Origin of the sequence: Microbulbifer weihaiensis (genome assembly GCF_048323715.1) — a bacterium.
Lineage (GTDB): Bacteria > Pseudomonadota > Gammaproteobacteria > Pseudomonadales > Cellvibrionaceae > Microbulbifer.
The window spans coordinates 114470-171599 of sequence record NZ_JBLWFL010000004.1 but is presented as its reverse complement, the minus strand read 5'-3'; the positions used below and the strand labels follow the sequence as shown (position 1 = coordinate 171599).

The window sequence follows — 57130 nt, the reverse complement described above, 5'->3', positions numbered from 1 at the left end:
CGCGCAGGCTGCTTCACCCGAAGCGCAAGACCATCGGGTTGCGCGTCCCGGATAACGCCATTGCCCAGGCGCTGCTGGAAGCATTGGGGGAGCCCCTGATGACGTGCAGCCTGATCCTGCCCGGTGACGAGCAGCCTCTGACGGATCCCTATGATATTCGCGAAACCCTGGAACATCAGGTGGAGCTTGTCATCGACGGCGGCTTCTGTGGCCTGGAGGCCACTACGGTGGTGGATCTGACGGGTGATGAAGCGGTGCTGATCCGCCAGGGATGCGGTGCGATTGATGAAATAATCGGCTGACACTGATGTATAATCGCGCGTTTGGTATTGCCGAAGGGCTGCAGTGTGTCCATTGACGAAGTACAAGAACGAGAAGAAGTCGCCGCTGAAGTTCCCGCGGGGGATTCGGTCGTGACGGAAGTCGCCGAGGTGGACGGTGAGTCAGTAGAGTCCGGTGACAGCGTCGTAGCCTCAGAAGAGGCTGCCGCTGAAGGTGGTAAAGACCAACCCCGCCAGGGTGAAATGCCTTTTGCGATGGTGGCCGGCAAAGCGTTTACCGACCTGCCGAGTGACCTTTATATCCCGCCAGACGCACTTGAAGTTATTCTCGAGGCCTTTGAGGGGCCTCTGGATCTGCTGCTGTACCTGATTCGCCGGCAGAACCTGGATATCCTGGAAATCAACGTTGCGGATATCACGCGTCAGTACATGGCGTATGTGGAGATGATGAGTTCGCTGCGTTTCGAGCTGGCGGCGGAGTACCTGGTGATGGCCGCCATGCTGGCGGAAATCAAATCGCGCATGCTGTTGCCCCGCCCGCCGGAGGCAGAAGAGGAAGAGGGTGAGGATCCTCGCGCAGCGCTGATTCGCCGGCTCCAGGAATACGAGCGCTTCAAGACCGCCGCCGAAGACATGGATGAGCTGCCGCGTATGGGGCGCGACATCCATCAGGCGAGCGCTACTGGCCCGGATCGCAAGCTGACGCGCCCGGAGCCGGATGTGGATCTGAAAGAAGTGCTGGTTGCTCTGGCTGATGTATTGCGCCGGGCCGACATGTTTGAAAGTCACCAGGTTGAGCGGGAAAAACTGTCTACCCGCGAGCGTATGACCCAGGTACTGGACAAACTCCGGCATAGCCAGTTTGTGCCCTTTGTAAACCTGTTCAGTGCGCAAGAGGGCCGGTTGGGCGTCGTGGTGACTTTCCTGGCTGTGATGGAGCTGGTGAAGGAATCGCTGGTCGAGCTGGTGCAGAACGAGGCTTTCGGCGTGATTCATGTGCGAGCCCGCGGCGATGCGCAGGAAGCTGCCGATGTCGACACGGATTGGGATGCCGGTGATTCTGGGGAGGACGTCGGTGATGAGTTCATCGAAGGCACTTTCACCGAAGGTACTCTCGCTGACGAGTCGCAGGAGGCAGAAGTCGGCGGACATGAACAAGCGGTCGGGGTCGAAATGGGGTTGTTCGACAGCGACGAAGTCGAAGAGTCGGAACCGGAAAACAAGGCTGTCGACGGCGATGAAGTGCCGGCGTTGAGCTGATAATCGAGTGATTGTTTTGAAATGAGTATTGCTCCGGAATTATTGCGCCGGATAGTCGAGGGCGCACTGCTGGCTTCAGGTCAGCCGTTGTCAGAGGACAAGTTGCTGTCATTGATTGACGAAGGCGAGCGCCCGGAAAAGCCGGAGTTGAAACAGGCTCTGGAGGAAATCGCGGAAAGCTGCCACGAGCGAGGCTTCGAACTGCGCCAGGTGGCCAGTGGTTGGCGCTTTCAGGTGCCTGAGGATCTGGCTCCGTGGGTCAACAAACTGTGGGAAGAGAAACCGCAGAAGTATTCACGGGCGACATTGGAAACCCTGGCAATTATTGCGTATCGCCAGCCGATTACCCGTGGTGACATCGAGGAAATCCGCGGCGTGGCGGTGAGTTCGCATATTGTTAAGAGCCTTTCCGAGCGCGGCTGGATCAAGGTCGTAGGCCAGAGGGATGTGCCGGGCAAGCCTTCGCTGTACGCAACCACCCGGGAGTTTCTGGATTACTTCAATCTGAAGAGCCTCGAGGACCTGCCGACTCTGGCAGAGATCCGGGACATCGAGAGCCTCAATGCGGCGCTGGATCTTGGCGATGCCATGACGCCCGCGGCGGACGTGAGCGAAGGTGAGGCGGACGGCGACGTAGCAGCAGAAATGGACGACGCCATCAATACTGAGGATGAAGATGCGTCGGAGGTTGAAATGGCCGACGTGACAGCGGAACAGGATGTCTCTATGGGCGAAGCTAATGCTGAGGATTCCTACGCCGAAGCCGACGATGCGCTGGACGATGCTGCACAAGACGACAGTATTGAGACTGAGGAAGAATACGCGCAGGAGGTTGAAGAGGGTGTTGCTGTAGTGGCGACCCCGGATACAGATTCCGGACAGGGCTACGCTGATAGGGAGCCGGAAGGCGAGCCAGAGCCGGAAAAAGACGTGAAACAGGAGCTGGGCTCCGAAGAGCAGGCCAACGAGAATCTCGATGGCCAGGAAATGAATACGCCGGAAAACCAAATTACATGAGTGATGATGCAGCGCCGGTAGGCGAAAAACTGCAGAAAGTACTGGCCCGGGCCGGGCTGGGATCGCGCCGCGAAATGGAGCGAGCGATCGAGGCCGGCCGCGTTACTGTGAATGGCGCGGTCGCTGGCCTTGGTGAGCGCGTGACCGATGACGACCTGATCGAGCTGGATGGCAAGCGCCTGCCCAGTAGTGAAGAAAAGCGCCTGCGGGTGATTCTGTACAACAAGCCGGTTGGCGAGATCTGCTCCCGCCATGACCCGGAAGGTCGTCCTACGGTCTACGACCGCTTGCCGCGCCTGAACAGTGGGCGCTGGATATCGGTTGGACGATTGGACTTCAATACCAGTGGTCTGCTGTTGTTTACCAACAGTGGCGAACTGGCGAATAAGCTGATGCATCCGTCATCAGTGATTGACCGCGAGTATCTGGTGCGCATTCAGGGCACAGTCGATGATGAAATGAAGAAACGACTGACGACCGGTGTGCTGCTCGAAGACGGGGAAGCGCGCTTTACCGATATCGTTGAAAGCGGAGGGGAAGGCAGCAACCGTTGGTTCTACTGTGTGGTCATGGAAGGTCGCAACCGCGAAGTCCGTCGCCTGTGGGAGTCCCAGGCGGTGCGTGTCAGCCGACTGAAGCGAGTGCGCTACGGCAGCGTCTTTATCCCCTCTCACGTGCGGGTAGGGCAGTGGGTCGAGATGGAGCCGAAGGAAATCGACGATCTCTGTATCACGGCCGGGCTGCCAAAGCTGGGGCAGCGTCCGCTGACCCAGGCGGAAAAGGAGACTCTGCAACGCCAGCGGCGCAAATTGCGTAAAACCACCGCGCGCTCCGCAAAGGTTGCGGCTAAGCCGGCCAACCCGGCCAAGCCGACTAAACCGACTAAACCGGTAAAGCCGACCAGGCCAGCGAAACCGGCGAGACCCGCAAGGCACGGGAAAAAGTCGTAACAAGCAAAACTTGCAAAAAAGGCGGCCCGATGGCCGCCTTTTTTTTGGGGGATGCCCTTTTAGGGTAATTGTGGGGGCTCTTCCGACTGGAAGTCCTCGATTGCGTCGCCGTCATCGTCGTTTAAGCCCTCCGGGTCTTCATCGTCCACAATCGGGTTTTCCATACCTGGATCAATCTCATCCGGTTGGATGGTGTCGGGGCTGCTTTCCCGGGTATCGTCCTCGGGCTGCTGGGGCATGCGATCCGGGCTTTCGGTTGCTTCTTTTTCTACCACGGTTTTGAGCTTTTGCAGCCCATCTTCATAGGACTTCCCGACCACGCGGGACACCATAAGTCCCATCCAGCGCGCGAGGGGGCCAGCGCCCATTTCTGAAGAAAAAGACCAGGTCACATTGGTGCCGCCACCCTGCGGAACCAGCTTGAAGTCCGCACTGGCAGTGCCCTGAGTGCCGAAGTCCAGGGTGGTGGCGATATGTGAGTAAGGTTCGCTCGCGGTAATGGTTTGGGATCCATTGCCCACTTTGGGATCTTTACTGCTCCAGCGCATGGTTGCGCCATTGCCCTCCGGAAAGCCTTCGTAGGTGTACTCTGCGTTCGGATCCAGTTGGTACCAGGGTGACCATTTATTGAAATTTTGGAAATTGTTCAGGTAGGGGAAGACCACTTCCGGTGGCTCGGCGATGTAGACGCTGCGCTCGGTGGTCGCTACTCGTGGAAAAAGAAAGCCGGCGAGCACCAGCAAGACGAGAAAAGTCAGGATATACATTATCCAGCGCATGGCGGATCCCCCAGAATGGTAGTCGGAATTCCTTACATACAACCTCTGGGAGTTTACTGGTTGGCAATGGGGCGCGCCAGCGATTGCCGGCTGGCACTAGCCCTCAGCTATCAGGGTCCGTAATCAGAAGGTGTCGTCCAGCAGGGGTAATTTGATCCGCACGCAGAGCCCCGCATCTGGCGCATTGAAGGCATCGATACTGCCCCCGTGCTGGACAATGGTGCGCTGGGCGATGGCGAGACCGAGACCAAAACCCCCACTTTCCCGGGTGCGGGCTTCGTCCGTTCGGTAGAACGGGCGGAATATCGCCTCCAGCTCCTGTGGCGGTACGCCCTCACCGGCATCTGTCACACGGATCTGGCAGTGGGTGTTGGTGGCTTCGATTGAAATGTCGACCTGGCTGGATTCCGGGCTGTATTTAATGCTGTTGCGCAGGACATTTTCGAGTGCCGCCGTCAACGAGCTGCCGCGGGTGGCAACCAGTAACTCATGGCTGTTGCTGCGGATGGCAAACCGCACCTGTTTTTGTTGGGCTTCGTCTCCCAGATCGTCCGTCAGCGCCTGCAGCAGGCTGTTGATTTCCACCACATCGTCGAGAGGGCGTTCATCGCTACCGCTGACTGGCAGTGAAAGAATATCGGCGATGATGTCTTCGAGGTAGTCCGCGGCCTTGCCGATCTTGTCCAGCTCCGGATCCAGCGCGACGACGTTTTTCTGGCGAGCGATGCCCAGTGCAATTTGCAGTCGGGCCAGGGGTGAGCGCAGCTCGTGGGATACGTCTTTGATCAGGCGGCGCTGCTCGGTCATGGATTCCTGCAGCTGGGCAGTCATGGAGTCGAAGTCGGCCGCCAGCTCGCCGAGTTCTCTGCTGTGGCCGCGCAGCGTGGGGGTGACCCGGTAACTCAGGTCGCCGGCAGCCACCCGCCGGGTTGCCGTGCGCAGGTTGTCCAGCGGCTTGCTCAGGTAGCGCGCGAGCCAGTAGCACGCGAGCCCTGATGCCAGCGTGGTGAGCACCAGGATGGGCCAGAAATTATCCAGCAGGAACCGCAGTAGCAGCTGCTCCTTGCTCTTACCGGCAATAAAGATGACACGCAGATTTCCGCCGTCCCGCTGTGGCAGGAAAAAGCCGACCGTCGGCTTCTTGTCTACCAGTCCATGCGCCTCGCGGTTGCGGTAGTTGAGGGAGGCGATGAGCGGGGCCATCGACTGGGGAATGGGGCGGCCAAGTATTTCCCGGCCGTTGCGGTCGAGTGCGAAAACCTTTTGCTGCACGTTGCTTGGCTGTTGTTCCAGCCAGTGCTGGAAATGATCTGAGCCGTGGCGGCGGGTCATGCGCAGGTTGTGGGTGATTTCGCGGAAGAGCTCGGGGCCTTCCCAGCGATCTTTCTGGCGCGGGTCACCGAATTCCCGGAAATGGGTGATGTACACCGAGGCCAGTACCATCACTACGGCAGTAAGCCAGGCACCGAGAAACATACGGCCGAAAAGGCTGCTCATGGGTTAAACCTGGCTTTGGGTCAGCATGTATCCGGCTCCGCGGATGTTGATGATCAACTCCCTGCTGGCGCCTCGCTCGGCAAGTTTCTTGCGAATATTGCTGACATGCACATCAATGGAGCGGTCGTAGGGCATCAATTTGCGCCCCAGTGCCTTTTCCGTGAGTACTTCCTTGCTGACTACCTCGCCCGCGTTTTCCACCAGAACTTTCAAGACGGAAAATTCGGCACCGGTCAGGTTGACGGCCTCCCCGCTCCAGGAGCACAGGTGTTCCCGCGGCATCAGCTGCAGCGGGCCACTGCTCAGGTTGCTATCGCTGGTTGCGGTTTCTGTGCGGCCGCGGCGCAGCACGGCACGCAAACGCGCCGCCAGCTCCCGCGGATTGCAGGGTTTGGGCAGGTAGTCGTCGGCACCCATCTCGAGGCCGACGATGCGGTCGACAGTGTCGCCCTTGGCGGTAAGCATCAGCACTGGCAGCGAATGGCCCGCAGAGCCGGTGTCTTCGCGCAGCTTGCGCAGAACATCAAACCCGTTGTGGACGGGGAGCATGACATCCAGCACCAGGGCATCGAAATCCTGTTTGCGCGCCAGCTCCAGCCCGCGCCCGCCATCATTGGCCACGGTCACGTCAAATCCTTCCCCGGCCAGGAACTCTTCCAGCAGCTCGGTCAATTCGGTGTCGTCGTCTACCAGCAGGATGTGACTCATATGGGATCTCAAGTTCTCGATAACTTTGGTTGCGGAACATTATATGCGTAGCCGGGGGGGCGACTGTGCTGGCATTCCGGCTGTTTTACCGTTCTTAACAAATGTTTACCGCCGTTATCCCCTGTTTACAGTGCGCCAGCCTAGTATGCACCTGCCGAAACGGAAAACGTGAAACGAAAGGCCTCGCGATCTACCGGTCGATAGGCGTCAACCATAGAGGACAGTCATATGAAAATGTGGAAAGCACTGGCGGGTAGCGCAATTTTGAGTGGAGCTCTGGTGGCTCCCGGTATGGTGATGGCATACCCGGATCACGACCACGGCCCGGGTCACCACAAGCATCGCATGCTTGAGCACATGGCTGATGAGCTCGATCTGACCGAGGGGCAGCGTGCTCAGCTGAAAGCCAATCGCGATGCGAACAAGGCGTCCCGCGCGGCGGCCCGCGAGGAAATGCATGCACTGCGCAAGCAGTTGATGGAGGCGATAGATGGCGGCGGCGATCAGGCTACGCTCGACAGCCTCGGGGCGAAACTGGGGCAGCTGGAAGTGGCCAAGATGCAGCGCATGCATGAACAGCGTGTTCAGCTTGAATCCATTCTCACCGATGAACAGAAAGCCAAGCTTGAAGAAATGAAGGCGAAGCACGAGGCGCGCCGTGAACAGCGCGAGCAGCGCTGGAAAGAGCGGAGTCAGTAACAGGCGTCGCTTCTCCCTCCCAAGCCGGGTGAATCGCGTTTGATCCGCCCGGCCAGTCACAGCTTCATGGGGTTTGTCCGTGCTCACCCCGACGGCGGCCAAACGACCCCCTTGATGCCCCCGCTTTGCGGGGGCTTTTTTATGCCTGTACTGTGAGCCGGCAGCCAAACTTGCTGGGAAGTCCTAATGTTGGGAAAATGCCCGCCGCTCCGGGGCGACTAGACCCTGGTTTTTGCCAGTTTGAGGAGAGAAAGTGAGCAAGATCGGCCTGTTTTACGGCAGTGATGAAGGCAATACGGAAGGTGTTGCCCAGCGTATCGTCGCCCGTCTGGGTGCGGATCGGGTAGATCTCCACGATATTGCAGATGTGACCCAGCTTGAGATAGCCGATTACGATCAGCTGATTTTCGGTATTCCCACCTGGGATTTCGGTCAGATCCAGTCTGACTGGGAGGATTTCTGGGAAGACGTGCAGGAAATTGACTTCAGCGGTAAGACCGTAGCGCTGTTCGGCCTCGGTGATCAGTTTGGTTACGGAGACTACTTCCTGGATGCCATGGGAATGTTGCACGATGTCATTGTTGCCAATGGGGCTGCGATCATCGGGCACTGGCCTACCGAGGGCTACGAATTTGAAGCCTCCAAAGCGGAAATCGAAGGGCAGGGCGCCTTTGTCGGCCTTGCGATTGATGAAGACCAGCAGGAAGAAATGACCGCGGATCGACTCAACCGCTGGTGTCAGCAGATCGCCGAGGAATTTGCCCTCGAGGGTGGCTCTGATAGCGTCACCGTACTTGAGGATTGATCCGGTAATGACCGACACTATTTCTCTCAAGGACTTCTGGGCCTGGCTGGCGGAACACACCAATTGTATTCTGCGACTGGGCACACCGGACTCGATTCTATACGACGACGATGATTACCACTGGCGGTTTTCCCAGGAAAATCCGCGAACCCTGCTGGTTCAGCTAATGCGCGGCAAGCGTATGGTGGGTGAGGTTTTCGTTGAGCCGGAGCTGATTACTTCGGTGCGCGTGTCGCCCGGTGAAAAGGACGATGTCATCTTTGATTTGATGTCGGAGGCCGACGATCAGGAGCAGGTTCTTTATTACTTTGTGATGGCCCATGGTTTAGAGCCTGACGAGCGTTCCAGTCACGATCGACTGCACTAATAGCTGTGGCTGCTTGCCCCCCCCACACACAAAGCCCTCGCTTGAAACCGAGGGCTTTTTTTCCCGATGTAGGGGAGTCAAGCCTTTGGGCGTCGATTACCCGGACTCAGTTGTTTCGAAACCGTCGAAATAGATTGTATCGGCAGCAGTTGGGTCGGCGGTTTTGGTGATGACGCTGTATTCGCCATTGGCGCCCAACTTGATGGTGTCGAAGTAGGCAGTTGTGTCAGAGTCGCTCTGGGTAACGACCAGGTCGTAGGTTCCCCGGGGGGGGGTACCCAGCCACTGGTCTCTTCCGGGGGCAGCGAGGAGAAGTTTTCTTGCTGTTTCACGAGTAAGTAATCGCAGGTATTGCTGGAAACATTAGTGGGCCGGAGCTTCGCGCGGGTGGCGAGGGGGCGAACGTTACTGGTGAGCTTAACGCCATTCCAGTCGTAAAGGTCACCGATAAAATAGTAGGGGGCCTTGCCCCCTATGTCATGTCCAGTGCCTTTCGTGCAAGGTAAACACCGGAGCTGGCTGCCGGAGTCATATCAATTGAAAGGTTGGTCAGCTGGATCTTCATAAGCGCACCGTACTCGGATGTGCTCCCGAAGGGGAGTTTGCTGGAAAATGTCTGCTCAAATTCGTTATCGATGTAAATATCGATGTCACCGCTTTCCGGTACGGTATGGGTAAAGCGCAGTTCAGTCGTTGAATCGCGATCCGTTGGGGTTTTGCTTTGGTCACGAACAGGGTGATTTTAGCTGGCGGAGTGCCTTCGTTGGCACCTTCGCGAATGGAGAAGCAGGCTCGAGTCTGGGCGCTGAGCGTGAAGGAAATGGAGATAAACAGGACTTTCTAAAGTTCCCTACTTCAGTTAGGGTAAGAACATACTCACCCTCACCCTCACCCTCATCACCGCTATCAGGACAGGCGGCCAGGAACTCGTAGGCCAAAAGGGCCGTGGTCAGCGATGTTTTTTCGGTGATTAATGACCATTTTTCTCCGATTATTTGTCGGCAAAAGCCGGATGTACGCTATCAACCAAACAGCTTAAGAGGCATAAATTGGCGTTGCAGTGTTGCAACGCCAATACTTGGGGGGAATGGGGAAGGCCTGAACGGTTTATTCATCCATTGCCCCAATGCCGATATGCTGGTCAAAAAATGTCAGAAGCTGGGTGTAGAGCTGCAGGTTGTTCTCTGCACTGTAAAATCCATGTCCCTCATTTTTTGCTATGAGTGTTTTTACGCTTCTTCCCTGACCATTAAGTCTCTCTAGTAGTGCCAGCGCATGTGAGATCGGGGCCCGCTCATCTTGCTCGCCATGTACAATGAAGAGGGGCAGCTGGAGCTTTTCGGTATGATAGATCGGGGAGTTTTCCTGCATATCCTTTTGATCTTGCCCTACTGTTTCACTCAAATAGGCAATTCCCCGATCTCGGCGCCGCACGTCTCCTTCTTTATACAATAGGGCAAGGTCGTATACGCCTGCATAGCCAACGGCGCACTGGTAAAGCTCAGGGTAACGAATGGGGTTCATTAACGCCGAGTATCCGCCAAAGCTGGCGCCATAAATGCAAATACGTTGCGGGTCTGCGTATTCCTCTCGGATAGTCCAATTTACGGCTTCGCTAATATCTCTTTGAATATTGCCGCCCCATTCGTTTTTACCGGCCTCAAGGAAGAGGTTGCCGAATCCGGTAGAACCGCGAAAGTTTACCTGCAGAACCAGATACCCATTTTGGGAGAGTATCTGTGCATCCTGGTCATACCCCCAATAATCTCGTGCGTGTGGGCCGCCGTGAGGGATAACAATCATGGGTAGCTTTTTTTCGCCTCCCTTGGGGAAGGTCAGGTAGGTACTGATTCTCAGACCATCGGATGACTCAAACGATTTGGCCTGCATTGGGTTCAGCTCTTCCGGGTTTAACCATTCAGCAGAAGAAAGCAGGAAATCTACTTTTTTGCTTTCGAGGTTCACGAGGAAGTAGTCGCCAGGGAGTCGGTCACCTGAAACTCTCATTACCCCTTTGTTGCCATTTCGGGTGAAGCTTGTGAAGTCAATGTGAAATCCATCGAAGGCCTTTTTTAATCCCCTGTAAAAAGCTGCAAAACCGTCACCTTCATCAAAAAAATTAACTTCTGGATAATCAGGATTCAGGTAGACGCCGATAGGCTTTTGGGTTTTTGGGTGCAAAATTAGCTTACTGATGTCGGAGGTTTCACTTTGAAAAACTTTCTCTATCGTCTGCTTTTTTGCATTCCAGGTGATCAGAGCCTCAGTATCTTCCGGTTGGTCAGCGACCAAATAAACCAGCTGTTCTTCATGGTCGAAACCTGCCGGAGTTGCGTTTTGTAAAAAGGGGTGAGAGACCTTTGACCAGCCTTTATCTGCTTTACTAAAGAGCTCATACTTATATTCCCGAGTGGTGCCATTGGCAAAGAGCAGCTCTCCCCGCCCATCGGTATATGCCCGCCCACCTACTTGTGGAAGTCCAACGACATGTCGGCGCACCCCTGTGTATATATTTAGGCGGTAGACATCGCCTAGTGTCTCCCAGTCTCGGGCCCATGGGTAGGTGGATACAAGGATTTCATTTTTGTCATCTTGCAGGGGATCGATGACGGTAGCATGCGCATAGGTAGATTCAGCTTTTTTGATGTGGCTGCCAGTTTGAAGTTCGCCGGCTGCGTATCCAAAAATGTTCTTTCCTCGACTTCCATCGGCATTAATTGCGTATAGAGAACCATAGTTGAGTGGTTCTTCGAGGCTTGCGCTTTTGGTGATTACCTCCGTGACAACCCGCTCGTCATTTGCCCAGTAAAAATTACCTACTTCCTCATCGCCTCGGAATTTCAGTGAACCCGTTACCTCCAGTGAGGACATCGACAAAATAAGGAGTACGCGCTCACCTTTTATCGTGCGTGAAACCGCCAAGTGGCTACCTGTAGGTGAAATCTTCACTTGGTGAATGTTACTGTGCTGGACTAATTTTTCCAGCGCTACAGATGCGGAAGCAGGGGAAGAGCTAAAGGTTAGGTAGGTAAATAGTAAAGCTGCAAAGGTAAAGGCTTGCACGCGCATAAACGCTCCATTTAGTGCGGTCGCTGAGTGGTTCTGGGAGAGAAAGTAATTGGGCCAAGAGGGGGGCTTGGGTGATCAATTTACTCTGCCGCCAACTTTCCTTTTTTATAGGAAATTAGGCGGCAGAGATGTGACAAGCGTCAAGGAATACTCGAAAACTACTTTGCAAGTAGCCCGATCAAGATTTCTCGGTACATGTCCTTCACCAAGTCTAGGTCGTCAGCCTTAACGCACTCGTCTACTTTGTGAATCGTGGCATTCACCGGGCCCAGCTCAACAACCTGCGCACCGGTAGGGGCGATAAAGCGCCCATCGGAGGTGCCGCCGGCGGTGGAGAGTTCGGTCTCGCGGCCGGTGACTTTGCGGATGGCGGCCTGAGCGGACTCCACCAGTGGGCCTTCGGCGGTGAGGAAGGGCTGGCCTGAGAGGTTGAAGTCCGCTTCGTACTTGAGCCCGTGCTTGTCGAAAATGGCACGCGCGCGGCGCTCCAGGTCTTCGGCGGTGGTCTCGGTGGAGAAGCGCCAGTTACATATGACTTTGACGTCTCCGGGAATCACATTGGTGGCACCGGTGCCTCCGTTGATATTGGATACCTGGAAGCTGGTGGCCGGGAAAAAGTCGTTGCCCTGGTCCCACTCTTCGGCGGCCAGTTCGGCAAGTGCCGGTGCGAGTTTGTGCACTGGGTTTTCCGCCAGGTGCGGGTAGGCAACGTGGCCCTGGATGCCGAACACGGTGAGTTCAAGGCCGAGGGAGCCGCGGCGGCCGTTCTTGATGACGTCGCCGGCGAGGGTGGTGCTGGACGGTTCACCGACGAGACACCAGGTGATTTTTTCGTTGCGCGCTTCCAGCCACTCCACAACTTTCACGGTGCCGTGTTTGGCCGGGCCTTCCTCGTCGCTGGTGATCAGGAATGCGATGCGTCCCTTGTGGTCGGGGTGCGCAGCGACGAACTCTTCGCAGGCCACTACCATCGCTGCCAGCGAACCTTTCATGTCGGCGGCGCCGCGGCCGTAAAGCATGCCGTCGATGATTTTGGGTTCGAACGGCGGGTTTTGCCAGTTGGCCGCTGGGCCGGTTGGCACCACGTCGGTGTGGCCGGCAAAGGCGAACAGCGGGCCTTCTTCACCGCGTACGGACCAGAAGTTGTCGGTATCGCCAAAGCGCAGGTGTTCGGTTTTGAAACCGATTTTTTCCAGGCGTTCGAGCATCAGCTCCATGCAGCCTGCGTCTTCTGGGGTGACGGATTGTCTGCGGATCAGGTCGCAGGTGAGTTGTACTGTTGGGGTCATAGTTTTGGGCTCCGTGGCTTTTTTGTTTGGAGCACTGTTCCTGTTTTGTGGCGGCTTGCCTGCTGGTGGCTGTTCGCGAGACACGGACTAGGCGTCCCCCCTTAACCCATCCATTGGGGCTCTTCTAAAACATCCCTGTTTTAGAAGGTCTCGCGAACAGCCCCCGGCAGGCAGGCCTTCGCGTTTAAGTTCAAATTACTTTTCGAACACAGAGGTAACTACTCGGCTGTTGATATCGAAGCACCGTAGTTTGCTTGAAGGCAGAGCATCAGGGGGAGCCTTTCGGAACCGTCGGTGCCATGGATGGCACCGCCGGAGCGTACAGGGAGGTATCCACAGCGATTCCGAAAGGCTCCCCCTGATGATCTGGCGCCACCGGACCTGCTTCAAGCGGATCCGGTAACTTAAATGCGAAAAATTAGTTGCTATGCAACTCCGCATTCAATTCAATCGCACTCTTGTTGGTCAGGCACTCAACAGCACCAGTCGCAGAGTTACGACGGAACAGCAGATCAGATTTGCCCGCCAGATCACGCGCTTTCACCGATTCAACCACCGCGCCCTTGTCGTCCAGTACGGCAACCTTGGTGCCGGAGGTGATATACAGGCCGGATTCAATGGTGCAGCGATCGCCCAGCGGAATACCGGTGCCGGAGTTGGCGCCGAGCAGGCAGCCTTCGCCGAGGGAGATCACGATGTTACCGCCGCCGGACAGGGTACCCATGGTAGAGCAGCCGCCGCCGAGGTCGGATCCAGCACCTACGAAGACGCCAGCGGAAATACGGCCTTCGATCATGCCAGGACCTTCGGTGCCCGCATTAAAGTTGACGAAGCCCTCGTGCATGATGGTGGTGCCTTCGCCCAGGTAAGCGCCCAGGCGGACGCGGGCAGTGTGGGCGATGCGCACGCCCTTCGGCACGACGTAGTTGGTCATTTTCGGGAACTTGTCGACACAGGATACTTCCAGCAGCTCGCCTTTCAGGCGGGCTTCCAGCTGGCGCGCCGGCAGTTCCTGCAGGTCGATGGCGCCCTGGTTGGTCCAGGCCACATTGGGCAGCTGGCCGAAGATGCCGTCGAGTTTGGTGCCGTGGGGTTTCACCAGGCGGTGAGACAGCAGGTGCAGCTTCAGGTAGGCCTCGGGAACGGATTGCGGCGCTTCGTCACTGTGCAGTACTACCGCGACCAGCGGGCGCTCGCTGCCGGCGAACTGACGCAGGATTGCCGCCTGCTCGGTGGCGCCTGCGCTTTCCAGCTGATCCGCCAGCGGTTGCAGCTGGGCTTGCTCCAGTGTCAGGGCCTGGTTGCCGCCTTCGATGTTGAGGGTTCCGGTTACCGCAGCGGCGATGTCGTCGGAAGGGTTCAGCAGAGGCTGGGGAAAGTAGACTTCCAGCCACTCACCGTTGCTGTTGCAGGTGCCGACGCCAAAACCGATGCTGTATACGTTACTCATTGTGTGTTCCTTTTCCTGAATCTGTTTCTGTGTAGGCGATTACTGGACGAAGTCTGCGTAGCTGTCGGCCTTGAAGCCGAACAGGGTTTGGCCGTTATGTGTCATCACCGGGCGCTTGATCAGTGTCGGGATTTCCATGGCCAGTTGTTTCGCAGTGCTGTTGTCCATTGTTTCTTTCTGCGCGTCGTCGAGAGCACGCCAGCTGGTGGAGCGACGATTCAATACCTGCTCCCAGCCAAATTCCTTGAGCCAGCTGTCCATGGGGACGCTGTCCATGCCGTTGTCACGGAAGTCGTGGAAGGTGTATTCCACGTTGTTCTGTTCCAGCCACTTGCGGGCCTTTTTTACGGTGTCACAGTTCTTGATGCCGTAAAGGGTAATCATCATGTTCTTCTCTTTCGTGCGGGTATCTCAGGTTGGCCTGGCGCGGAGTCAGGCTTTCTTCGTTTTCTTTGGGTTTTTGCGCGCGGGATAGCAGGTAGTGCAGATTTCACACACGGTACCATCGCAGCCGCGGGCAGAGCAGTACTCCCGTCCGTAGAAAATGATCTGCAAATGCAGCTTGTTCCATTTTTCTTTGGGGAACAGGCGTTTCAAATCCTTTTCGGTCTGCGCAACATTTTTGCCACTGGTCAGTCCCCAGCGCTGGGCCAGGCGGTGGATGTGGGTATCCACGGGAAATGCCGGATGCCCAAACGCCTGCGCCATCACAACACCAGCTGTTTTGTGGCCGACGCCGGGAAGGGTTTCCAGCGCGGCCATGTTTTCGGGAACCTGGCCGTGGTATTCGTTTACCAGTATTTCCGACAGGGTTTTGATCGCTTTCGATTTTTGTGGCGACAGGCCGCAGGGACGGATCACTTCGCGGATTTTCTCCACGGGCACTCTGGCCATGTCATAGGGGTTGTCCGCGAGCGCCCACAAGCCTGGGGTAATCTGGTTGACGCGTTCGTCGGTGCACTGGGCGGACAGCAGTACTGCCACCAGCAGCGAGTAGGCGTCGAAGTGATCCAGCGGTACGGGTGTTTCCGGGTACAGCTCTTCCAGCCGGTTGAGAATGAACGCAACACGCTCGGCTTTTAACAGGTTTTTCGGGGCGGATTGTACGGATTCGTTCATATCGGACTGTAACGATTAGCGACAAAAACTGCGGATACGCTTGGCGGCATCAACGCACTCTTCCAGGGTGGCGACCAGTGCCATGCGCACATAGTCTGCGCCGGGGTTTATCCCGCTGGCCTCGCGCGCAAGGAACGCACCGGGCAGGACGGTGATGTTTTGCTGCTGGAACAGCTCCCGGGCAAAGGTCTCGCCGTCGCCCACCCTCGGCCACAGGTAAAAGCTGGCTTCGGGTCGGCCGACATCCAGGCAGTCAGCGAGGATCTCGAGCACAGCGTCAAATTTCTGTCGGTAGAGTTCGCGATTCTGCTGCACATGCTGCTCGTCCTGCCAGGCGGCCATTGAGGCGAACTGGGTTGGCACCGGCATGGCGCAACCGTGGTAGGTGCGGTAGAGCAGGAATTTTTCCAGCAGGTCGGCATCGCCGGCGACAAAGCCCGAGCGCAGGCCGGGCAGGTTGGAGCGCTTCGACAGGCTGTGGAACACCACGCAGCGACGGAAGTCGTCGCGGCCCAGCTCCGCGCATGCCTGCAGCAGGCCAGCGGGCGGCGCGCTTTCGTCAAAATAGAGTTCGGAGTAGCACTCGTCCGAGGCAATGGTGAAATCGAATTTGTCGGCCAGCGCGATCAGTTGCTTGAGTTCTTCGATGTCCAGCAGTGCCCCGGTCGGATTGCCGGGGGTGCAGATATACAGCAGGTCACAGGCCTGCCAGATCGCATCGGGAACTGATGCAAAATCCGGTTTGAAGCCGGTCTCGGCGGTGCAGTTGATGAAGTGCGGGGTGGCACCGGCGAGCAGGGCTGCGCCTTCATATATCTGGTAGAAGGGGTTGGGCATCAGTACTTGCGCGCCGGGCGAAACCACAGCCTGGGCGAAGGCAAACAGGGCCTCGCGCGTGCCGTTTACCGGCAGCACCTGGCTGTCGGCGTCCACGGCCGACAATTTGAATCGTTGGCACAGCCAGTCGGCAATGGTCTCCCGCAACGGATCCAGCCCCTTGGTCATCGGGTAGGCGGCGAGCTTGTCGAGGTTCTCGATCAGTTCATCGCGCACGAACGCCGGTGGGGAGTGCTTGGGTTCGCCGATGGATAGCGCGATATGTGGCAGGTCTGCCGGTGCTTCCACGCCTGCTTTCAGTTTTGCCAGCTTGGCGAAGGGGTAGGGTTGGAGCTGCTGCAGGTAGGGATTCATGTGATTTTTTATGCCTGTCGTACTGACTTTCGTCGTGCTTCTACGAGTTATCTCACGCTGCCGGAAACATTGGTGCCGTGCGTGCCGCCCTCAGGGCTGGGGCGGCAGGGTTGCCTGATGGGCATCCAGTTCCTGGCAGATAGCTTGTTCCAGAATGTGGATCAGTTCGGGGTCGGTAAGCGGTTCATCGTTGCTGTCGGTGATATGGAAAATATCCTCGACGCGCTCCCCCAGTGTTGAAATTTTGGCATTGTGCAGGCGCAGGTCGTGACTGATAAAGATCCGCGCGATGCGGGCCAGCAAGCCGGGGCGATCCGCACTGATGATTTCCAAAGTGCTGTAGCTGTCTTCCGGCTCGGTCGAAATATGGGCCCGGCTCGGCAGGTGGAACATTTTCAGGCGGCGCGGTGTGCGGCGTTTGATGACCTTGGAGTAATCTTCGACCAGTTTCAGTTCTTTCTGCAGCGTGTTGCGGATCTGCTCCAGGCGCTGGGGTTCGTCCAGCAGGGGCTGGCCGGATTCGTCCAACACATAAAAGGTGTCGAGGGTGTAGCCGCCGGCCGAGCTGTACAGGCGCGCATCGTGAATGTTCAGGTTGAGCATGTCGAGGCCGGTTACCACCGCCGCAAACACATTCGGCCTGTCGGGTGTATATACGAACACCTCCGTTGCGCCGTCATGCTCGCCGGGGCCGGAATTGCGGGTGAGCACCAGGGTGTCGCCATTGGTGTCTCGTTCCGGGTCTTTGTGCAGCTGGTAAATGGCTGCGGTATGCCAGGTGACGTTGTCGGCACTTTCGCGCACGAAGTAGTCTTCCCCCATTTCTGACCAGATGTCTTCTACCGCATTGCTCGGCAGCCCCATGGCCCGCAGCATGTTGCGGGCCTGGGCCTGGGTTTCCTCGTAGATTTCATCGCGGTCGATCGGGTTTTCCAGACCGCGGCGCAGCGCGCGCTGGGTGTACTGGTAAAGCTGGCGCATCAGGCTGGCGCGCCAGCTGTTCCAGAGATCCGGGTTGGTGGCATTGATGTCGGCCACCGTCAGCGCATAGAGGTAATCCAGGTGTTCGCGGTCGCCGACTTCGGCGGCAAAGGCGTGCACCACCTCGGGGTCGGAGATGTCCTGCTTCTGCGAAACCGCACTCATCAAAAGGTGCTTTTCGACCAGCCAGCAGACCAGGCGGCGGTCCCGTGCGGACAGGTTGTGGCGGCGGCAGAACGCGTCGGCGTCGACAACACCCAGCTTGGAGTGATCGCCGCCACGGCCCTTGGCAATATCGTGGTAGAGGCCGGCGATATACAGCAGTTCGGGTTTGCGCATGCGCGACAGGATTTCCGCCGCGAGCGGGAATTTCTCCCAGGCGTCGTCGCCACGGAAGCTGCGCATGTTGCGCACCACCTGCAGGGTGTGGGCATCTACCGTATAAATGTGGAACAGGTCGTGCTGCATCTGCCCGGTTACGCGCCCGAATTCTGGCAGGTAGCGGCCGAGGATGCCGTAGCGGGTCATGCGCGTAAGCTGGGTGGACAGGCCCCTGGGGCTGCGCAACAGCTGCATGAACAGTCGCGCGTTGGCGGGGTCGGCCCTGAACTGGTCATCGATCAAGTGGCGGTGTTCGCGGATCAGGCGAATTGTGGATGCCCGCACGCCCTGGATTTCCGGGTTGTTGGCCATCAGCACAAAGATTTCCAGCAGGGCTGGTGGGTGCTCGATGAACGTGCGGGTGACGGCGGCTTCGATGGTGTTTCCGCGCAGCTGGAAGCGCTCGTTGATGGGCGTGACCGGCAGGTGGGTGCCGCGCTGCAGGATCACTTCATCCAGGAACTGCAGCAGGACGTCATTCAGTTCCCGCAGGGCCATAACCACGCGGTAGTAGGCGTGCATGAACTGTTCTACAGCGAGGTGGAAGTTGTTGTCCTTGTAGCCGAACTCTCTGGCCAGTTCCCGCTGATAATCGAACAGCAGGCGCTCTTCCGGGCGCCCCGCAAGCAGGTGCAGCCCGTAGCGCACGCGCCAGAGAAAGTCTTCTCCTGACTGGAGAATCGCGAATTCCTCTTCGGTAAAGAACCCCTTGCCCTGGAGCTGCTTCAGCGTGCGCACCTGGAAGTAACGCTTGGCGACCCAATTGATGGTTTGGATGTCGCGCAGTCCGCCCGGCGCATTCTTGATGTTTGGCTCGAGATTGTATTCGGCACTCTGCTGTTTGTTATGGCGCTCTTGCTGCTCTTCGTATTTGGCGGTGAAGAACGCTTCAGCCGGCCAGAACTTCTCCGGTGTCAACTGCTCATTGAGCGCCTCGCACAGGGCCGGGTTGCCGACGACGGTGCGGCACTCCATCAGGTTGGTGGCCACGGTGATGTCTTTTTCGGCCAGTTCGACACAGTGTTCGATGGTGCGAACTGAGTGCCCGATATCCAGTTTCAAGTCCCACAAAAACGCTACCAGCCGTTCGATATTATCGACCGTGGCATCGTCGGGCTTATCTTCGCTGAGGATGAGCAGGTCGATATCGGAGTGGGGGTGAAGTTCGCCGCGGCCGTAGCCGCCCACGGCCAGCAGGCTGATACTCTGCGGCCACGAGAACTGGTACCAGGCGTAATGCAGCAGGCAGTCGACAAACAGGGCGCGCTCATACACCAGGGTGCGCACGTCCTCGCCCTCACGGAAACGGCACGCCATATGGGTATTGGCGGCGCCGATGGCGTCCTTGAATATCTCCAGGGCGGGCTTGCCGGATTCGGCCAGCGCGCGGCGGAAGCGCGCCTGGTCGAAAAAGAACAGAGGCTTTTCGAAGTGCGGAATATGGGCCAGCTGCATGAATTCTATCTGCCTTACTTTCTCTCCAGCACCTGCCGGGCTGTAGAGAAACGGTTGCTCCTTCCCTGGCCGCGAATGGCCAAAATTGCGCGAAACTGCCGGTGAAACCCCGTCCGACGTTTAAAAAGATTCTTCCTTGCGCGCGGTGAAGACTTCTACACCGGTACTGGTCACCGCCATGGTGTGTTCCCATTGGGCGGAAAGGCGGCGGTCTACCGTCACAGCCGTCCAGCCGTCGCGCAGTACGCGGCTGCCGGGTTTGCCGGCATTGATCATGGGCTCGATGGTGAATGTCATGCCTTCCTCCAGCACCTGACCGGTACCTGGTTTCCCATAGTGGAGAACCTGGGGGTCTTCATGGAAGACATCGCCGATACCGTGGCCACAAAAATCCTTGACCACCGAGTAGTAGTTTTTCTCTGCGTGTTGCTGGATAACGTGGCCGATGTCGCCAAGGGTGGTTCCGGGACGCACGATTTCGATCGCCTTGTACAGGCACTCCTGGGTGACCTTGACCAGGCGTTCGGCGTGCGCGACGGGTTTGCCGACAAAATACATTTTGGAGGTGTCGCCATACCATCCGTCTTTGATCACGGTGACATCGATATTGATGATGTCGCCTTTTTTCAGGATCTTGGATTCAGACGGTATGCCGTGACAGATTACCTCGTTGACCGAGGTGCAGATGGATTTGGGGAAGCCGCGATAGCCGAGGCAGGCGGGAATAGCCTGCTGCACATTGACTATGTAGTCGTGGCATCGCTGATCAAGCTCTTCCGTGCTGACACCGGGTACGACGTATTCGCCGATCATTTCCAGCACTTCGGCGGCCAGGCGGCCGGCAACGCGCATTTTGGCGATCTGTTCCGGTGTTTTAACGGCTTGAGTCATGGAAAATCCTGATTTTGCTGCATCTGGGATAGAGAATGATCGCCCCGGACTGGCCGTCCAGCGATCTGAGGCGCGGTATTGTAGCGGAATTGGCGCTGGGCGGCATTATGCTGTTATAGGGTCGACAAAGTGACGATTGGGGCGCTAGTGGCGCCCGGGAAACTTCCAGCGCGGGGGGTAATGTGGTATAAAGCGCGCCGCTCCGGGTATAGCTCGGTGCGAAACCAAACTTTAGGGGTCTCGACCCCGAACAAACGCCGCACATGTACCGGCACATTCACCTGGGTGTCTTCTGGTTTCCCTGCCTGTGGGTAGAGGGGGTCAAAGGAGATTGGTGGATGGGGTGCATGGAGGATTAAACCCGGGGAGCTGGCGCCTACAGCGGTGTCCTCCCGATTTGAATATTGAGGTCTATTATGCCGCAAGTAAGCATGCGCGATATGCTGCAAGCTGGTGTCCACTTTGGTCACCAGACTCGCTACTGGAACCCGAAGATGGGTCAATACATCTTTGGTGCTCGCAACAAGATTCATATCATTAACCTGGAGCACACTGTTCCAGCGTTCAATGAAGCGCTGCAAATCATCAAGGGCATGGCTGCTCAGAAGAAGAAGGTTCTGTTTGTTGGTACCAAGCGTGCTGCACAGAAAGCGATCAAAGAGCAGGCAGAGCGCGCAGGCCAGCCGTACGTCAGCAACCGCTGGCTGGGTGGTATGCTCACCAACTACAAAACCATCCGTGCTTCCATCAAGCGTTTTCGCGACCTCGAAACCCAGTCTCAGGACGGTACTTTCGAGAAGCTGACCAAGAAAGAAGCCCTGATGCGCACTCGCACCATGGAGAAGCTTGAGCGTTCCATCGGTGGTATCAAGGAAATGGGTGGTCTGCCGGACGCACTGTTCGTGATCGACGTAGAGCACGAGCGTATTGCGATCCAGGAAGCCAACAAGCTTGGTATCCCTGTTATTGGTATCGTTGATACCAACAGCAGCCCCGAAGGCGTTGACTACGTAATCCCCGGTAACGACGACGCAATCCGCGCAATCAAGCTGTACACCACTGCCGTGGCTGATGCAGTTCTGGCGGGTGTTGCCGATGCTGGTGGCAGCGTAGCTCAAAACGAGTACGTTGAAGCCAACGACGATCAAGCTGCTGCGGAATAAACCGCAGGCTGCTAGCGGCGTAACACTGTGATGTTGCGCTGCAAGGAAAAGGGGCCTTGAATTTGGCCCCTTTTTTTCAAATACACCACAGAATTTGAGTCTGAACTCCGAGGATTGAATCATGGCGATTACCGCGTCAATGGTAAAAGAACTGCGTGAGCGCACTGGCCTGCCGATGATGGAGTGCAAGAAAGCACTGAGCGAAGCGGACGGCGACATCGAAAAAGCGATTGATGACCTGCGTAAGGCCTCAGGCCTGAAGGCAGCCAAAAAAGCGGGTCGTACTGCGGCTGACGGCGTTGTGGCGACCAAAGTTGCTGAAGATGGCAGCTACGGCGTACTGGTTGAAGTGAACTCTGAGACCGACTTCGTTGCCCGTGACGACAACTTCCTGGCATTCGTTGGCAAGGTAGTCGACAAGGCCTTCGCTGAGCGTCAGGAAGACGTGGCTGCTTTGATGGCTGGCGAACTGGAAGAAGCCCGTGAAGCGCTGGTACAGAAGATTGGTGAGAACATCGGCGTGCGCCGCATCCAGCTGGTTGAGGCGCCCAAAGTAGGTGCTTACGTTCACTCCAACAAGCGTATTGCGGTGCTGGTAGCACTGAGCGGTGCTGACGTGGAAACTGCGCGCGACATCGCGATGCACGTTGCTGCGGTAAATCCTCAGGTTGTTAAGCCTGAAGACATGTCTCCGGAAGTCGTCGAGAAAGAGAAAGAGATCATCAAGGCCCAGCCGGACATGGAAGGCAAGCCTGCCGAGATCGTCGAGAAGATGATGGGCGGCCGCATCAACAAGTTCCTGAAGGAAAACAGCCTTGTTGAACAGCCTTTCGTTAAGAACCCGGACGTGACCGTTGGTAAACTGGCCAAAGATGCTGGTGCCGACGTGCTCAGCTTCGTGCGTTTCGAAGTGGGTGAAGGTATCGAGAAAGAGGTGGTGGACTTTGCAGCAGAAGTTGCTGCTCAGGTTAAATCCAGCTCCTGATGCTTCCAAAACCGGCTGCCCTACGGGTGGCCGGCTCAGCGGGGTGCTCCCGGTGTGTTCTGTTGAATGCTGCCGGGGCACCCCGCTGTGGTATCTGGCCTATAGGTCAGAGTTTTCTGTATATAGTTTGATCAATTGGGCCGGTGATTGGCCGAATATACAGTTAAGTAGCTTGCCGGATAGGTAAAGCGCCGAATTTGTTGTAATGTTCGGCGGGCGTGACCAATTGGTTGGTTTCGTCTCAACACAGAATTTAGCCCGTTACAGTTGAGGAACAAAGGATGCCTGGTATTAAAGACCGCAAGTACAAGAGAATCCTGTTAAAGCTCAGCGGAGAGGAGCTGATGGGCGAGCAGGGGTTTGGTATCAGCCCCAAGGTGCTGGACAAGATGGCACTGGAAATCGGCCAGTTGGTCGGTATCGGTGTGCAGGTCGGCCTGGTGGTCGGCGGCGGCAACCTGTTTCGGGGTGCGGCACTGAACGCTGCGGGCCTGGACCGTGTAACTGGTGACCACATGGGTATGTTGGCCACAGTGATGAACGCCCTGGCTCTGCGCGATGCCCTTGAACGCTCGAATATTTCTTCCCGGGTGATGTCGGCAATTCAGATGAGCGGTATTGTCGACCACTATGACCGTCGTGCCGCTATCCGCTATCTGGAGCGGGGCGAGGTTCTGATTTTTGCTGCGGGTACCGGCAACCCGTTCTTTACCACCGACTCGGCAGCGTGCCTGCGCGGCATTGAGATCGAGGCGGAGCTGGTATTGAAAGCCACCAAAGTGGATGGCGTTTACTCTGCCGATCCGGTGTTGGTGCCGGATGCGACCCGCTACGACCGCCTCACCTACGATGAGGTGCTCGATAAAAAGCTCGGGGTAATGGATTTAACTGCAATCTGCCTGTGCCGTGAACAAAATCTGCCTGTGCGTGTATTCCGCATGGACAAGACCGGCGCTCTGCTCAATATCGTTGTGGGTGGAGAAGAGGGCACACTAATTGAAGAGGACGTGAATCAGTGATTGACGATATCAAGAAAGCAGCGGAAGGGCGGATGAAAAAAGCTCTGGAAGCGCTGGGAACCAATTTCAACAAAATTCGTACGGGTCGTGCTCACCCGAGCATTCTCGATGGTATTCAGGTGTCTTACTACGGTACCGATACCCCGCTTTCCCAGGTGGCCAATGTCACCGTTGAGGATGCGCGTACCCTGTCTGTCTCCCCGTGGGAGAAGAACCTGGTTCCGGACATCGAAAAAGCAATCATGAAATCCGACCTGGGCCTGAATCCAAGCACCACCGGTGGACTGATCCGTATCCCGATGCCGATGCTGACCGAAGAAACTCGCAAGAATTTCATCAAGCAGGCCAAGAGTGAAGCGGAAGGTGCGCGGGTGTCCATTCGCAACAACCGTCGCGATGCGCTGGCGGAGGTTAAGGCGCTGGTGAAGGACAAGGAGATCTCCGAGGACGACGAGCGTCGTGCGGCAGATGATATCCAGAAGCTGACTGATAAGTACGTTGCTGAAGTTGAAAAAGCGCTGGCGGCGAAAGAAAAGGATTTGATGGAAATCTGATGAGTGGTGGCGGTACCGGTGTGATGGATCATGAGTTTCAGGGGCCTCGCCATATTGCCATCATCATGGATGGCAATGGCCGCTGGGCTGCCCGCAAAGGGCTTCCGCCGTCGTCTGGACATAAGGCCGGGGTGGAGCGCATTCGCGATCTGATCGAGGCCTGCAAAAAGCGTCATGTAGAAGTGCTGACGCTTTTTGCATTTTCCAGTGAAAATTGGCAGCGCCCCCCGAAAGAGGTGGAGCTGCTAATGAGCCTGTTCCTCTCTTATCTGCGCAAAGAGGCGCGGAAGATGCAGGAGCAGGGCGTTCGCTTGAGAGTGATTGGACGTCGGGATCGATTTTCCTCCCGGCTCCAACGCGCCATTGTTGAAGCCGAAGAAATCACCAAAGATGGCGTTAGCGGTACCCTGGTGATTGCGGCAGATTATGGTGGCCAGTGGGATATCGCGCAGGCTGCAAAGGCATTGGCGGAAGAAGTTGCGGCAGGCAAGCGCGCCCCGGGCTCTATTAATGAGGAAGCGCTGGCGCAGCATATGCAGCTGGCAGACCTGCCGTCGGTTGATTTGATGATTCGCTCCAGTGGTGAGCAGCGGATTAGTAATTTTATGTTGTGGCAGTGCGCTTACAGTGAATTTTATTTTACTGACACACTGTGGCCGGATTTTGATGAGGCAGAGCTGGACTTGGCGCTGGAAGCCTACCGCCTGCGTGACCGCCGCTTTGGTGGGCGCAACCAGACTGGCCTTGAAGTGCGTGCTTGATCGCGGCGAGAGACAAAGAAGAAGGGTTTAACGGTGCTAAAACAAAGAATAATTACCGCGCTGGTGTTGGTCGCTCTATTTCTGGGGCTGCTCTTCCTCGCACCAATCCAGTGGTTTGCGATCGTGGTCGCTGGGGTGATTCTCCTCGGTGGTTGGGAATGGGCAAACCTCTCCAATCTTAATCGCGCGCTGCGCTTTGTCTTCCTGGCGGCCCTTGGTGGCACGCTGGTATTTGCTGCTCAGTACGTGTTTGATATGGATTTCTCCAGCCCGGACACCGGGCGTGCCCGCCAGATTCTCGCTGTTGCCTGCGGCTGGTGGGCGCTGGCATTTCTGTGGGTGCAGGGGTATCCAGCCAGCGCCATGCTGTGGGGCAATCGCTGGGCGCGGGGTTTGATCGGTCTGGTCGTGTTGATGCCAGCCTGGCTGTCTGTCGTTATTCTGCGCGGGCAGGAGCACGGTGCCTGGCTTGTGCTGTTTGTTGTTGCCGTGGTCGTGGCTGCGGATGTTGGGGCTTATTTCGTTGGTCGTAAGTACGGCAAGCACAAGCTCGCGCGTGAAGTTAGCCCAGGGAAGTCCTGGGAGGGCTTTTTTGGTGGGCTTGCCGCCTGTCTGGTTTTGGCACTCTCCGTGTCCTATGCGTTCGAGCTGCCGCTAAAAAACACGCTGCTGTTCAGCTTTGGTGTGCTGGTTACCGCTCTGGCGTCCGTTATTGGTGACCTGGTTGAGAGTATGTTCAAGCGTCATCGCGGGATTAAAGACAGTAGCCGTATTCTTCCCGGTCACGGCGGTATCCTTGATCGCCTTGACAGTCTCACTGCGGCGCTGCCGGTATTCACAATGGCGGCGCTTGCCAGCGAGCTGCCGAAATACCTGTAAGGGTATTGAATGAACTTGTTTAGTTGATGATCGATCTCCCGGGGATATTGCTCCGCGGAGGTCGAAGAGGTAGTCATTTCCATGCAATTCCCCGCTGTGCAACAGGTTTGCGTTCTCGGATCCACAGGTTCTATCGGTGTCAGCACTCTGGATGTGCTGGCCCGCCATCCAGCACAGTATTCGGTGTTCGCGCTAACTGCCCGTGAGCGGGTTGCGGAGCTTGCAGAACAATGCCGTCAATTTAACCCGCGCTATGCTGTGGTTTTGGATGAAGGCAAGGCTGCGGAGCTGCAGCGCGAGTTGGCCGCTGCAGGCCTGGCCACTGAAGTGCTCTGCGGGGTTGCGGGTCTCTGCCAGGTCGCCAGCGCGGGCGAGGTGGATGTGGTTATGGCGGCGATTGTCGGTGCCGCTGGGTTGCGCCCGACGCTGGCGGCGGTCAACGCCGGGAAAAAGGTGCTGCTGGCCAACAAGGAGTCTCTGGTGATGGCTGGGCCACTGTTCATGGAGGCGCTGGCACAGAGCAGCGCGCAGCTGCTTCCCATAGACAGTGAGCACAACGCGATTTTTCAGTGCCTGCCATACCCCTGTGGAAGCCTTGCGGAGGCCGGGGTGGCGAAAATTTTGCTGACTGGATCTGGTGGTCCTTTCCGCGAGCGCGATATTGAAGATTTGAGCGATGTAACGCCGGATGAAGCCTGCGCGCATCCCAACTGGTCCATGGGGCGAAAAATTTCCGTGGACTCCGCCACCATGATGAACAAGGGCCTTGAGTTTATTGAGGCTTGCTACCTGTTCCACGCCTCGCCCCAAGATATCGATGTGGTCGTCCATCCGCAGAGCATTATCCACTCAATGGTGCAATATCGTGACGGGTCATTGCTGGCCCAGATGGGGAACCCGGATATGCGCACGCCCATTGCCCATGCGCTGGCCTTCCCTGAGCGTATTGATAGCGGTGTGCCGGCGCTGGATTTGGTTGCACAGGGGCGACTCGATTTCGAAGCGCCGGATGAGGTGCGTTTTCCCTGCCTTAGGTTGGCGCGGGAAGCAATTTTAGCGGGGGGCAGCGCGCCAACCGTGCTGAATGCAGCGAATGAAGTGGCGGTCGAAGCGTTTCTCGATGGTCGCCTGGCATTCACCGCGATTCCTCAGGTGATTGAGGAAGTGATGAATTCCATTGATGTGGTTGAACTGACGGGCCTGAATGCAGTCGAACTGGCAGACCGGAACGCTCGCCAGCTGGCACATGAGACCCTGAATAGTCTGCACGAAGCAGGTGCAGGCAGCGACGAAACCCCCGAATTGAGATCAATGTAAACTGTACTCATGTTAGATCTACTTCAGACCATTCTCTGGGCCCTCGTGGCACTCGGCGTGCTGGTAAGCATTCACGAGTTTGGCCACTTTCTGGTGGCCCGGCTTTGCGGTGTCAAGGTGCTACGTTTCTCCGTGGGTTTCGGCCGCAGGCTCATTTCCTGGTACGACAGCCGTGGGACAGAATTCACGGTTTCCGTGATTCCTCTTGGTGGTTACGTCAAGATGCTCGACGAACGGGAGGGGCCGGTGGCTCCGCAAGAGCTCGATCAGGCCTTCAATCGCAAGAGTGTCTGGGCGCGTATGGCGATTGCGGCCGCCGGCCCGGCGGCTAACTTCCTGCTGGCCATTGCGCTTTTTTGGGGGGTGTTCCTTGGTGGAACCTCGGGTGCCGTCCCCGTAGTCAGCGAAGTGGAGGCGGGGAGTCTTGCGGCATACGCAGGCCTGGAGCCCGGGCAGGAGATCCTGTCGGTTGACGACCAGCCCACGCCGACCTGGCAGGCACTGAACTGGCAGCTTGCGCGCCGTCTGGGAGACACCGGTGAGCTCAAGTTCACGGTGCGCTACCCGAACTCCGAGCTGGAATACCACATGTATGCCGATCTCGACCGCTGGTTGGCGGGCCGGGAAGTGCCGGATCCCCTGGCTGAGATAGGTCTCAAGCTGTGGGTGCCCGAGCCCAGGATGGAGCTCGCCCTGGTGACTGAGGGCAGTCCGGCAGAGGAGGCAGGCCTCGCGGTGGGTGATGAGATCGTCTCTACCGATGGCCAGGACTTCAATAGCTGGGATGCGTGGACAAGCTATGTGCGGCGCCATGCGGGGGAGCAGATCGATGTTGGAATCGTCCGGGACGGCAAGCAGCTTGTGCTTCCCGTGGTTCCGCAAAGCGTGACTCTCGAAGATGGTGAAGAAATTGGCCGTATCGGTGTGGCGCCAGTGGGCACCTCCTGGCCACAGGAGATGGTGCGAACCTATCACTACGGTGTTGGTGCGGCTCTCAGCAAGGGGCTTGAGGAAACCTGGACCAAAACGGTCTTTACTCTCGAAAGTTTGAAGAAGTTGCTGTTCGGGCAGCTCTCTACCAAGAACTTGAGTGGGCCAATCACCATTGCTAAAGTGGCCGGCACTTCGGCTGATGCGGGCTGGCAGTCTTTTTTGTCGCTGTTAGCTTTGCTCAGTATCAGTCTTGGCGTGCTCAACCTGCTGCCAATCCCTGTGCTCGATGGTGGTCACCTTCTCTACTACGGTATTGAGGCCGTCAAGGGTTCGCCGGTGTCAGAGAGGGTTCAGATCATTGGGCTGAAGGTAGGTATGGCAATGGTGCTGGGTATCATGGCGCTGGCGTTGTACAACGATATTTTGCGGCTGTAGGCACGTTTTTGCAGCTCTGTATTTGATCGGGCATCAGTGCCCGACTGGAATCGCGAATAAAAACTCGGAATTAGTAGATGAAAGACTTCCTGAAAGCGGCTTCGCTTGGCCTGGCTTTGCCGGTTTCCGCCTTTGCCCAGTCGTTTGTAGTTAACGACATTCGTGTTGAGGGCTTGCAGCGGGTCTCTGCCGGTAGCGTATTTGCGGCACTGCCTGTACGGGTTGGGGACCAGATCGAAAGCCTGGAAATCCAGAGCGCGACGCGCGCACTGTTTCGTACTGGTTACTTTCAGGATATCCAGATAGGGCGTGAGAACGGCGTTCTGGTTATTACAGTGCGCGAGCGCCCGGCAATTTCGAAAATCGAAATTACCGGTAACAAGGCGATCAAGACGGAAGATCTCCTCAAGGGCATGAATGACAATGGCCTGGCAGAGGGGCAGATCTTCAAGCGGGCGACTCTGGAAGGCCTGGCGCAAGAATTGCAGCGCCAGTATGTGGCTCAGGGTCGCTATGGCGCGAGTGTGAAGACTGAAGTAAAGGAATTGCCGCGCAACCAGGTTGAGCTGAAAGTCATTGTGGATGAGGGCTCGGTTGCTGCGATCAAACACATCAATATCGTGGGTAACTCGGTCTTTTCCGATGATGAACTCGCGGAAATTTTCGAATTGCAAACAACCGGCTGGTTGTCCTGGTTGAACAGCGATGACAAGTACTCTCGCGAAAAGCTGACCGGTGACCTTGAACGCCTGGAATCCTATTACCTGGATCGCGGCTACCTCGAATTCAAGATCGACTCTACCCAGGTCTCTCTCAGCCCTGATAAGCAAAGCGTTTTTATCACCATCAACATCAGTGAAGGCGATGTTTACACTGTCTCTGATGTCGAGCTGGCAGGCGACCCCGTGGTGCCTGAGGAGGAGGTGCGTCGCCTGCTTTTGGTGAGGGAAGGGCAGACTTTCTCGCAGGTGCTGATGACGACAACCTCGGATTACATTACCAAGCGCCTCGGTAATGAGGGTTACACCTTTGCGGAAGTGAACGGTATCCCCGAGGCTAATGAAGAAGACAAGACCGTAAAAGTCACTTTCTTTATTGACCCGGGCAAGCGTGCCTATGTGCGCCGGGTTAATTTCCGTGGCAATACCCGTACTTCCGACGATGTTTTGCGCCGCGAGATGCGCCAGATGGAGTCCGCCTCGGCGTCGTCCGCGCGTATCGAACAGTCCAAGGTTCGCCTTGAGCGCCTTGGTTATTTTAAAGAAGTACAGGTGGAAACCACCGAGGTGCCGGGGACTTCTGACCAGATCGATGTGGAGTACACCGTCGAAGAGCAGCCCTCCGGTACCATCGGAGGCACGGTGGGTTATGCGCAGGGCAGTGGTCTGGTTCTGGGTGCAAACGTTCAGGAAAATAACTGGCTGGGTACCGGCAAATCCGTTGGTTTTGCCATCAATACTTCCCGGTACCAGTCGGTGGCCAATTTCTCATACACCGATCCTTACTTCACCCCGGATGGTGTGAGTCGCGGCTTCAATGTGTTTTACCAGGAGCGCGACTATTCCGAGATCAACCTGTCCAGCTATAACACCACAACTTACGGTGCTGGCGTCAGTTTCGGATACCCAATTTCCGAAATTTCCCGTGTTGGATTGAACCTGGGTTTCAATCACCTCGAATTGAGTACCCATAGCAGCTCCGTGCAGGAAATCAAAGCAAGTCCGAGGCCGATTGCCGGTGTCGATGGTGTTGTGTCGCTCGATGATGTGACTGAGATCAGAACTGATCTGAGCGAAGCGGTGGAGGCCGGCAGCAGCCTCGATTTCAGTGAGCCGGTCGCCCCGGAGTTACTGGATACCGATTTTAACGGGTTCGTCGATCTGTACGGTGATGAATTTGATACCTGGTCTGTAACGACTTCGTATGCCCGCTCAACATTGAACCGCGGAATTCTTGCGACGCGAGGCGCTTCCCAGCGTGCTTCGGTTGAAATTGCGCTGCCGGGTGGTGATCTCGAGTACTACAAGTTTATTTACACCGGTCAGTATTTCCGGCCGCTGACGAAAGACCTGACGTTGCGCCTGCGTACCCGACTGGGTTACGCCGATGGTTATGGTGACACCGAGCAGATGCCATTTTTCGAGAATTTCTACGGCGGTGGTTTCGGCTCTGTGCGCGGGTTTGAGCGAAACTCCCTTGGCCCCCGTTCTACTCCGGCAGAGGCCTATGATCTGGTGAGCTGTGCGGTTGCCGACGGCGTTTACTCCAAGACGTGTTACGTGCTTGACCCTTCCACCGGCCAGTTGGTAAGCGATCCGGTGACCGCTCGAAGACCGGATCCGTTCGGAGGCAATATTCTTATTGAAGGCAGCGCGGAAGTGATTTTCCCGATTCCGTTTGTAAAGGATCAGCGCTCCATGCAGTCCGCGTTCTTTATCGATGCGGGTAATGTTTTCAGTACCAGCTGTGGCTTTTCACAGCTCAACTGTTACGATGTCGACGCCGAACACGTCAATGTTTCCGCAGGGGTTGGCTTGACCTGGATCACCGGATTCGGCCCGTTGACCTTTAGCCTTGCGAAGGCCTTGCGTGAAAACGAAGATGACGAAATTGAAGTGTTCCAGTTCTCTCTGGGCAACAGCTTCTAAGTTCAGATCTGATTGATTAGCGATTGCGATCGTTTGGGGTATGGGCAGTTATTGCTGTCTCTTAAAATAAAACTGGTTGCGGATTCAATCTGCAACCGTCAGAAATACGGAGAATTAACGTGTTCAAATCAGTAAAAATGACCGCAGTTCTGTTCGCGGGCCTGATGTTTTCCGGTATGGCTTTGGCGCAGACCAAAGTGGCCGTGGTGAATTTCCAGGCTGCGATCATGAGCACTGAAGTGGCCAAATCCAAAATCAACGCGTTGAAGACCAGCTCGGAATACTCACAGCTTCAGAGCAGTGCGGAAGGTATTCAGGCGGAAATGCAAAAGATGGCGGATGATGCCAAGAAAAATGGCGTTACCTGGTCCGATGAAAAGAAGGCGGAACAGCAGCGCAAGATGAACTTCAAGCGCTCTGACCTTGAAACCGCAGTGAAAAAATTGCGTGCTATGGAGGCTCAGGCTGTCCAGGAAATCCAGAAATCCATGGTGCCGAAGGCAAAGACAGCGATGGAAGATGTGATCAAGGAGCAGAAACTGGATCTGGTACTGGATGCTAATGCCGCGGTATTTGCTGGCCCCAATACTGACCTCACTGCAGAGGTTGTTAAACGCATGAACGCTGCCAAGTAAGCAGCGGACGTCTACCGGAATAGTTATCCTTCATGAGCGAGCAGCCAACACTGGCGCTGTTGGCTGAAAGGCTGGGCGCAGAATTGCGCCTGGCCCCAAACGCCAGCGCCAATCAGGTAGTTACCGGTCTCAACACCCTTCAGGATGCGGATGCAAGCCAGGTAAGCTTTCTGGCAAGTGCCAATTACCGCCGTTTCCTCAGTGCGACACGCGCCTGTGCTGTACTGGTTACTGAAGAGTTGGCAGAGGCTTGCCCGGTTAGTGCACTGGTGGTAGGTAATCCCTATCTGGCATTTGCCGAAGCCACTGCGATTTTTGATTCCACCCCTCAATACGCGCCTGGTATCGAAGCATCGGCCAGTGTGCATCCCTCCGCAGACGTGCACCCAAGCGCTTATATTGGTTCGGGTGCCGTTATTGAGGCGCATGCACGGGTCGGCGAAGATGCCATTATCGGTGCCAACTGCGTGGTTGGCGTGGGCAGCGAAATCGGAGCGCGCACGCGTTTATATCCGAGTGTCGTCGTCTACCACGGTTGCTCGATTGGCGCGGACTGTATTGTCCACAGCCATACCGTAATCGGTGCGGATGGCTTTGGGTTTGCGCCTCACCAGAAAAAGTGGATTAAAATCCACCAGCTGGGTGGGGTGGAAATTGGTGATGACGTGGAAATCGGAGCCTGCACCTGCATTGACCGGGGTGCGCTCGGGAACACCGTGATTGGCCGCGGTGTTAAGATCGACAACATGGTGCAAATCGCGCACAATGTCCGAATTGGTGACTACTCGGCCATGGCCGCTTGCTCAGCGGTCGCCGGCAGCGCTGTGATCGGCAAGCACTGCACGATAGCGGGTGGTGCGGGTATCGTCGGGCACATTACCATCGCGGACTTCAGTCACGTAACGGCAAGAACGCTGGTGACCAAATCCATCGATGAAGCCGGGTCATACTCAAGTGGTACGCCTTTTTCCGACAGTCGATCATGGCGACGAAATGCCGTCAGATTTGGTCAGTTGGATCAAATGTCACGCCGTATCCGCGAGCTTGAACGACAGATACAGGGTGAATCCTCCGGTGACGATGATTCTTGATTCATTACCGGGCAGTTCAAACAGTTTAATTGGTTTTTTTCGGGGCGTTCGACGCCCCGAAGTGGTTTCTGGGGACAATTCGTCATGATGGACGTTCGGGAAATTCGTCAGTACCTTCCGCACCGCTATCCTTTCCTGTTGGTGGATCGCGTAGTGGAGCTGGAAGAAGGCAAATGGATCAAGGGGTTTAAGAACATCTCTGTGAATGAAGAGGTGTTCAATGGGCACTTCCCGGAAATGCCTATTTTCCCTGGCGTTATGATCGTGGAAGCATTGGCCCAGGTTTCCGGTATTCTCGGCTTCAAAACCCTGGGGCAGAAGCCGGAAGACGGCTATCTCTACCTCTTTGCCGGTATCGATAACGTGCGTTTCAAGCGACAGGTAGTTCCTGGAGACCGTCTGCAGCTTGAGTCGGAAGTGGTTTCCGAGCGCCGTGGTATTTGGAAGTTTGCCGGTAAGGCGAGCGTTGACGGGGAGTTGGCCGCATCTGCAGATATTCTCTGCGCGGTGAAAAAAATCTGAACCGGATTCCCGGCGTAGCTGATCGTTAAGCCCTGAATCGGGAGTAAAGGACCTGCGCCGGAACCTATGCTCGGCGAGGAGAAAGTTACAGAATGCAAACCAATATTCACCCAACCGCAATCGTCGACCCATCGGCGAAAATTGGTGAAGGGGTGCAAATCGGGCCATATTCGGTGGTCGGGCCGGACGTCGAGATCGGTGATGGCTGCGAGGTCGCGTCACACGTTGTTCTCAGTGGCCCCACCAAGCTCGGCAAAAATAACCGGATCTATCAGTTTGCGACGGTAGGTCAGGATACCCCCGATAAGAAATACAGTGGTGAACCCACGACATTGGTTATCGGTGATGACAACGTCATTCGCGAAGGTGTCACCATCCATCGCGGTACCGTGCAGGATCGTGGTGAAACAACGATCGGCGATGGGAATCTGCTGATGGCCTATGCGCACATCGGTCACGATAGTGTCATTGGGAACAACACGATTCTGGTGAATAACGTTGCGCTGGCTGGCCACGTCATTGTCAGGGACTGGGCCATCCTGAGTGGCTATACCCTGGTGCACCAGCACTGCACGATTGGTGAGCATGCGTTTACCGGGATGGGTGCAGGTATTGGGAAGGATGTGCCCGCTTATGTGATGGTTGCCGGAAACCCTGCAGAAGCCAAGACAATCAATGCGGAAGGCTTGCGCCGCCGCGGATTCAGCCGCGAAGATATTGCACTGATCAATAAGGCCTATAAAGTCGTGTACCGACGCGGCCTGACTACAGATGAGGCGCTTGAGTCGCTTGCGGAATTGCGCCAGCAGTCCGCAGTGATCCAGCCCTGGATTGATTCATTGACATCATCTGCACGCGGTATTGTTCGCTGAGGTACTTTTGTGGCGAATAGCAAGGCAACCCTGCGAGTGGGTATGCTCGCAGGGGAGGCGTCTGGGGATATTCTCGGTGCGGGGCTGATTGCTGCACTGCAAAAGCGGTATGCGCAGGTTGAGGTGGTCGGCATAGCCGGGCCAAGGATGCAGGCGCTGGGTGCCGAGTCCCTGTTCCCTATGGAGCGGCTGTCGGTGATGGGGCTGGTGGAGCCCCTTAAGCGATTGCCGGAGCTGCTGAAGATTCGGCGCACACTTCGCCAATATTTTATTCAGGATCCTCCCGACGTCTTTATCGGTATCGACTCCCCGGATTTCAATCTGGGGTTGGAGGAATCGCTGCGCTCTGCAGGTATTCCTACCGTCCATTATGTCAGTCCGTCGGTCTGGGCCTGGCGGCGCGGGCGCATCAAGAAAATTGCGCGCGCGGTGGATCATATTCTTACACTGTTGCCATTTGAGGCGGACTTTTATCGCGAACATGCGGTGCCCGTCACTTTCGTGGGGCATCCGCTGGCTGACGATATACCGCTGGATGTGGATGTGGCTGCAGCGCGCAAAAAGCTGGGCTTCTCTAGCGACGATCAGGTAGTCGCTCTGCTGCCCGGTAGCCGTGGTGGTGAGGTGCGTTTACTCGGGCCGCTGTTTTTACAGGCTGCCAAGTGGTGTCATCAGCGTCGCCCTGAATTGAAATTTGTATTGCCTGCCGCCAGCGCTGACCGCCGGCAGCAGCTCGAGGCGCAGATTGCGGAAGCGCCGGGTTGTGCGGACTTGCCGCTGACGCTGTTGGATGGCGATTCCCAAACAGCGCTGGCCGCCGCCGATACGGTGTTGATCGCCTCTGGCACCGCGACACTGGAAACCATGTTGATGGGCAAACCGATGGTGGTTGCCTATAAGATGGCGGCGCTTTCGTACGCAATATTTTCCCGCATGTTGCATACCCCATGGGTGTCATTGCCAAACCTCCTGGCACAGCGAGAGTTGGTGCCTGAAATTCTGCAGAATGACGCGACACCTGAGGCATTAGGGGCGGCGATACTTCAGTATTTTGATGATCCGTTACTGCAAGATCAGTTGCGGCGGGAGTTTGGTGAGTTGCATCAGCAGCTGCGTCGCGATGCGTCTGAGCGGGCTGCTGAATCCGTTTGCAGGCTGCTTGCATCGCGCGAGGCGTCTTAAGGCGCCTCGATTTTTCCCAACGAATTTAGTCATTTCCTTCCCATGAGTAACAAGAAGTCTCTTCCTCCCTATGTTTGTTCCTATGTCGGCGACCTGCTTGCCGGTGTCGACGAGGTGGGGCGCGGGCCACTGGCAGGTGATGTTGTTGCCGCTGCCGTGATTCTCGATCCGCGTCACCCTGTCGAGGGGCTTGCGGATTCAAAAAAGCTCAGTGAGAAAAAGCGCGATTTATTGTTCGACGAAATCCGCGAGAAGGCGCTTAGTTTCGCGATTGCGCGCGCGACGGTTGAGGAAATTGACCAGTTGAATATTTTGCAGGCGAGTTTGCTGGCCATGCGGCGGGCAGTGGAGCAGCTGGCCGTGCAGCCGGAATTTGTACTGGTGGATGGTAATCGCAAGCCTGTTTGGGGTTACGACTGTGATACTGTGGTGAAGGGAGATGACCGGGTTGCAGCGATTGCGGCGGCATCGATTCTGGCCAAGGTCACGCGTGATCGCGAAATGACCCTGCTCGATCAGTGTTACCCGGGCTACGGACTCGCCGGCCACAAAGGCTACCCGACCAAATTGCATATGGAGGCCCTTGAGCGCCTCGGCCCAAGCCCAATACATCGGCGCAGCTTTGGGCCGGTCAGGCGGCAGCTGGAATTGCTGTAACTTCTAAAACTGTATGGGCGGCATTTAGCCGCCCATTTTTTTTACGCGGGCACTGGTGATCATCTTGTCCGAGACTTCCATGATTTCAATCAGGTAGGTCTGCAGGTACAGGCTGATATTGCCTTCCGGGATGCTCTCCAGGTGTTCCATGATCAGGCCGTTCAGGGTTTTGGGCCCGTCGGTCGGCAACTCCCAGTGCAGGGTTCTGTTGATGTCCCGGATCGATGTGCCGCCGTCAATGAGATACCAGCCATCCTCCTGGGCAACGATTTCCTCGTCATCGCTGGGGACCGGGCTGGCCGTAAAATCACCGACAATCTCTTCCAGCAGGTCTTCCAGGGTGACGATACCCATCACTTCGCCGTACTCGTCCACGACGAGTCCCATGCGGCGCTTTTTCTGCTGAAAGTTCATCAGCAGCGTAGGTAGTGGGGTCGCTTCCGGTACGAAGTAGGGTTCGTTCAGGTGCGTCTTGAGAGTCTCTGCAGTGAGCTTCTCGGGGCCATCGCGCAGGATTTGTGCTGCGCGACGCAGGTGCAGGATGCCGACGACATTATTAATGTCACCGCGGTATACCGGCAGTCGCGTAAAGCTGCTTTCTGCCAGTTGCGCGAGTATTTCCTCTGCCGTGTTGTCCAGGTCGACGCCCACCACTTCATTGCGTGGGATCATGATGTCTTCGACTGTAGCCTGATCGAGGTCCAGTACGTTGAGCAGCATGCCCTTGTGCTTTGTAGGGAGCAGGGCGCCGGATTCGAATACGACCGTCCTGAGTTCCTCGGGCGCGAGGTGTTCCGCTTCTGATTCCTTGCCTGCCTCGACACCGACAAGGCGCGCGAGTGCGTTGGAGATGCTTCCCACAAACCACACGAAGGGGGACAGCAGCCACAGCAATGGTTTCAGTAGCCAGCTTGCAGGAAAGGCGACTTTTTCCGGATGAAGTGCGGCGATGGTTTTCGGTGTGACTTCGGCGAAAATCAGTACCACCAGAGTGAGGGCTGCGGTCGCGTACCAGACGCCGGCCTCGCCGTAGAGCCGGGTAAACACGGCGCCGGCAATGACAGAAGCAAGGATATTGACGAGGTTGTTGCCGATAAGAATGGCGCCGATCAGTCTATCCGGGCGCGATAGAAGCTCCATCGAGCGCTTGGCGCCGCGGTGACCGCTTTTCGCCTGGTGCCGCAGGCGATAGCGATTCAGCGCCATCATGCTGGTTTCGGAGCTGGAGAAAAAAGCGGAAATGACTATCAGCAGGCCTATCAGTGCAAACAATAGGCCGGGAGGTATCTCGTTCAAGGGGGAACTCTTTTTATGGGAATAGGGCGATATTGGAACAGATTGTTCCGGCTCGCAAGTTCGGGTCGGTCAGCCTCGGTGCAAAATGACTTCCAGCGCGAGTTTACTGCCAAAAAACGCCAGCATCAGCACTGAGAACGCGCTTAGGGTCCAGCGAACAGCGGTGTTGCCGCGCCAGCCCTTCTTCCAGTGTCCCCACAGCAGGATGCTGTACAGAATCCAGGCCAGGATGGACAGGGCTGTTTTGTGCACCAGGTGCTGGGCGAACATGTCTTCCATGAACAGTGCGCCGGTGATGAGTGCTGCTGTGAGTAGCAGTTGACCGAATGCGATCAGGCCGAAAAGCAGGCTTTCCATCGTCTGTAGCGGGGGGAGAAAGCGGCTGGCGCCCGACGGTCGGTGATTGTGGAGCTGCTGATTGAGCCAATACAGGTACAGGGCTTGCAGTGTGGCCAGCGTCAACATGGAGTAGGCTGATATGGACAGCAGGGCGTGCGCTGCGATGCCTGGTGATATCTGCTGGCGTGGTGGCACGCCGCCCCAGGAGTGCACTGCGGCGAGTTCGGCCAGGGCTGCGAGCGGAGTCGCGGCGAGTATCAGCAGGGTCAGCTGGTGCCGCCGGGAAAGAACCAGAAGCAGCAGCATGACGGACCAGGCAATGAGAGACAGCATGGCTGAAAGGTCAAAGCGAAACCCTGACTCGGCCGTCAGGATATGCCGGAGTGAGATGGCGTGTGCTACGAGCGCACAGGTGAGAAGTCCCAGGAGCAGTGACTTGCCGGGCTGGTGTTGGCGAACAAGTGCCGTAGCCGCTACGCCTGTAGTAACTATGTAAAGTGCTATTGCCGTCCAGTGGGCGAGACCCGCCATCGAATCTTCCGTCAATTATTTTCGTGGCGGGGAGTTTGTCACAGCGCGCCGGCGCTGGAAAGGGCAGGCGCTGCTGGATGGGCACTTTAGCGCGTGGATGTATATAATCCGCGCCCGACAAACGCGCCCTGCTGGGATATACTGCCGCGTTTTCCGGGCCGGGTGCCCGCTGCCAGCCAAAATTGCGATTGAGAAGGTGATATGTTCGACAACCTGAGCGACCGTTTATCGTCAGCTTTAAAAAAGGTTACGGGTAAGGCGCGTCTGACGGACGACAATATCCGCGATACGCTGCGTGAAGTGCGCAAAGCATTGCTTGAGGCGGATGTGGCATTGCCTGTCGTCAAGGCATTCGTGCAGCAGGTGCGCACCGCCGCTGTCGGTCAGAAGGTGAGCAAGGCGCTCAATCCTGGCCAGCAGTTCGTCAAGATCGTTCAGGACGAGCTGGTCAGTGTGATGGGGGAGGCGGCTACGCCGCTCAATCTGGCCGTCCAGCCACCCGCTGTGATTCTGATGGCGGGCCTGCAGGGTGCGGGTAAAACCACTAGCGTGGCGAAGCTGTCCAAGTACCTTCAGGAGCGGGAAAAGAAAAAGGTGATGGTGGTGAGTGCGGACGTTTATCGTCCTGCTGCCATTAAACAGCTGGAAACGCTGGCCGGAGAAGTGGGGGCGCTGTTCCATCCGTCAACGCCGGATCAAAAGCCGTTAGATATCGCGCGCGGCGCGGTAGAGGCAGCCCGCAAGCAGTTTGCCGATGTGCTGATTGTGGATACCGCAGGCCGCCTGCATATCGATGAGCAGCTGATGGATGAGATCCGCGGCCTGCACGAGGCACTGGATCCGGCCGAAACCCTGTTCGTGATTGACGCGATGATCGGTCAGGACGCGGTGAATACTGCCAGTGCATTTAACGACGCATTGCCGCTGACCGGTGTGATTCTCACGAAAGCGGATGGCGATGCCCGGGGTGGTGCGGCACTCTCTGTTCGCCATGTGACCGGCAAGCCAATTAAGTTCATCGGTGTGGGTGAAAAGACGGACGCGCTGGAAACCTTCCATCCGGATCGAATTGCCTCTCGAATTCTGGGCATGGGCGACATCCTGTCCCTGATCGAGCAGGCCGAGCAGACGATTGATAAGGCCAAGGCTGAAAAGCTGGTCAAGAAGGTTCAGAAGGGCCAGGGGTTCGACCTTGAGGATCTGCGGGATCAGTTGCAGCAGATGCAGAATATGGGCGGACTGGGTGCGCTGATGGACAAAATGCCGGGTATGGGCGGCCTGGCGCAGGCGGCCCAACAGGCAGACATGGGCAAAGAATTTCGTCGTATGGACGCTATGATCAGCTCCATGACACCTGAAGAGCGTCGCAACCCCGAGTTGCTGAATGGCTCGCGCAAGCGCCGGATCACAATGGGCTCCGGCACCCAGATCCAGGATCTGAACCGCCTGCTCAAGCAGCACAAGCAGATGGGCAAAATGATGAAGAAGCTCAAAGGTGGCGGTATGGGCAAGCTTATGCGCGGTATGGGCGGTCTCCCCGGCATGGGTGGGGCGGGCGGCCTCGGCGGCTTGGGCGGTGGTATGCCCGGCGGGCTGCCTCCCGGCTTTCGCAAGAAGTAAGGGCTTTGCGGCGGCGGGTTTGCTGTATGTCAGTGGGGCGCGCGTCCGGTTCGGAACTGGCGCTATACAAACCCGGGTACGTGCATTAGAATACGCCGCCTTTCAGCGGGCCTGTGCTTGCTGTTAATTGATTTTAAAGCAGATTTTGTTTTGGCAGGATCTGTATTACCGCCGCGAGGCGGAAATCCCCCGGTTGCAACTGCGACCGGCTAGTGTTGAAACTACAGGATAGCTACATGGTAACCATTCGTTTGGCTCGTGGTGGTGCGAAGAAGCGCCCGTTTTATCACCTGACTGTGACCGACAGCCGCAAATCCCGCGACGGTCGTTTCATTGAGCGTGTTGGCTTTTTCAATCCGATTGCCCGCGGTCAGGAAGAGCGTCTGCGTGTGGATCGCGAGCGCGTTGAGTTTTGGGTAGGTCAGGGCGCGCAAGTGTCTGACCGCGTCAGCAAGCTGCTGAAAGAATCCGCCTGATCCGCACTGTCGGATTCTGGACGGAGGTACGTCTGTGGCTGAAAGTACAGCAAATGAGCTGGTCACCGTTGGGCGTATCACTTCCGTGTACGGAGTCCGGGGTTGGGTAAAGGTGCATTCCTATACCGAGCCCATGGAAAATATCCTGCAGTTCTCCCAGTGGCAGCTGCAGGTGCCCGGTGCTCAGGGCGGCTCACAATGGCAACCCATTGAAATTGATGCGGGCAAACAGCACGGTAAAGGGCTTGTTGTTCACATCAAGGGTGTTGATGACCGTGACCTCGCTGCGCAGTATTGCCAGCGGGATATTGCCGTTTCCGGAAGCGAAATGCCGCAGCTGGAAGACGGTGAATATTACTGGCATCAGCTGCAGGGCCTGCAGGTGGTAAGTCAGTTTGACGGTAGTGAATACCAGTTCGGGCAAGTGCAGCGGATAATGGAGACTGGGGCGAATGATGTCCTGGTGGTACGCGGAGGAGCGGATGGGCGCGAGCGCCTGATTCCGTACCTTCCCGGTGAATTCATTACTGCGATCGACCTGGATGCCGGCGTTATTCACGTCAATTGGGATCCAGAGTTCTGATGTCTGCCAAGCGCATCGCGCTGGTGAGCATCTTTCCGGAGATGTTTGCCGCGCTGACCGACTACGGAATCAGTGGTCGGGCAGTGAAGGATGGTTTGCTCGAGGTTCGCTGCTGGAATCCCCGGGATTACACCAGTGACCGTCATCGCACTGTCGACGATCGTCCCTATGGGGGCGGGCCGGGGATGGTGATGTTGGCTGAGCCGCTGTCCCAAGCGCTGACCGATGCCCGTAACTGGGTGGAGGAAACTGGCGATGCCCGCACGATTTACCTGTCACCCCAGGGGCGGCAGCTGGATCAGGGTGGCGTGGAGCAGCTCGCAGGCAGCGGCAATCTCGTGTTGCTGGCTGGGCGCTACGAAGGTATCGACGAGCGTATCGTCGAAAGCCTGATTGATGAAGAGTGGTCAATTGGTGACTATGTCCTGAGTGGTGGTGAACTGGCTGCCATGGTATTGGTGGATACTATTACCCGCCTGATACCGGGAGCGCTTGGTCATAACCAGTCTGCGGTGGAGGACTCCTTCGCCCAGGGACTGCTGGATTGCCCACACTATACCCGGCCGGAAAATTTCCAGGGTCGGGCGGTACCGGAAGTTTTGCTTTCCGGGAACCATGAAAAGATTCGCCTATGGCGCCTAAAACAGGCCCTGGGGCGTACGCAACAGCGCCGACCTGATTTGTTAGGCAAATTGGCGCTTACCCCGGAGCAGTCTCGACTGCTGGACGAGTTCCTGCAGGAGCAGAACTCCGGGGAGTAGAATTAATGTCGGATTCGCCGAGAGGCGGGAGTAATCCGGTGATCTAGCCGTGAGGCTACATAAAACCCTTTTGGAGAACTCCAAATGACCAACAAGATCATCCAGCAGCTGGAACAGGAACAGCTGAAAGCCGAACTGCCGGAATTCGCTCCGGGTGACACCGTAGTAGTTCAGGTAAAGGTAAAAGAAGGTAACCGTGAGCGTCTGCAGGCGTTCGAAGGTGTAGTGATTGCCAAGCGTAACCGCGGCCTGAACTCTTCTTTCACCGTGCGCAAGATTTCTCATGGTGTTGGCGTTGAGCGTACTTTCCAGACTCACAGCCCGCTGGTTGACAGCATCAGTGTCAAGCGTCGCGGTGACGTGCGCCAGGCCAAGCTGTACTACCTGCGCAACCTGACTGGTAAAGCAGCTCGAATCAAAGAAAAGCTTAACTAAGCCTCTCTTTGCGAAAAAACCGGAGCCTCGCTCCGGTTTTTTTATGCCTGAAATAAGTGGCGGCGGATCTTTTGTCTTCCCTCAGTGTGATTTAATGCCTGTATGAAACAATATGACCGACAATTGCCGCTGGTAACCTCGTGGCTGGATATGCTCTGGGCCGAGCGTGGCGCAAGCGAGCATACCCGTGCCGCCTATGGGCGCGACCTCAAAGCCTTTGCGGGCTATTGCGATGAGCGGGGCAGGGATCTGCTGGCCGTGGGACGTGAGGACGTGCTTGGCTACCTCAGTGGCAAACAGGCTGCGGGCCAGTCGGCGCGCTCAAGCGCGCGGGCTTTGGCTGCACTGCGCAGCTTTTATCGCTTTTGCCTGCGGCAGCGCCTGATAGAACGGGATCCGGTGGCTCTGGTGGATAACCCTAAGCTGCCGAAGCCCCTGCCCAAGTCTCTGTCGGAACAGGACGTGGAGCAGCTCTTGGCCGCGCCGGATACCGAGGCCCCCATCGGCCTCCGTGATCGCGCCATGCTTGAGTTGTTGTACGCCTGTGGGCTGCGGGTCTCGGAGCTGGTGGGGCTCAGGGTCTCGCAGATAAGCTTGCGCCAAGGGGTGGTTCGCGTATTTGGTAAAGGGCGCAAGGAGCGCCTGGTGCCCATGGGGCAGGCGGCAGAGCAGTGGCTGCAGCGCTACTTTGCTGAAGCTCGCCCGCAGCTTCTGGCGTTGGGTGAAAGTGACGCCTGCTTTCCCGGTCGTGGCGGCGAGCCCATGACGCGGCAGACATTCTGGTATCGAATCAAGCATTGGGCCGCGGTTGCCGGCATCGACAAACCGTTGTCGCCCCATACGCTGCGGCATGCCTTTGCTACTCATCTCCTGAATCACGGGGCGGATCTGCGCGTTGTTCAGCTCTTGTTGGGGCACACAGATCTCTCCACAACGCAGATATACACCCAGGTTGCCCGGGCACGCCTGCAGGCATTGCACGGTGCGCACCACCCGCGCGGCTAGCTGTGGGCGCATTTAAGTGCCAGTTTAGGGCGCGGGTGGCCCGGCTTGCTCAATATGTGCCGTGTATCCTGTTGCCGTCGCACGGGGGCGGGCAAAATAGCCTGATTGGCGCTGCACTGCGGAATGTAGTAAAAACTGCCGTACAAAAACATCGTCGCAAAATGCTGCCATACTGGCTGGAACCGGCGTTCACTGCCGGAGTCGAAAAGACGAACATGACCGGAGTACACAAGAAATGACTTTATTTTCCTTGCGGTCGGCACGCCTGCTGGCGTTGGCTGGCGCTATTGCCGCTGCCGGGGGCCAGGTTGCCCACGCAGAGGTGGACGGCGAAGTTGCCAAGCAGATCAAAGCAAAGCTGACCGCCGGCAACCCCCGTGCGACGATTGGTGAGGTGCGCGAGAGTCCGGTTGAGGGGTTGTATGAGGTGGAAGTCGACGGCGGTAACGTGCTGTTCGTATCCAAAGATGGGGGGCATTTCATTGCCGGTGACCTGTTTGAGGTGAAGCCTCAGCAGGTAGTCAACCTGTCCGAGCAGCGCCGTACGCATCAGCGCGCATCGATCATGGAACGCCAGAACCTGGACGATATGATCGTGTTTTCGCCCAAGGGCAAAGCCAAGGCGCACATCTATGTCTTTACCGATGTCGATTGCGGTTATTGTCGCAAGCTGCACGATGATGTGCCGGAGTTAAACCGCCGCGGTATCGAAGTGCGTTATCTGGCATTCCCGCGTGCGGGCTTGAATTCCCTGGGTTACCGGAAGATTGCCACGGCCTGGTGTGCGGACGATCCGAATGCCACGCTCACAAAATTGAAGAACCGCGAAAACGTGCCGCTCAATGTATGTAAAAACAATCCGGTAGCCGCCCAATACAAACTGGGCAATGAGTCGATCGATGTGCGCGGCACACCGACTATCGTGATGGAGGATGGCACGGTAGTGCCTGGTTACCTGCCTCCAGATACGCTGGTAAAAGCCCTCGGTATCTGATCTTCGTCGATGGGCGTGCCTTCGGCGCGCCCATATCCCGCCTCCCGCGCGGCGCTTTCGGAGGGGGCTTCCCCGCTGCATCCGCGCGCCCCGCAAACAGCTCACTACCGAATTGCGCAAGGTTTGACCTGCGTGCGCAATTTTATTGACAATTTCCCTCGAATCTCAGTAAGGTTGTCGGCCTTTTTGGGATTTATCCGCCAGTTATTGCGCAGTATTCAAGATGATCATGCGCGGAGGGAAGTTGTGAGCGCATTTGCCGATGAGGCCACCCAGGCCGAAGAAAAATCTACATCCACTACCGCACACTCGGTGTCGGCGGTACGTATTGGTATCTGTGGATTGGGAACTGTAGGAAGCGGTACCGTCAATGTCATGAAGCGCAACTGCCGGGAGATCGCAGCGCGCTGTGGGCGGCCAGTCGAAATTATTCAGATCGGTGCGCGCCGGGATAATCCTGCCTGCGATACCAGCAAATTGCCTGTTACCCGAGAAATTTTCGACGTCGCGGCCAATCCCGATGTAGATATTCTGGTGGAGCTGATCGGTGGCACAACGGTCGCCCGCGAGTTGGTGCTTGCGGCCATTGCGAATGGCAAGCATGTGGTCACCGCCAACAAGGCGCTCATCGCAGAGCACGGCAACGAGCTGTTTGCGGCAGCGGCAGAGAAGGGCGTAACCATTGCCTATGAAGCCGCGGTTGCCGGCGGCATCCCGATCATCAAATCCCTGCGCGAGGGCCTGGTGGGTAATCGCATCCAGTGGCTGGCGGGCATTATCAACGGCACTGGTAATTACATCCTGACCGAGATGCGCGAAAAGGGCCGCAGCTTCGATGAGGCCCTGGCCCAGGCGCAGGCTCTCGGCTATGCGGAAGCGGATCCCACCTTTGATGTGGAAGGTATTGATGCGGCCCACAAGCTGGTGATCATGGCATCGCTGGCGTTCGGAATGCCTCTGGCATTCGACAAAGTCTATACAGAAGGTATTAGCGGGGTATCTAAAGAAGATATCCGTTATGCCGATGAACTGGGTTACCGCATCAAGCATCTGGGTGTCGCACGTCGTACCGGTGAGGGCGTCGAGTTGCGAGTGCATCCCACTCTGATCCCCCAGCGCAGGCTGATTGCCAACGTCAACGGTGTAATGAATGCGGTACTGGTGCACGGTGATGCCGTGGGCCCGACCCTGTATTACGGGGCTGGTGCTGGTTCTGAGGCGACAGCATCGGCGGTTATCGCGGATATCGTGGATATCGCGCGGGCACTGCATGTGCGGCCGGATCAGCGCGTGCCACTTGCGGGTGTCACCCAGGACAGTCAGGGCGATATCGACGACGTGCTGCCGATGAGCGAGACCGAAACCAGCTATTACATGCGTATTTCTGCTTTCGACAAGCCCGGTGTGATGTCCCAGGTCGCGACCATCTGTAGCAACCAGGGCATCAGTATCGAGGCTTTGATTCAGCACGAGCCAGCCGAAGATGAAGAGCTGGTTCCAGTGGTACTGCTGACCAGTCGAGCACGCGAGGCCCAGTTGCAGGAAGCGGTGAGCCAGATTGAAGCGCTCGATAGCATCCAGGGCCCTGTAGTCCGTATTCGTGTCGAGTCCCTGGGCTGACCCTGTAAGCACTCTCCCGGCCGGGGCTTGGCCCCGGCTGCTCAAATTCACCGAACCAGAATCCGATTTACTGTGAAATTTATCAGCACCCGCGGCCGCGCGCCGTCTCTCAGTTTTGCCGATACCGTCCTTGCTGGTCTCGCCAGCGATGGCGGCTTGTATGTTCCGGAAACGCTGCCGCAATTCAGCCGTGAAGAAATCGCTGAAATGGCCGGCCTCAATTACCAGGAGCTTGCGTTCCGGATCATGTGGCCATTTGTTTCCGAGGACCTGACCGAAGAGGAAATGCGCGGGATAATCGACCGCGCCTATGCCAACTTCCGGCACAAGGCCATCGCGCCCTTGGTGCAGACGGCCCACAATGAGTGGATATTGGAGCTGTTTCAGGGGCCAACGCTCGCATTCAAGGACTTCGCCCTGCAGTTCCTCGGCCAGCTGTTCGACCTGCTGTTGAAAAAGCGCGGCGAAAAAGTGGTGGTGTTGGGCGCGACTTCCGGTGATACCGGATCTGCTGCCATCGAGGGCTGCCGCCACTGCGAGAATATCGATATCTTTATTCTGCATCCGCACAACCGGGTGTCAGAGGTTCAGCGCAAGCAGATGACCACCGTGCAATCCGACAATGTGTTCAACATTGCGCTGGAAGGGAACTTCGACGATTGCCAGAACATGGTAAAGGCTAGCTTTGCCGATCAGTCATTCCTGCCGGATGGTCGTCGCCTGGTGGCGGTCAACTCCATCAACTGGGCGCGTATCATGGCCCAGATCGTTTACTACTTTTATGCGGCACTGAGCCTTGGCGGGCCACACCGGACGGTGAACTTCTCGGTACCGACCGGGAATTTTGGCGATATTTTCGCGGGTTACCTGGCGAAGGGGATGGGGCTGCCGATCAACCAGCTGGTGATCGCAACGAACGCCAACGATATTCTGCACCGCTGTATCAGCACCAATGACCATTCGCCGAAGCCGCTCGTGCACAGCCTTTCGCCCAGTATGGATATCATGGTGTCCAGTAATTTCGAACGGCTGCTTTTCGATCTGTACGATCGTGACGGCGATGCGATTGGCGCATTGCTGGCTGATCGCAGTGCACCCCTGGCGCTCTCGCCAGCGGCCCTGGATAAAGCTCGAGGCCTGTTCTCGTCGGAGCGGGTCGACGACGCGCGTACGGTTGAGGTGATTCGCGATGTATTTGAAACCACCGAATACCTGCTCGACCCACATACGGCTATTGGGGTGGAAGCCGCGCGACGTGCGCGGAGGTCCACAGCCGAGCCCATGGTCTGCCTTGCGACCGCGCATCCCGCTAAGTTCAGTGAGGCGGTGGACAAGGCGTTGCCGGGAACCCGGGTGCCTCTGCCTCATCATATGCAGGATCTGATGGATCGCGAAGAGCGGATGCAAGTTCTGCAAAACGACATCTCTGCAGTACACGATTTTATCTCGCACGCTCTGGGTTGAGTCCCGCCGGCAGGGCTGGGTTAGAATGGGGTTTTGCCGGTAGTGATACCGGCGCAACCGGAACTAACCAGAGCGACCGGATTCGATGAGCGCGATCATTCGACGGCGGCCAGTGGATTTGTCCACTGGCCGTTTTTCTTCTTCTACACCGAAAATCCTCCAGCGTGTCCTTCTGGGGCGGGGCGTAACCAGTGAAGAAGCACTGGATCATCAGTTGGCCCGCCTGCACAACCCGGCCGCGATGCGCGGTGTTGAAACCGCAGTGGCACTGCTGGTCGAGGCGGTGCAAAAGCAGCAAAAAATACTGATCGTTGGCGACTTCGATGCCGATGGGGCAACCAGCAGTACCCTGGCGGTTTTGGCGCTCGGCGCGCTTGGGGCGGGGCCCGTAGACTTTCTGGTGCCCAACCGCTTCGAATTCGGCTACGGTTTGACCCCGGAAATTGTCGAGGTGGCCTGCGAATACGAGCCGGATCTCCTGATTACCGTAGACAATGGCATCAGCAGTATTGATGGCGTGGCCGCGGCCAGGGCCGCCGGTCTCAAGGTGATCGTCACTGATCACCATTTACCGGGCAGCGAGCTGCCTGAAGCGGATGCCATTGTTAATCCCAACCAGCCTGGCTGTGCCTTCCCCAGTAAAAACCTCGCCGGCGTGGGGGTTATTTTCTATCTGCTCAGCCGCCTGCGCACTGCTCTGCAGCAGCAGGGGTGGTTCGAGGCTTCCGGGATCAGTGCGCCGAACATGGCGGACTATCTGGATCTGGTGGCACTGGGCACGGTGGCGGACCTGGTTCCGCTGGATCAAAACAACCGTGTGCTGGTGCATCAGGGGATCGCGCGTATTCGCGCAGGGCGCTGCCGGCCCGGAATTCATGCGTTGATGGAAGTGGCCGGCCGCGAACGCGCACGCCTGTCGACGACTGACATCGGGTTTATTCTCGGCCCGCGGATCAACGCCGCCGGTCGCCTGGACGATATCGGCACCGGCATTCGCTGCCTGCTGACGGAAGACGCCGAAGAAGCGCGGGAGCTGGCATCCGAGCTGGATGGGCTGAACCGCGATCGCAAGGCGATTGAGGCGGGAATGCAGCGCGAGGCGATGGCGGCGTTGGACAGGCTGCAGCTGGGCAGCGGCGAACTCCCGTGGAGCCTGTGCTTGTACGATGCAGCCTGGCATCAGGGGGTGGTCGGGATTCTGGCGAGCCGGATCAAGGAAAAATTCCACCGTCCGGTGATCGCGTTCGCGGATGGCGACAACAATTTGATCAAGGGGTCGGCGCGCTCGATAGCCGGCTTGCATATCCGCGATGCCCTGAGTGATGTGGCGGCAGCCCATCCCAACCTGATCAGCAAGTACGGTGGTCACGCCATGGCCGCGGGCCTCAGCCTGCCCGCAGAGAATCTTGCGGCCTTTACCCGTGCTTTCGAGGAGGCGGTGCGCAACCGCCTGAGTGAATCCCAGTTGCAGGCGGTAATCGACTCGGACGGAGAGCTGGCGCCGACAGAATTTTCCATGGAAACTGCGGCATTGCTGCGCGACTGTGCGCCCTGGGGGCAGGCTTTCCCCGAACCCCAGTTCGACGGTGAATTCCTGTTGTTGCAACAGCGCATCGTCGGGGAAAAACACCTGAAGATGGTGGTGGCACCGGCAGCCGAGCCCCAGCGGGCCCTCGACGCCATTGCCTTCAATATCGACACCGATTTCTGGCCGGCTCAGGTTGACCGTGTCCGGTTGGCGTTCAAACTGGATATCAACGAGTTTCGAGGCCGTCAGTCGCTCCAGTTGATGGTCAGTCACCTGGAAGCCTTACGCTAATTTTTTGAGGTAATAACCAATGAACCGCAAGCAGATTCAGGCGGAATTTTTACTGGTATTGGCCGCACTTTTCTGGGGCCTGGCGTTTGTGCCGCAGAAGCTTGCCATGGCACATATCGAGCCACTGGCATTCAACGCCTGGAGATTTTTCCTCGGGGGGTTGTTGTTGATTCCCGTTGTGTACTGGCTTTCCTCCCGTCGCGATCTGCAGCCGGGAGAGGAAGGGGGCGCTACGGTTCATCATCGCTGGCGCAAATGCCTGCCTGGCGGCGCAATTTTGGGGTTCTGGCTGTTTCTCGGGGCGGCGCTGCAGCAGGCTGCGATGCTGTATACCACCGCGGGGCGCGCGGGTTTTATCACCGGTTTTTACCTGTTGCTGGTACCCGTGATTGGTCTGTCTCTTGGGCACAAGACCAACCGCTGGACCTGGGCGGGGATCGCCTTGGCTCTGCTGGGGCTGTATTGGCTGGCTGACTTTAGCCAGCAAGCTCAGTTGATCGGCGATCTGATGGTGTTTGCCAGTGCGTTTGTTTTCGCGATCCAGGTGTTGTCGGCGGATTACTTTGTGCACCGGTACGACGCCTTGCGCCTGGCGGCAATCCAGTTCCTGGTATGCGGCCTGCTGTCTGCCATTGGCTCCTTTATTGTGGAGACGCCCAGCCTGCAGTCTGCAATCGATGCCGCCTGGCCCATCGCTTATATGATGGTGTTTTCAACGGCCATTGCGTTTACCTTCCAATTGCTTGCGCAGCGCCATGCAGCGCCTTCGCACGCCACGGTCATCATGAGTCTGGAGGCGGTGTTTGCACTGGCGGCGGGATGGTTGTTCCTGAATGAACTGCTGACGGCCAGAGAATTGCTTGGCTGTGGCCTGATGCTCGCCGGTATGCTGGTGAGCCATTACGGCAACCATACCGGCACGCACCACTGATTTCGCGGCGCAACGGGGGAATCCAATGGCGGTCATCGACTGGGCAGTGCTGGCGCTGTTCGTGCCCACTTTCTTTTTTGTTTCGATCACACCCGGTATGTGCATGACCCTGGCACTTACCCTGGGGATGGCGGTAGGGGTACGTCGAACCATGTGGATGATGCTCGGCGAGTTGTGTGGCGTGGCGCTGGTGGCGTTGGCCGCAGTGATGGGTATTGCGGCACTGATGCTGAAGTACCCGCTGGCCTTTCAGGTTTTCAAATATGTGGGTGCGCTTTACCTGGCGTACCTTGGTGTCCAGATGTGGCGATCCCGGGGGCGGCTGGTCATGTTGGATGACGCCACAGAATCGGGCGCGATGGTTTCGCGCTGGGGGCTGGTCACCCAGGGCTTTGTGACAGCGGTAGCCAACCCGAAGGGGTGGGCGTTTTTTATTGCGCTGCTGCCCCCGTTCATCAACAGCCAGTACGCACTCGCCCCTCAGTTAACCGTGTTGCTCACAATTATTCTGCTTCTGGAAACCGTGTGTATGTTTATTTATGCCGCTGGCGGGCGCACGTTGAGCAGACTGTTGCGCAATGGGGAGAATGTACGGCTCATGAACCGTATTGCGGGCACATTGATGCTGGGCGTTGGCGGGTGGCTCGCGCTAAGCTGACACTGATATAAAGACGAACAGGGAGTCGAATGATGCTGAAACCAGGAATGCTGTTGGGCGGTTTGTTGCTGGCCGCGATGGCCATGGTGGCCTGTGGTGGTCAGAATGAGGGCGCCGACAAGCAGAAGGGCAACGAGGCGGCGGTTGAGCAGTCCGCATCGGAAACGATTGCTCCAGTATCCAAACCATCCGTGCCGGAAATGGGAGGAGAGAGAAAGATGCAAAGCCGCAGTGACAGCGACAGCACCACGCTCTGGGTGATGCAGCCAATGGGAAACCGCCAGTGTGAGGGCGGTGGTATTTCGCTCGAACAGAGCAGGGCCACCTTACAGCAAGGGGGCGTCAGTGTGGCGGAGTCCCGTTGTGCCGTGCGAACCGACCGTATGTACCCCCAGGTCTGCGGCGGCGCGACCGGGGATATTCTTGTGCACCGGATACCGGCATCCATGCTGGATGCTGCACTGGCGCTCGGTTTTGACCCTGCGTCTCAGGTTCCGCACCGCTTCAAGGAGTGCCCACCGAACACGGGCACCGGCTCCTCGCGCAACCCAACACACTGACGCCGGGGTTCTGCTGCAGCGGTTGACCTTACCCTTGCGGTAACCCAGAAACTCCTGCATGGTTCTTCAGCCATACAGGAGTTTCCCCATGAACATTTCTGACGCCGCCAGGCGCGCGGGGCTCAGCACCAAGGCCCTGCGTTATTACGAGTCGGTCAACTTGCTCATCCCCGGGCGGGGGCCAAACGGCTATCGCGAGTACTCACTTGCTGACCTGGAAACCCTCCAGTTTATCCAGCGCGCTCGCGCCAGCGGTTTTGCCGTCGAGGAGGTGCGCGATCTGCTTAACCTGTACCGGAACCCCTCCCGGCGCAGCCATGATGCAAAGTTGCTGGTTCAGGAAAAGCTTGCCCAGATAGAAGTCCAGCTGCAGAGCCTTCAACAAATGCGCGACAGCCTGCGCAGCCTGGAGGCTTCCTGCGCCGGGGGCGACTCACCGGATTGTGCCATCCTGCATCAATTGGCTAGCGGCCATTGACTGGAACTTTACCGCCCGGACGTGAGAAATACCGGCTGCCAGCCGGCAAGAATATTCGCTGAGGTGTACTCCGCTGCAGCCCGCTCGGATAGCTGGCGCCTTTTCGGGTTAATGGCAGCGCCAGGGCCGTAGCTGCCGAACTCGAAGAAGCGCGCGCTTTCCGGGGTGAAAACGGTGCTTTTAGAGCCGTCCCGGCTGGTTCCGCGCATAGATGCCCAGCCATCTTCCGGGATGTGGTCATCCATATAGGTGTTGATAAAGATGCTGGCGCCGATCGCGCTTGGATCCGCGTAGCGCCCGTCGGGAAAGGTGGTTGTCGGATGCCAAGGGCGCCCCAGGGGGGAAGAGCCCGGCGGTACGCCGGGGGCTTTCAGCAGGCGGCAATTGAGGAAGACCAGGCCAAACCGGTTGCTTATGTCGGTACTGGGTGCGGTTATATAACCAACGGTTTTCCGCTGTGTGGCCCTCGGGCGCGTGATGATGTCACTGCGCTCGAATAGGGCCTGTCCAGCGCCAAAAATAAAATCCACATTGCCTTCAATAATGCTCTCGACGAAGTAGCTTCTGCCGCCCTGCACGAACAGGGTGTCCTGAAAGCCGCTGAGGCGCACGTTGCGAAATGCAGCGCGATCACTGTCAACGCCGGTCTTCAGCGCCACGGCCTGGGTGCCGCTGATTTTTTCCTTATGGCCCTTGGGGAGGGCGTCAGTGGCGAGGAAGTCAAAGCTGTTCTCAATGGTGAGATTCTCTGCCTTAAAGTCCCTGGCTTCCACCGTAAGCGTTGCGGTGGAAAAAGTGCCCATTGGCTCCCCGGTTCCTGCCGCAGGCATGCCGGCATAATCGCCAAAGCTGATAATACTCTTGTCCGGCCCCGCGCCGATCAGGTGGATACTGGACTTATTCACCAATACCTTTTCCCGGTACCTGCCTTCCGCCAGATAGACCACAAACGGGGATCGGCGGTTGTCGGGGGCCGCGGCGAGGGCTGCGGTAATAGTGGGGTATGACGGTATGCCCTCATATCCAGCAGCGGCAGTGCCGATAATCGCATCGTATTTGACTGGTTGGGCACAGGCAGCAATAGGGCTGATCGCCAGCAGTGACATCACCAGCCCCTGTGTGATCAGCGGGAGGTAGGGTGTCAAAAGTGAAATGCGCATGGGAAATTGGTTTGATCGTAATTCATTATTGGTCAGGCCATTTTAGCGCTGCCCGGTGGTGAACCTCAAGCGCACGCCGGGCTTGGGGGAAATCAGGCCCTGTAACAGGCAACCTGCGCCCCCTTAATTCTGTGGATTTAGTGAGGTAGAATGCGCGGCCGCTTTAACTGACGGAAATCCGCAGAACCTATGGAAATCAATCCGCTTCTCAATCAGATGAAAGACCTCGCAGAGCGCACTGACGTTCTCAGGGGGTATCTTTGACTACGCTGGCAAGAAAGAACGCCTGACCGAAGTCGAGCTGGAGCTCGCCGAGCCCAGCGTGTGGGACAATCCCGATCGTGCCCAGGAATTGGGGCGTGAGCGCTCTTCCCTGGAGGCGGTGGTGAAAACCATCGAAGACCTCGATGCCGGTATTGGCGACTGCCGCGAACTCTTGGACATGGCGGTGGAAGAGGGCGATGAAGACTCCGTTGGGGAAGTTGCCAACGAGCTGAACAATCTGCAGCAGCAGCTGGAAACTCTCGAGTTCCGCCGCATGTTCTCCGGCGAAACTGACCCGAACAATGCCTACCTGGATATCCAGGCCGGCTCTGGTGGTACCGAGGCCCAGGACTGGGCTGAAATGCTGCTGCGTATGTACCTGCGCTGGGGCGAGGCGCACGGCTTCAAAACGACGCTGGAAGAGGCTTCCGCCGGTGAAGTTGCCGGTATCAAGAGCGCCACTATCCACTTCCAGGGCGAGTATGCCTTTGGCTGGTTGCGCACGGAAACCGGGGTGCACCGACTGGTGCGAAAGTCGCCGTTTGACTCGGGCAACCGCCGCCACACATCGTTTACCTCTGTCTTTGTCTCGCCCGAGATCGATGACAACATCGAAATCGAAGTCGACAAGTCCCAGGTGCGCGAAGATACCTACCGAGCCTCCGGTGCCGGTGGTCAGCACGTGAACAAAACCGACTCCGCAGTGCGCCTGACGCACATCGCGACCGGGATTGTTGTGGCGTGCCAGAGTGAGCGCTCACAGCACCAGAACCGCGACAAAGCGTGGAAGATGCTGCGAGCGAAGCTGTACGAGCAGGAAATGCAGAAGCGCAATGCCGAAAAACAGGCGATGGAAGAGAGCAAATCCGACATCGGCTGGGGCAGCCAGATTCGCTCCTACGTGCTTGATGACCAGCGTATCAAGGATCTGCGCACCGGCGTGCAGACCAGCAACTGCCAGTCAGTACTGGATGGCGACCTGGACCAGTTCATTGAGGCGAGCCTGAAGGCCGGCCTTTAAACCGGGAGGCGGAGACCCGCTCCGCCGGCGGGTTGTCCCGCACACGTCCCGTCCGCCTTCCCCCGCCGGGGGAAGGCCCATTCAAAAACCGCAATCGAAAGATCACCATGACAGATATCCAGCAAGACGAAAACAAACTGATCGCGGAGCGTCGCGCCAAGCTGAGCGCCATTCGCGAAAAGGGCAATGCATTCCCGAACAGCTTTCGCCGCGAGCACCTGGCCGCGGATCTGCAACAGGAATTTGGCGAGAAGTCCAAGGAAGAGCTGGAAACTGCGGGTAAACAGGCATGTGTTGCCGGTCGTATCCTGGCCAAGCGTGGCCCCTTTCTGGTCATTCAGGATGTGTCCGGTCGAATCCAGCTGTACGCCGACAAAGTGGCGCAAGCAGAAATCAAAGAGCGCTGGGGTACCTGGGATATCGGCGATATCGTAGGGGTAAAAGGCGCGCTGCATAAGTCTGGCAAAGGCGACCTGTACGTTAACTGTGAGGAATTCAGCCTGCTCACCAAGGCCCTGCGCCCGCTGCCGGAAAAATTCCATGGCATTGCCGACCAGGAAATGCGCTACCGCCAGCGTTACGTAGACCTGATTGCCACCCCGGAGTCCCGCGATGTATTCCGCGTCCGCTCCGAAGTGATTAGCTATATCCGCAGCTTCCTCAACGACAATCACTTCATGGAAGTGGAAACGCCGATGCTGCAGGTTATTCCCGGCGGCGCATCTGCGCGCCCGTTTATTACCCACCACAATGCGCTGGATATCGATATGTATCTGCGTATTGCGCCGGAGCTTTACCTGAAGCGCCTGGTTGTGGGCGGCTTTGAGCGGGTATACGAGATCAACCGCAACTTCCGTAACGAGGGTCTGTCGACACGCCACAACCCCGAGTTCACCATGCTCGAGTTCTACCAGGCGTATGCGGACTACAACGACCTGATGGATCTTACTGAAAATATGATCCGTGGTATCTGCACCGATGTGCTAGGCAGCACCACGGTGGAATATCAGGGCAGCAGTTACGACTTTGCCAAGCCGTTCGATCGCATCAGCGTGTTTGACTCCATTCTCAAGTACAACCCGGAACTGAGTGCTTCGGACATCGATAACATGGACGGCGCGCGCGCTGTTGCCGAGAAGCTTGAGATTCCGCTGAAGGACATCTGGGGCCTGGGCAAGGTGCAGATCGAAATCTTCGAGAAAACGGTAGAGCACCGTCTGGACCAGCCGACCTTTATTACCGAGTACCCGACGGAAGTGTCTCCGCTGGCCCGTCGTAACGACGACAATCCGTTTGTTACCGACCGGTTCGAGTTCTTTGTTGGCGGCCGAGAAATCGCAAATGGCTTCTCGGAGCTGAATGACGCAGAAGATCAGGCCGAGCGATTCAAGGCGCAGGTTGCCGAGAAAGATGCCGGTGACGACGAGGCGATGCACTACGACGCAGACTACATCCGCGCACTGGAATACGGCCTGCCGCCCACCGCCGGTGAAGGTATCGGTATCGACCGTCTGGTGATGCTGCTGACCAATTCACCGTCTATTCGCGACGTGCTGTTGTTCCCGCACATGCGACCGGAAGTACACGGCGAATAATTGGCACACCAAATGGCGCATAAAAAAGGCGATGACCGAAAGGTTATCGCCTTTTTTGCATTGGTCTCACAGTGATTGCGCTATCCGCGAATTCCCAAGGGCCCGCTTGGGATATAGATGATTTCACTGCTGGAACTGCCCTGGCGCTGGATCTCCACCGCGACATTTTTCCCGGGTTCTACCTGGTAGACCTGCGATCTAAGATCGCCCATATGGAATATGCGCTGGTTGTTGTAACGAATGATCTTGTCTCCCGGCCGGAGTCCAGCCTCGTACGCTGGAGTGGACTCCAGCAAATCGCCAATCTGCAGCTCGGAGCGACCACCCTGGGCTTCCAGGTACTGCTCAAATTCATCGCTATTGAGTTCCTGCTCAAAGACTCGCCGGGGATTGCTGTAAGTATGTATCTTCTCCTGCAGGGCGCGGGCGGCTGCCGAAGACTTGTCTTTCAGGTAGCGATATTCATAAGACAGTTGCATCTGCTCGTACTGAATCCGCTCTTGCTTGTCGACGATAAAGGCCGCGCGTTCAGGGCTGAGCCCTGCGTCGGTAAGGCGCCGCATCTGGCTTTCGCGCATGCGGTCGTAGCGGGTTGTATGGCCGCTTGCGCTGTGGGAGGGCGGTTGTGATGACCCGGTCGCGGCGGATTGCTCGGGGGAGATGAGAGACGCATTGCGGGTTCCCGAACTGTCCTGATCCGGCAGGAGCCGGCCGCTCAGCTCATTGACCAGTTCGAGTAGCTGGGTCTGGATTTTTAGGGTTTCATCCAGGGTTGACTCCAGTTGCTGGATACGGGACTCCAGGTTATTGCCACCGGCGAAGCCGCTTGCGTGTGTGGTTTCATCTGATCCGCGCCACTGGGCGATAGCGACGCCAATAAAAAATAGGGAAGCAGTGGTGGCGATAACCACTGGCTTGTTCAGGTACATATCTGCCCCTGCATTGCATTTGGGTAACTCAGATTTGCGCAGGCTGGATTACTGCGAATGGCAATCTCGATTATAGAACCACGAGATGATTGGGTAGTTCGTTCTTGGCTATTGTGGCGGGAGCGGCTTCTTCGAGAAGTTCACCGCACTGTTCTACGCAATGGACAAAAGCTTCGCTGGTTTTGCCTTTTTTCACTTCGCGGATGAAATTTTCCACGATCTCCTGCCAGCGCTCATTGGTGATTTGTTCGGCCAAACCGCGGTCTGCCAGTATTTCCACATAGTGTTCTGCGACGGATACAAAGATCAGCAGGCCGAGACGGTCTTTGGTGTGATGGAGCTCCTGTTGCAAAAACTGGCGGCGAGCGAGATTCGCCGCGCGCCAGAATTTTACCCGCTTAGGGACCAGGCGCATGGTGAGAGGCCGCCAGCGGAATACGACGGCGAGCGCGATAAACAGGATCCATTGCAGTGTGAAAGCCTGCTGATACTCCAGCCACCAGGGCAGAAACTGGAACAGCGGGGCCAGCAGCAGGGCCAGAAACGCCGCCCAGAGAGTGGAAATGTAGAGGTAATTGTCCGCTTGTCGCGCGAGAACAGTGACCACCTCTGCGTCTGTTTTCGCCTCGACCTCTTTAATGGTGTCGGACAGAGTTCTGCGTTCGCTTGCACTTAACATTACCAGCCTCCCGATGCACCGCCACCGCCAAATCCACCGCCGCCACCGCCGAAGCCACCGCCAAACCCGC

At 57.2% G+C, this 57130-nt stretch carries 54 protein-coding genes and 1 pseudogene (2 of these 55 cut by a window edge); 38 read left to right on the top strand and 17 right to left on the bottom strand.

The window, feature by feature from the left end:
• The 4 genes and pseudogenes from ACNKU7_RS05460 to rluB form a co-directional block, all read left to right on the top strand.
• On the top strand, positions 1-302 hold the final stretch of the coding sequence (locus tag ACNKU7_RS05460) for an L-threonylcarbamoyladenylate synthase (protein WP_418295953.1). It extends 322 nt beyond the left edge of the window; only the last 302 of its 624 coding nucleotides appear in the window; its start codon lies off the left edge, out of view; its stop codon occupies positions 300-302.
• A 129-nt stretch (positions 303-431) separates the two neighbouring features.
• Positions 432-1295, top strand: a pseudogene (locus ACNKU7_RS05455) (segregation and condensation protein A); the annotation flags it as partial.
• 267 nt (positions 1296-1562) lie between these two features.
• Positions 1563-2558, top strand: coding sequence for an SMC-Scp complex subunit ScpB (gene scpB / locus ACNKU7_RS05450; protein WP_418295952.1), 996 nt, complete (start codon positions 1563-1565; stop codon positions 2556-2558).
• Entirely contained in the window at positions 2555-3508 is a 954-nt protein-coding gene (gene rluB, locus ACNKU7_RS05445) for a 23S rRNA pseudouridine(2605) synthase RluB (RefSeq protein WP_418295951.1), read from the top strand. Before scpB ends, rluB begins: the two co-directional genes overlap by 4 nt.
• Positions 3509-3567: 59 nt before the next feature.
• On the opposite strand, the gene ACNKU7_RS05440 is transcribed toward rluB, so the two are convergent.
• From ACNKU7_RS05440 to ACNKU7_RS05430, 3 genes are all read right to left on the bottom strand, one after another.
• Positions 3568-4287: an SRPBCC family protein gene (locus ACNKU7_RS05440; RefSeq protein WP_418295950.1), complete on the bottom strand. Its 720-nt coding sequence runs from the start codon at positions 4285-4287 to the stop codon at positions 3568-3570.
• A gap of 123 nt (positions 4288-4410) precedes the next feature.
• A complete protein-coding gene (locus ACNKU7_RS05435) occupies positions 4411-5784 on the bottom strand; it encodes an ATP-binding protein (protein WP_418295949.1) in 1374 nt (457 codons plus the stop codon).
• Between the two features lie 3 nt (positions 5785-5787).
• Entirely contained in the window at positions 5788-6492 is a 705-nt protein-coding gene (locus ACNKU7_RS05430; RefSeq protein ID WP_418295948.1) for a response regulator, read from the bottom strand.
• Positions 6493-6720: 228 nt separating this feature from the next.
• Here ACNKU7_RS05430 and ACNKU7_RS05425 point away from each other — a divergent pair, with 228 nt between their 5' ends.
• The 3 genes from ACNKU7_RS05425 (at position 6721) to ACNKU7_RS05415 (ending at position 8363) form a co-directional block, all read left to right on the top strand.
• On the top strand, positions 6721-7191 hold the full coding sequence (locus ACNKU7_RS05425) for a Spy/CpxP family protein refolding chaperone (protein WP_418295947.1): 471 nt from the start codon (positions 6721-6723) through the stop codon (positions 7189-7191).
• Positions 7192-7444: 253 nt separating this feature from the next.
• Complete coding sequence (locus ACNKU7_RS05420; RefSeq protein ID WP_418295946.1) at positions 7445-7996, top strand: flavodoxin; 552 nt, start codon at positions 7445-7447, stop codon at positions 7994-7996.
• A gap of 7 nt (positions 7997-8003) precedes the next feature.
• Positions 8004-8363 carry a hypothetical protein gene (locus tag ACNKU7_RS05415; RefSeq protein WP_418295945.1) on the top strand — a complete coding sequence of 120 codons (360 nt, stop codon included), beginning with the start codon at positions 8004-8006 and terminating at the stop codon, positions 8361-8363.
• 1107 nt (positions 8364-9470) lie between these two features.
• Here the strand turns inward: ACNKU7_RS05415 and ACNKU7_RS05410 are convergent.
• The 8 genes from ACNKU7_RS05410 to map all read right to left on the bottom strand — a co-directional run bounded on the left by ACNKU7_RS05410 (position 9471) and on the right by map (position 20189).
• Positions 9471-11432, bottom strand: coding sequence for an alpha/beta hydrolase family protein (locus tag ACNKU7_RS05410; RefSeq protein ID WP_418295944.1), 1962 nt, complete (start codon positions 11430-11432; stop codon positions 9471-9473).
• Between the two features lie 158 nt (positions 11433-11590).
• The gene (gene dapE / locus ACNKU7_RS05405; RefSeq protein ID WP_418295943.1) at positions 11591-12721 is read right to left on the bottom strand and encodes a succinyl-diaminopimelate desuccinylase; all 1131 of its coding nucleotides are present in this window, start codon (positions 12719-12721) and stop codon (positions 11591-11593) included.
• Between the two features lie 418 nt (positions 12722-13139).
• The gene (dapD, locus tag ACNKU7_RS05400; RefSeq protein WP_418295942.1) at positions 13140-14171 is read right to left on the bottom strand and encodes a 2,3,4,5-tetrahydropyridine-2,6-dicarboxylate N-succinyltransferase; all 1032 of its coding nucleotides are present in this window, start codon (positions 14169-14171) and stop codon (positions 13140-13142) included.
• A 39-nt stretch (positions 14172-14210) separates the two neighbouring features.
• Positions 14211-14558: an ArsC family reductase gene (locus tag ACNKU7_RS05395; RefSeq protein ID WP_418295941.1), complete on the bottom strand. Its 348-nt coding sequence runs from the start codon at positions 14556-14558 to the stop codon at positions 14211-14213.
• Positions 14559-14603: 45 nt separating this feature from the next.
• Positions 14604-15290 carry an endonuclease III gene (gene nth, locus ACNKU7_RS05390; protein WP_418295940.1) on the bottom strand — a complete coding sequence of 229 codons (687 nt, stop codon included), beginning with the start codon at positions 15288-15290 and terminating at the stop codon, positions 14604-14606.
• Positions 15291-15305: 15 nt separating this feature from the next.
• The gene (gene dapC / locus ACNKU7_RS05385; protein ID WP_418295939.1) at positions 15306-16481 is read right to left on the bottom strand and encodes a succinyldiaminopimelate transaminase; all 1176 of its coding nucleotides are present in this window, start codon (positions 16479-16481) and stop codon (positions 15306-15308) included.
• 90 nt (positions 16482-16571) lie between these two features.
• A complete protein-coding gene (locus ACNKU7_RS05380; protein WP_418295938.1) occupies positions 16572-19298 on the bottom strand; it encodes a [protein-PII] uridylyltransferase in 2727 nt (908 codons plus the stop codon).
• 120 nt (positions 19299-19418) lie between these two features.
• Entirely contained in the window at positions 19419-20189 is a 771-nt protein-coding gene (gene map / locus ACNKU7_RS05375) for a type I methionyl aminopeptidase (RefSeq protein ID WP_418295937.1), read from the bottom strand.
• Between the two features lie 416 nt (positions 20190-20605).
• Here map and rpsB point away from each other — a divergent pair, with 416 nt between their 5' ends.
• The 15 genes from rpsB (at position 20606) to rnhB (ending at position 35842) form a co-directional block, all read left to right on the top strand.
• Positions 20606-21352 carry a 30S ribosomal protein S2 gene (rpsB, locus tag ACNKU7_RS05370; RefSeq protein WP_418295936.1) on the top strand — a complete coding sequence of 249 codons (747 nt, stop codon included), beginning with the start codon at positions 20606-20608 and terminating at the stop codon, positions 21350-21352.
• A 121-nt stretch (positions 21353-21473) separates the two neighbouring features.
• A complete protein-coding gene (gene tsf / locus ACNKU7_RS05365; protein WP_418295935.1) occupies positions 21474-22337 on the top strand; it encodes a translation elongation factor Ts in 864 nt (287 codons plus the stop codon).
• A gap of 281 nt (positions 22338-22618) precedes the next feature.
• Positions 22619-23356 (top strand): UMP kinase, encoded by a 738-nt coding sequence (gene pyrH, locus ACNKU7_RS05360; RefSeq protein WP_226664920.1) that lies wholly within the window; start codon positions 22619-22621, stop codon positions 23354-23356.
• A complete protein-coding gene (gene frr, locus ACNKU7_RS05355; protein ID WP_418295934.1) occupies positions 23353-23910 on the top strand; it encodes a ribosome recycling factor in 558 nt (185 codons plus the stop codon). The genes pyrH and frr overlap by 4 nt, the downstream gene beginning before the upstream one ends.
• The gene (gene uppS, locus ACNKU7_RS05350) at positions 23910-24671 is read left to right on the top strand and encodes a polyprenyl diphosphate synthase (protein ID WP_418295933.1); all 762 of its coding nucleotides are present in this window, start codon (positions 23910-23912) and stop codon (positions 24669-24671) included. Before frr ends, uppS begins: the two co-directional genes overlap by 1 nt.
• Positions 24672-24704: 33 nt before the next feature.
• On the top strand, positions 24705-25550 hold the full coding sequence (locus tag ACNKU7_RS05345; RefSeq protein WP_418295932.1) for a phosphatidate cytidylyltransferase: 846 nt from the start codon (positions 24705-24707) through the stop codon (positions 25548-25550).
• Positions 25551-25631: 81 nt separating this feature from the next.
• Positions 25632-26867 (top strand): 1-deoxy-D-xylulose-5-phosphate reductoisomerase, encoded by a 1236-nt coding sequence (gene ispC, locus ACNKU7_RS05340; protein ID WP_418295931.1) that lies wholly within the window; start codon positions 25632-25634, stop codon positions 26865-26867.
• 9 nt (positions 26868-26876) lie between these two features.
• Positions 26877-28235, top strand: a complete 1359-nt coding sequence (gene rseP, locus ACNKU7_RS05335; RefSeq protein WP_418295930.1) for an RIP metalloprotease RseP — start codon at positions 26877-26879, stop codon at positions 28233-28235.
• 77 nt (positions 28236-28312) lie between these two features.
• Positions 28313-30883: an outer membrane protein assembly factor BamA gene (gene bamA, locus ACNKU7_RS05330; RefSeq protein ID WP_418295929.1), complete on the top strand. Its 2571-nt coding sequence runs from the start codon at positions 28313-28315 to the stop codon at positions 30881-30883.
• Between the two features lie 119 nt (positions 30884-31002).
• The gene (locus tag ACNKU7_RS05325) at positions 31003-31518 is read left to right on the top strand and encodes an OmpH/Skp family outer membrane protein (protein WP_418295928.1); all 516 of its coding nucleotides are present in this window, start codon (positions 31003-31005) and stop codon (positions 31516-31518) included.
• 32 nt (positions 31519-31550) lie between these two features.
• Positions 31551-32609 carry a UDP-3-O-(3-hydroxymyristoyl)glucosamine N-acyltransferase gene (lpxD, locus tag ACNKU7_RS05320; RefSeq protein WP_418295927.1) on the top strand — a complete coding sequence of 353 codons (1059 nt, stop codon included), beginning with the start codon at positions 31551-31553 and terminating at the stop codon, positions 32607-32609.
• Positions 32610-32693: 84 nt separating this feature from the next.
• The gene (gene fabZ, locus ACNKU7_RS05315) at positions 32694-33131 is read left to right on the top strand and encodes a 3-hydroxyacyl-ACP dehydratase FabZ (RefSeq protein ID WP_418295926.1); all 438 of its coding nucleotides are present in this window, start codon (positions 32694-32696) and stop codon (positions 33129-33131) included.
• Between the two features lie 92 nt (positions 33132-33223).
• Positions 33224-34003, top strand: a complete 780-nt coding sequence (lpxA, locus tag ACNKU7_RS05310) for an acyl-ACP--UDP-N-acetylglucosamine O-acyltransferase (protein ID WP_418295925.1) — start codon at positions 33224-33226, stop codon at positions 34001-34003.
• A 42-nt stretch (positions 34004-34045) separates the two neighbouring features.
• Positions 34046-35185: a lipid-A-disaccharide synthase gene (gene lpxB / locus ACNKU7_RS05305; RefSeq protein ID WP_418296135.1), complete on the top strand. Its 1140-nt coding sequence runs from the start codon at positions 34046-34048 to the stop codon at positions 35183-35185.
• A 42-nt stretch (positions 35186-35227) separates the two neighbouring features.
• A complete protein-coding gene (gene rnhB / locus ACNKU7_RS05300; RefSeq protein WP_418295924.1) occupies positions 35228-35842 on the top strand; it encodes a ribonuclease HII in 615 nt (204 codons plus the stop codon).
• A gap of 24 nt (positions 35843-35866) precedes the next feature.
• Here rnhB and ACNKU7_RS05295 read toward each other — a convergent pair whose 3' ends face one another.
• A complete protein-coding gene (locus ACNKU7_RS05295; RefSeq protein ID WP_418295923.1) occupies positions 35867-37138 on the bottom strand; it encodes an HlyC/CorC family transporter in 1272 nt (423 codons plus the stop codon).
• A gap of 69 nt (positions 37139-37207) precedes the next feature.
• The gene (locus ACNKU7_RS05290) at positions 37208-38023 is read right to left on the bottom strand and encodes a cytochrome C assembly family protein (RefSeq protein ID WP_418295922.1); all 816 of its coding nucleotides are present in this window, start codon (positions 38021-38023) and stop codon (positions 37208-37210) included.
• A gap of 186 nt (positions 38024-38209) precedes the next feature.
• On the opposite strand from ACNKU7_RS05290, the gene ffh reads away from it, so the two are divergent.
• The 14 genes from ffh (at position 38210) to ACNKU7_RS05220 (ending at position 51412) form a co-directional block, all read left to right on the top strand.
• Positions 38210-39628, top strand: a complete 1419-nt coding sequence (ffh, locus tag ACNKU7_RS05285; RefSeq protein ID WP_418295921.1) for a signal recognition particle protein — start codon at positions 38210-38212, stop codon at positions 39626-39628.
• Positions 39629-39864: 236 nt separating this feature from the next.
• Positions 39865-40104, top strand: a complete 240-nt coding sequence (rpsP, locus tag ACNKU7_RS05280; protein ID WP_418295920.1) for a 30S ribosomal protein S16 — start codon at positions 39865-39867, stop codon at positions 40102-40104.
• A 34-nt stretch (positions 40105-40138) separates the two neighbouring features.
• The gene (gene rimM / locus ACNKU7_RS05275; RefSeq protein WP_418295919.1) at positions 40139-40687 is read left to right on the top strand and encodes a ribosome maturation factor RimM; all 549 of its coding nucleotides are present in this window, start codon (positions 40139-40141) and stop codon (positions 40685-40687) included.
• Positions 40687-41448 carry a tRNA (guanosine(37)-N1)-methyltransferase TrmD gene (gene trmD, locus ACNKU7_RS05270; RefSeq protein WP_418295918.1) on the top strand — a complete coding sequence of 254 codons (762 nt, stop codon included), beginning with the start codon at positions 40687-40689 and terminating at the stop codon, positions 41446-41448. The genes rimM and trmD overlap by 1 nt, the downstream gene beginning before the upstream one ends.
• An 84-nt stretch (positions 41449-41532) precedes the next feature.
• Positions 41533-41883 carry a 50S ribosomal protein L19 gene (rplS, locus tag ACNKU7_RS05265; protein ID WP_418295917.1) on the top strand — a complete coding sequence of 117 codons (351 nt, stop codon included), beginning with the start codon at positions 41533-41535 and terminating at the stop codon, positions 41881-41883.
• Between the two features lie 102 nt (positions 41884-41985).
• On the top strand, positions 41986-42888 hold the full coding sequence (gene xerD / locus ACNKU7_RS05260) for a site-specific tyrosine recombinase XerD (RefSeq protein WP_418295916.1): 903 nt from the start codon (positions 41986-41988) through the stop codon (positions 42886-42888).
• A gap of 235 nt (positions 42889-43123) precedes the next feature.
• Complete coding sequence (locus ACNKU7_RS05255) at positions 43124-43882, top strand: DsbC family protein (protein ID WP_418295915.1); 759 nt, start codon at positions 43124-43126, stop codon at positions 43880-43882.
• Positions 43883-44128: 246 nt separating this feature from the next.
• Positions 44129-45502, top strand: a complete 1374-nt coding sequence (locus ACNKU7_RS05250; protein WP_418295914.1) for a homoserine dehydrogenase — start codon at positions 44129-44131, stop codon at positions 45500-45502.
• Between the two features lie 72 nt (positions 45503-45574).
• Positions 45575-46966, top strand: coding sequence for a threonine synthase (thrC, locus tag ACNKU7_RS05245; protein ID WP_418295913.1), 1392 nt, complete (start codon positions 45575-45577; stop codon positions 46964-46966).
• Positions 46967-47051: 85 nt separating this feature from the next.
• The gene (gene recJ / locus ACNKU7_RS05240) at positions 47052-48785 is read left to right on the top strand and encodes a single-stranded-DNA-specific exonuclease RecJ (protein WP_418295912.1); all 1734 of its coding nucleotides are present in this window, start codon (positions 47052-47054) and stop codon (positions 48783-48785) included.
• Between the two features lie 19 nt (positions 48786-48804).
• Entirely contained in the window at positions 48805-49716 is a 912-nt protein-coding gene (locus tag ACNKU7_RS05235) for a DMT family transporter (RefSeq protein WP_418295911.1), read from the top strand.
• A 25-nt stretch (positions 49717-49741) separates the two neighbouring features.
• Positions 49742-50374 (top strand): LysE family translocator, encoded by a 633-nt coding sequence (locus ACNKU7_RS05230; RefSeq protein WP_418295910.1) that lies wholly within the window; start codon positions 49742-49744, stop codon positions 50372-50374.
• Between the two features lie 29 nt (positions 50375-50403).
• A complete protein-coding gene (locus ACNKU7_RS05225) occupies positions 50404-50934 on the top strand; it encodes a hypothetical protein (RefSeq protein ID WP_418295909.1) in 531 nt (176 codons plus the stop codon).
• An 88-nt stretch (positions 50935-51022) separates the two neighbouring features.
• On the top strand, positions 51023-51412 hold the full coding sequence (locus ACNKU7_RS05220) for a MerR family DNA-binding protein (RefSeq protein WP_418295908.1): 390 nt from the start codon (positions 51023-51025) through the stop codon (positions 51410-51412).
• Positions 51413-51420: 8 nt separating this feature from the next.
• Here ACNKU7_RS05220 and ACNKU7_RS05215 read toward each other — a convergent pair whose 3' ends face one another.
• A complete protein-coding gene (locus ACNKU7_RS05215; RefSeq protein WP_418295907.1) occupies positions 51421-52572 on the bottom strand; it encodes a pectinesterase family protein in 1152 nt (383 codons plus the stop codon).
• A gap of 189 nt (positions 52573-52761) precedes the next feature.
• Here ACNKU7_RS05215 and prfB point away from each other — a divergent pair.
• Positions 52762-53857, top strand: a protein-coding gene (gene prfB / locus ACNKU7_RS05210; protein WP_418295906.1) for a peptide chain release factor 2 whose coding sequence is annotated in 2 segments (ribosomal slippage) — positions 52762-52833 and positions 52835-53857 — 1095 coding nt in all. Because the reading frame shifts where the segments join, the coding sequence is not laid out codon by codon here.
• A 107-nt stretch (positions 53858-53964) separates the two neighbouring features.
• Positions 53965-55452, top strand: a complete 1488-nt coding sequence (gene lysS, locus ACNKU7_RS05205) for a lysine--tRNA ligase (RefSeq protein WP_418295905.1) — start codon at positions 53965-53967, stop codon at positions 55450-55452.
• An 80-nt stretch (positions 55453-55532) separates the two neighbouring features.
• Here lysS and ACNKU7_RS05200 read toward each other — a convergent pair whose 3' ends face one another.
• From ACNKU7_RS05200 to ACNKU7_RS05190, 3 genes are all read right to left on the bottom strand, one after another.
• Positions 55533-56381, bottom strand: a complete 849-nt coding sequence (locus ACNKU7_RS05200) for a PDZ domain-containing protein (protein ID WP_418295904.1) — start codon at positions 56379-56381, stop codon at positions 55533-55535.
• Between the two features lie 70 nt (positions 56382-56451).
• Positions 56452-57060: a TPM domain-containing protein gene (locus tag ACNKU7_RS05195; protein WP_418295903.1), complete on the bottom strand. Its 609-nt coding sequence runs from the start codon at positions 57058-57060 to the stop codon at positions 56452-56454.
• Positions 57060-57130: the 3' portion of a TPM domain-containing protein gene (locus tag ACNKU7_RS05190; RefSeq protein WP_418295902.1), read on the bottom strand. Its footprint extends 685 nt past the window's final position; the window shows 71 of its 756 coding nt (coding positions 686-756); its start codon lies off the right edge, out of view; the stop codon is at positions 57060-57062. The genes ACNKU7_RS05195 and ACNKU7_RS05190 overlap by 1 nt, the downstream gene beginning before the upstream one ends.

What these genes read in the sequence shown, in the direction of transcription:
- recJ (WP_418295912.1), top strand. Translation starts at nt 47,052, where the DNA reads ATGAGCGCGATCATTCGACGGCGGCCAGTGGATTTGTCCACTGGCCGT.
- rluB (WP_418295951.1), top strand. Translation starts at nt 2,555, where the DNA reads ATGAGTGATGATGCAGCGCCGGTAGGCGAAAAACTGCAGAAAGTACTG.
- ACNKU7_RS05415 (WP_418295945.1), top strand. Translation starts at nt 8,004, where the DNA reads ATGACCGACACTATTTCTCTCAAGGACTTCTGGGCCTGGCTGGCGGAA.
- lpxD (WP_418295927.1), top strand. Translation starts at nt 31,551, where the DNA reads ATGAGCGAGCAGCCAACACTGGCGCTGTTGGCTGAAAGGCTGGGCGCA.
- xerD (WP_418295916.1), top strand. Translation starts at nt 41,986, where the DNA reads ATGAAACAATATGACCGACAATTGCCGCTGGTAACCTCGTGGCTGGAT.
- rpsB (WP_418295936.1), top strand. Translation starts at nt 20,606, where the DNA reads ATGCCGCAAGTAAGCATGCGCGATATGCTGCAAGCTGGTGTCCACTTT.
- nth (WP_418295940.1), bottom strand. Translation starts at nt 15,290, where the DNA reads ATGAACGAATCCGTACAATCCGCCCCGAAAAACCTGTTAAAAGCCGAG.
- map (WP_418295937.1), bottom strand. Translation starts at nt 20,189, where the DNA reads ATGACTCAAGCCGTTAAAACACCGGAACAGATCGCCAAAATGCGCGTT.
- ACNKU7_RS05200 (WP_418295904.1), bottom strand. Translation starts at nt 56,381, where the DNA reads ATGTACCTGAACAAGCCAGTGGTTATCGCCACCACTGCTTCCCTATTT.
- ACNKU7_RS05440 (WP_418295950.1), bottom strand. Translation starts at nt 4,287, where the DNA reads ATGCGCTGGATAATGTATATCCTGACTTTTCTCGTCTTGCTGGTGCTC.
- ACNKU7_RS05430 (WP_418295948.1), bottom strand. Translation starts at nt 6,492, where the DNA reads ATGAGTCACATCCTGCTGGTAGACGACGACACCGAATTGACCGAGCTG.
- tsf (WP_418295935.1), top strand. Translation starts at nt 21,474, where the DNA reads ATGGCGATTACCGCGTCAATGGTAAAAGAACTGCGTGAGCGCACTGGC.
- ACNKU7_RS05395 (WP_418295941.1), bottom strand. Translation starts at nt 14,558, where the DNA reads ATGATGATTACCCTTTACGGCATCAAGAACTGTGACACCGTAAAAAAG.
- ACNKU7_RS05255 (WP_418295915.1), top strand. Translation starts at nt 43,124, where the DNA reads ATGACTTTATTTTCCTTGCGGTCGGCACGCCTGCTGGCGTTGGCTGGC.
- rpsP (WP_418295920.1), top strand. Translation starts at nt 39,865, where the DNA reads ATGGTAACCATTCGTTTGGCTCGTGGTGGTGCGAAGAAGCGCCCGTTT.
- bamA (WP_418295929.1), top strand. Translation starts at nt 28,313, where the DNA reads ATGAAAGACTTCCTGAAAGCGGCTTCGCTTGGCCTGGCTTTGCCGGTT.
- lpxA (WP_418295925.1), top strand. Translation starts at nt 33,224, where the DNA reads ATGCAAACCAATATTCACCCAACCGCAATCGTCGACCCATCGGCGAAA.
- rseP (WP_418295930.1), top strand. Translation starts at nt 26,877, where the DNA reads ATGTTAGATCTACTTCAGACCATTCTCTGGGCCCTCGTGGCACTCGGC.
- pyrH (WP_226664920.1), top strand. Translation starts at nt 22,619, where the DNA reads ATGCCTGGTATTAAAGACCGCAAGTACAAGAGAATCCTGTTAAAGCTC.
- trmD (WP_418295918.1), top strand. Translation starts at nt 40,687, where the DNA reads ATGTCTGCCAAGCGCATCGCGCTGGTGAGCATCTTTCCGGAGATGTTT.
- scpB (WP_418295952.1), top strand. Translation starts at nt 1,563, where the DNA reads ATGAGTATTGCTCCGGAATTATTGCGCCGGATAGTCGAGGGCGCACTG.
- uppS (WP_418295933.1), top strand. Translation starts at nt 23,910, where the DNA reads ATGAGTGGTGGCGGTACCGGTGTGATGGATCATGAGTTTCAGGGGCCT.
- ACNKU7_RS05225 (WP_418295909.1), top strand. Translation starts at nt 50,404, where the DNA reads ATGATGCTGAAACCAGGAATGCTGTTGGGCGGTTTGTTGCTGGCCGCG.
- ACNKU7_RS05435 (WP_418295949.1), bottom strand. Translation starts at nt 5,784, where the DNA reads ATGAGCAGCCTTTTCGGCCGTATGTTTCTCGGTGCCTGGCTTACTGCC.
- rnhB (WP_418295924.1), top strand. Translation starts at nt 35,228, where the DNA reads ATGAGTAACAAGAAGTCTCTTCCTCCCTATGTTTGTTCCTATGTCGGC.
- dapD (WP_418295942.1), bottom strand. Translation starts at nt 14,171, where the DNA reads ATGAGTAACGTATACAGCATCGGTTTTGGCGTCGGCACCTGCAACAGC.
- ACNKU7_RS05410 (WP_418295944.1), bottom strand. Translation starts at nt 11,432, where the DNA reads ATGCGCGTGCAAGCCTTTACCTTTGCAGCTTTACTATTTACCTACCTA.
- fabZ (WP_418295926.1), top strand. Translation starts at nt 32,694, where the DNA reads ATGATGGACGTTCGGGAAATTCGTCAGTACCTTCCGCACCGCTATCCT.
- ffh (WP_418295921.1), top strand. Translation starts at nt 38,210, where the DNA reads ATGTTCGACAACCTGAGCGACCGTTTATCGTCAGCTTTAAAAAAGGTT.
- ispC (WP_418295931.1), top strand. Translation starts at nt 25,632, where the DNA reads ATGCAATTCCCCGCTGTGCAACAGGTTTGCGTTCTCGGATCCACAGGT.
- ACNKU7_RS05235 (WP_418295911.1), top strand. Translation starts at nt 48,805, where the DNA reads ATGAACCGCAAGCAGATTCAGGCGGAATTTTTACTGGTATTGGCCGCA.
- ACNKU7_RS05220 (WP_418295908.1), top strand. Translation starts at nt 51,023, where the DNA reads ATGAACATTTCTGACGCCGCCAGGCGCGCGGGGCTCAGCACCAAGGCC.
- rplS (WP_418295917.1), top strand. Translation starts at nt 41,533, where the DNA reads ATGACCAACAAGATCATCCAGCAGCTGGAACAGGAACAGCTGAAAGCC.
- ACNKU7_RS05380 (WP_418295938.1), bottom strand. Translation starts at nt 19,298, where the DNA reads ATGCAGCTGGCCCATATTCCGCACTTCGAAAAGCCTCTGTTCTTTTTC.
- ACNKU7_RS05425 (WP_418295947.1), top strand. Translation starts at nt 6,721, where the DNA reads ATGAAAATGTGGAAAGCACTGGCGGGTAGCGCAATTTTGAGTGGAGCT.
- ACNKU7_RS05195 (WP_418295903.1), bottom strand. Translation starts at nt 57,060, where the DNA reads ATGTTAAGTGCAAGCGAACGCAGAACTCTGTCCGACACCATTAAAGAG.
- dapE (WP_418295943.1), bottom strand. Translation starts at nt 12,721, where the DNA reads ATGACCCCAACAGTACAACTCACCTGCGACCTGATCCGCAGACAATCC.
- lpxB (WP_418296135.1), top strand. Translation starts at nt 34,046, where the DNA reads ATGCTCGCAGGGGAGGCGTCTGGGGATATTCTCGGTGCGGGGCTGATT.
- ACNKU7_RS05215 (WP_418295907.1), bottom strand. Translation starts at nt 52,572, where the DNA reads ATGCGCATTTCACTTTTGACACCCTACCTCCCGCTGATCACACAGGGG.
- dapC (WP_418295939.1), bottom strand. Translation starts at nt 16,481, where the DNA reads ATGAATCCCTACCTGCAGCAGCTCCAACCCTACCCCTTCGCCAAGCTG.
- ACNKU7_RS05230 (WP_418295910.1), top strand. Translation starts at nt 49,742, where the DNA reads ATGGCGGTCATCGACTGGGCAGTGCTGGCGCTGTTCGTGCCCACTTTC.
- lysS (WP_418295905.1), top strand. Translation starts at nt 53,965, where the DNA reads ATGACAGATATCCAGCAAGACGAAAACAAACTGATCGCGGAGCGTCGC.